General features: G+C 71.3%; 51 protein-coding genes (1 of these 51 only partly in view). 24 read left to right on the top strand and 27 right to left on the bottom strand.

The genetic code is table 11. The annotated features are described in order from the left end of the window. Positions 1–125: 125 nt before the first annotated feature. On the bottom strand, positions 126–539 hold the full coding sequence (locus ABT137_RS34645; protein ID WP_351715091.1) for a MarR family winged helix-turn-helix transcriptional regulator: 414 nt from the start codon (positions 537–539) through the stop codon (positions 126–128). Positions 540–601: 62 nt separating this feature from the next. On the opposite strand from ABT137_RS34645, the gene ABT137_RS34650 reads away from it, so the two are divergent. Further along, positions 602–1,402, top strand: coding sequence for an alpha/beta fold hydrolase (locus ABT137_RS34650; protein WP_351715092.1), 801 nt, complete (start codon positions 602–604; stop codon positions 1,400–1,402). Between the two features lie 19 nt (positions 1,403–1,421). After that, entirely contained in the window at positions 1,422–1,871 is a 450-nt protein-coding gene (locus tag ABT137_RS34655) for a type II toxin-antitoxin system PemK/MazF family toxin (protein ID WP_351715093.1), read from the top strand. Here the strand turns inward: ABT137_RS34655 and ABT137_RS34660 are convergent. Further along, on the bottom strand, positions 1,825–2,703 hold the full coding sequence (locus ABT137_RS34660) for a TIGR02452 family protein (RefSeq protein WP_351715094.1): 879 nt from the start codon (positions 2,701–2,703) through the stop codon (positions 1,825–1,827). The genes ABT137_RS34655 and ABT137_RS34660 overlap by 47 nt on opposite strands. A gap of 301 nt (positions 2,704–3,004) precedes the next feature. Here ABT137_RS34660 and egtA point away from each other — a divergent pair, with 301 nt between their 5' ends. The 4 genes from egtA to egtD are packed head-to-tail and all read left to right on the top strand — an operon-like array spanning position 3,005 to position 7,393. Next, entirely contained in the window at positions 3,005–4,333 is a 1,329-nt protein-coding gene (gene egtA / locus ABT137_RS34665; protein ID WP_351715095.1) for an ergothioneine biosynthesis glutamate--cysteine ligase EgtA, read from the top strand. Next, positions 4,330–5,655 carry an ergothioneine biosynthesis protein EgtB gene (egtB, locus tag ABT137_RS34670; protein WP_351715096.1) on the top strand — a complete coding sequence of 442 codons (1,326 nt, stop codon included), beginning with the start codon at positions 4,330–4,332 and terminating at the stop codon, positions 5,653–5,655. Before egtA ends, egtB begins: the two co-directional genes overlap by 4 nt. Then, entirely contained in the window at positions 5,655–6,434 is a 780-nt protein-coding gene (egtC, locus tag ABT137_RS34675; protein ID WP_351715097.1) for an ergothioneine biosynthesis protein EgtC, read from the top strand. Before egtB ends, egtC begins: the two co-directional genes overlap by 1 nt. Next, the gene (egtD, locus tag ABT137_RS34680; RefSeq protein WP_351715098.1) at positions 6,431–7,393 is read left to right on the top strand and encodes an L-histidine N(alpha)-methyltransferase; all 963 of its coding nucleotides are present in this window, start codon (positions 6,431–6,433) and stop codon (positions 7,391–7,393) included. Before egtC ends, egtD begins: the two co-directional genes overlap by 4 nt. A gap of 40 nt (positions 7,394–7,433) precedes the next feature. Here the strand turns inward: egtD and ABT137_RS34685 are convergent, their stop codons facing one another. Further along, positions 7,434–8,696, bottom strand: a complete 1,263-nt coding sequence (locus ABT137_RS34685) for an extracellular solute-binding protein (protein WP_351715099.1) — start codon at positions 8,694–8,696, stop codon at positions 7,434–7,436. A 194-nt stretch (positions 8,697–8,890) separates the two neighbouring features. Here ABT137_RS34685 and ABT137_RS34690 point away from each other — a divergent pair, with 194 nt between their 5' ends. Continuing rightward, positions 8,891–9,106, top strand: coding sequence for a dodecin (locus ABT137_RS34690; protein ID WP_351715100.1), 216 nt, complete (start codon positions 8,891–8,893; stop codon positions 9,104–9,106). 10 nt (positions 9,107–9,116) lie between these two features. Here ABT137_RS34690 and ABT137_RS34695 read toward each other — a convergent pair whose 3' ends face one another. Next, positions 9,117–9,608 carry a phosphatase domain-containing protein gene (locus ABT137_RS34695; RefSeq protein WP_351715101.1) on the bottom strand — a complete coding sequence of 164 codons (492 nt, stop codon included), beginning with the start codon at positions 9,606–9,608 and terminating at the stop codon, positions 9,117–9,119. Between the two features lie 114 nt (positions 9,609–9,722). Here ABT137_RS34695 and ABT137_RS34700 point away from each other — a divergent pair, with 114 nt between their 5' ends. After that, a complete protein-coding gene (locus ABT137_RS34700; protein ID WP_351715102.1) occupies positions 9,723–10,721 on the top strand; it encodes an LLM class flavin-dependent oxidoreductase in 999 nt (332 codons plus the stop codon). A 24-nt stretch (positions 10,722–10,745) separates the two neighbouring features. Here ABT137_RS34700 and ABT137_RS34705 read toward each other — a convergent pair whose 3' ends face one another. Next, entirely contained in the window at positions 10,746–13,217 is a 2,472-nt protein-coding gene (locus ABT137_RS34705; protein WP_351715103.1) for an ATP-dependent Clp protease ATP-binding subunit, read from the bottom strand. A 213-nt stretch (positions 13,218–13,430) separates the two neighbouring features. Here ABT137_RS34705 and ABT137_RS34710 point away from each other — a divergent pair, with 213 nt between their 5' ends. From ABT137_RS34710 to ABT137_RS34720, 3 genes are all read left to right on the top strand, one after another. Continuing rightward, the gene (locus ABT137_RS34710; RefSeq protein WP_351715104.1) at positions 13,431–13,622 is read left to right on the top strand and encodes an antitoxin; all 192 of its coding nucleotides are present in this window, start codon (positions 13,431–13,433) and stop codon (positions 13,620–13,622) included. A 149-nt stretch (positions 13,623–13,771) separates the two neighbouring features. After that, complete coding sequence (locus ABT137_RS34715; RefSeq protein ID WP_351715105.1) at positions 13,772–16,117, top strand: ATP-binding cassette domain-containing protein; 2,346 nt, start codon at positions 13,772–13,774, stop codon at positions 16,115–16,117. Between the two features lie 43 nt (positions 16,118–16,160). Next, entirely contained in the window at positions 16,161–17,540 is a 1,380-nt protein-coding gene (locus ABT137_RS34720; protein WP_351715106.1) for a DUF3500 domain-containing protein, read from the top strand. Here ABT137_RS34720 and ABT137_RS34725 read toward each other — a convergent pair. The 5 genes from ABT137_RS34725 to ABT137_RS34745 form a co-directional block, all read right to left on the bottom strand. Beyond that, complete coding sequence (locus tag ABT137_RS34725) at positions 17,495–18,358, bottom strand: lysophospholipid acyltransferase family protein (protein WP_351715107.1); 864 nt, start codon at positions 18,356–18,358, stop codon at positions 17,495–17,497. The two genes, ABT137_RS34720 and ABT137_RS34725, sit on opposite strands and share 46 nt — an antisense overlap. Then, a complete protein-coding gene (locus ABT137_RS34730; protein WP_502984619.1) occupies positions 18,358–19,131 on the bottom strand; it encodes a GNAT family N-acetyltransferase in 774 nt (257 codons plus the stop codon). The genes ABT137_RS34725 and ABT137_RS34730 overlap by 1 nt, the downstream gene beginning before the upstream one ends. Before the next feature lie 323 nt (positions 19,132–19,454). Continuing rightward, positions 19,455–20,204, bottom strand: a complete 750-nt coding sequence (locus tag ABT137_RS34735) for a succinate dehydrogenase/fumarate reductase iron-sulfur subunit (RefSeq protein ID WP_351715108.1) — start codon at positions 20,202–20,204, stop codon at positions 19,455–19,457. Continuing rightward, positions 20,201–22,150 carry a fumarate reductase/succinate dehydrogenase flavoprotein subunit gene (locus ABT137_RS34740; RefSeq protein ID WP_351715109.1) on the bottom strand — a complete coding sequence of 650 codons (1,950 nt, stop codon included), beginning with the start codon at positions 22,148–22,150 and terminating at the stop codon, positions 20,201–20,203. The genes ABT137_RS34735 and ABT137_RS34740 overlap by 4 nt, the downstream gene beginning before the upstream one ends. 1 nt (position 22,151) lies before the next feature. Then, the gene (locus tag ABT137_RS34745) at positions 22,152–22,823 is read right to left on the bottom strand and encodes a succinate dehydrogenase (RefSeq protein ID WP_351715202.1); all 672 of its coding nucleotides are present in this window, start codon (positions 22,821–22,823) and stop codon (positions 22,152–22,154) included. 119 nt (positions 22,824–22,942) lie between these two features. Between ABT137_RS34745 and ABT137_RS34750 the strand changes: the two genes are divergently transcribed. Beyond that, positions 22,943–23,827, top strand: coding sequence for a LysR family transcriptional regulator (locus ABT137_RS34750; RefSeq protein ID WP_351715110.1), 885 nt, complete (start codon positions 22,943–22,945; stop codon positions 23,825–23,827). A gap of 100 nt (positions 23,828–23,927) precedes the next feature. Here ABT137_RS34750 and ABT137_RS34755 read toward each other — a convergent pair whose 3' ends face one another. The 6 genes from ABT137_RS34755 to ABT137_RS34780 form a co-directional block, all read right to left on the bottom strand. Beyond that, the gene (locus tag ABT137_RS34755) at positions 23,928–24,842 is read right to left on the bottom strand and encodes a carbohydrate ABC transporter permease (RefSeq protein ID WP_351715112.1); all 915 of its coding nucleotides are present in this window, start codon (positions 24,840–24,842) and stop codon (positions 23,928–23,930) included. Beyond that, entirely contained in the window at positions 24,839–25,771 is a 933-nt protein-coding gene (locus tag ABT137_RS34760; RefSeq protein WP_351715113.1) for a carbohydrate ABC transporter permease, read from the bottom strand. Before ABT137_RS34760 ends, ABT137_RS34755 begins: the two co-directional genes overlap by 4 nt. Further along, positions 25,768–27,153, bottom strand: a complete 1,386-nt coding sequence (locus ABT137_RS34765) for an ABC transporter substrate-binding protein (protein WP_351715114.1) — start codon at positions 27,151–27,153, stop codon at positions 25,768–25,770. The genes ABT137_RS34760 and ABT137_RS34765 overlap by 4 nt, the downstream gene beginning before the upstream one ends. Positions 27,154–27,178: 25 nt before the next feature. Then, a complete protein-coding gene (locus tag ABT137_RS34770; protein ID WP_351715116.1) occupies positions 27,179–28,276 on the bottom strand; it encodes an enolase C-terminal domain-like protein in 1,098 nt (365 codons plus the stop codon). Positions 28,277–28,329: 53 nt separating this feature from the next. Beyond that, positions 28,330–31,587 (bottom strand): discoidin domain-containing protein, encoded by a 3,258-nt coding sequence (locus ABT137_RS34775; protein WP_502984620.1) that lies wholly within the window; start codon positions 31,585–31,587, stop codon positions 28,330–28,332. 267 nt (positions 31,588–31,854) lie between these two features. After that, the gene (locus ABT137_RS34780; RefSeq protein WP_351715117.1) at positions 31,855–32,682 is read right to left on the bottom strand and encodes a FadR/GntR family transcriptional regulator; all 828 of its coding nucleotides are present in this window, start codon (positions 32,680–32,682) and stop codon (positions 31,855–31,857) included. 246 nt (positions 32,683–32,928) lie between these two features. Here ABT137_RS34780 and ABT137_RS34785 point away from each other — a divergent pair, with 246 nt between their 5' ends. Continuing rightward, entirely contained in the window at positions 32,929–33,252 is a 324-nt protein-coding gene (locus tag ABT137_RS34785) for an L-rhamnose mutarotase (protein WP_351715204.1), read from the top strand. 26 nt (positions 33,253–33,278) lie between these two features. On the opposite strand, the gene ABT137_RS34790 is transcribed toward ABT137_RS34785, so the two are convergent. From ABT137_RS34790 to ABT137_RS34805, 4 genes are all read right to left on the bottom strand, one after another. Beyond that, entirely contained in the window at positions 33,279–35,423 is a 2,145-nt protein-coding gene (locus ABT137_RS34790) for a putative bifunctional diguanylate cyclase/phosphodiesterase (RefSeq protein WP_351715119.1), read from the bottom strand. Further along, positions 35,420–36,232, bottom strand: coding sequence for an SAM-dependent methyltransferase (locus ABT137_RS34795; RefSeq protein WP_351715120.1), 813 nt, complete (start codon positions 36,230–36,232; stop codon positions 35,420–35,422). Before ABT137_RS34795 ends, ABT137_RS34790 begins: the two co-directional genes overlap by 4 nt. A 401-nt stretch (positions 36,233–36,633) precedes the next feature. Beyond that, positions 36,634–37,599, bottom strand: coding sequence for an SCO0930 family lipoprotein (locus tag ABT137_RS34800; RefSeq protein WP_351715121.1), 966 nt, complete (start codon positions 37,597–37,599; stop codon positions 36,634–36,636). A gap of 411 nt (positions 37,600–38,010) precedes the next feature. Further along, positions 38,011–38,328 (bottom strand): hypothetical protein, encoded by a 318-nt coding sequence (locus ABT137_RS34805; RefSeq protein ID WP_351715122.1) that lies wholly within the window; start codon positions 38,326–38,328, stop codon positions 38,011–38,013. Between the two features lie 22 nt (positions 38,329–38,350). Between ABT137_RS34805 and ABT137_RS34810 the strand changes: the two genes are divergently transcribed. From ABT137_RS34810 to ABT137_RS34820, 3 genes are all read left to right on the top strand, one after another. Next, a complete protein-coding gene (locus ABT137_RS34810) occupies positions 38,351–38,479 on the top strand; it encodes a hypothetical protein (protein ID WP_351715123.1) in 129 nt (42 codons plus the stop codon). A gap of 31 nt (positions 38,480–38,510) precedes the next feature. Next, positions 38,511–39,275: a bestrophin-like domain gene (locus ABT137_RS34815; RefSeq protein WP_351715124.1), complete on the top strand. Its 765-nt coding sequence runs from the start codon at positions 38,511–38,513 to the stop codon at positions 39,273–39,275. Positions 39,276–39,471: 196 nt separating this feature from the next. Further along, complete coding sequence (locus ABT137_RS34820) at positions 39,472–40,281, top strand: hypothetical protein (protein ID WP_351715213.1); 810 nt, start codon at positions 39,472–39,474, stop codon at positions 40,279–40,281. Between the two features lie 65 nt (positions 40,282–40,346). On the opposite strand, the gene ABT137_RS34825 is transcribed toward ABT137_RS34820, so the two are convergent. After that, positions 40,347–41,147: a hypothetical protein gene (locus ABT137_RS34825; RefSeq protein WP_351715125.1), complete on the bottom strand. Its 801-nt coding sequence runs from the start codon at positions 41,145–41,147 to the stop codon at positions 40,347–40,349. Positions 41,148–41,482: 335 nt separating this feature from the next. Here ABT137_RS34825 and ABT137_RS34830 point away from each other — a divergent pair, with 335 nt between their 5' ends. Beyond that, on the top strand, positions 41,483–42,157 hold the full coding sequence (locus ABT137_RS34830; protein ID WP_351715126.1) for a class F sortase: 675 nt from the start codon (positions 41,483–41,485) through the stop codon (positions 42,155–42,157). 28 nt (positions 42,158–42,185) lie between these two features. On the opposite strand, the gene ABT137_RS34835 is transcribed toward ABT137_RS34830, so the two are convergent. Both ABT137_RS34835 and lysX read right to left on the bottom strand, forming a co-directional pair. Further along, entirely contained in the window at positions 42,186–43,019 is an 834-nt protein-coding gene (locus ABT137_RS34835) for a polysaccharide deacetylase family protein (protein ID WP_351715127.1), read from the bottom strand. 116 nt (positions 43,020–43,135) lie between these two features. Next, entirely contained in the window at positions 43,136–46,408 is a 3,273-nt protein-coding gene (gene lysX / locus ABT137_RS34840; protein ID WP_351715128.1) for a bifunctional lysylphosphatidylglycerol synthetase/lysine--tRNA ligase LysX, read from the bottom strand. 174 nt (positions 46,409–46,582) lie between these two features. Here lysX and ABT137_RS34845 point away from each other — a divergent pair, with 174 nt between their 5' ends. Next, a complete protein-coding gene (locus ABT137_RS34845; protein WP_351715129.1) occupies positions 46,583–47,038 on the top strand; it encodes a universal stress protein in 456 nt (151 codons plus the stop codon). Here ABT137_RS34845 and ABT137_RS34850 read toward each other — a convergent pair. Then, entirely contained in the window at positions 46,974–48,221 is a 1,248-nt protein-coding gene (locus tag ABT137_RS34850) for an MFS transporter (RefSeq protein ID WP_351715130.1), read from the bottom strand. The two genes, ABT137_RS34845 and ABT137_RS34850, sit on opposite strands and share 65 nt — an antisense overlap. A 102-nt stretch (positions 48,222–48,323) precedes the next feature. On the opposite strand from ABT137_RS34850, the gene ABT137_RS34855 reads away from it, so the two are divergent. Next, complete coding sequence (locus ABT137_RS34855; protein ID WP_351715131.1) at positions 48,324–49,274, top strand: LysR family transcriptional regulator; 951 nt, start codon at positions 48,324–48,326, stop codon at positions 49,272–49,274. 60 nt (positions 49,275–49,334) lie between these two features. Further along, entirely contained in the window at positions 49,335–50,747 is a 1,413-nt protein-coding gene (locus tag ABT137_RS34860; protein ID WP_351715132.1) for an amino acid permease, read from the top strand. On the opposite strand, the gene ABT137_RS34865 is transcribed toward ABT137_RS34860, so the two are convergent. Beyond that, entirely contained in the window at positions 50,744–51,559 is an 816-nt protein-coding gene (locus ABT137_RS34865) for an alpha/beta fold hydrolase (RefSeq protein ID WP_351715133.1), read from the bottom strand. The two genes, ABT137_RS34860 and ABT137_RS34865, sit on opposite strands and share 4 nt — an antisense overlap. 98 nt (positions 51,560–51,657) lie before the next feature. On the opposite strand from ABT137_RS34865, the gene ABT137_RS34870 reads away from it, so the two are divergent. Beyond that, positions 51,658–52,131 (top strand): MarR family winged helix-turn-helix transcriptional regulator, encoded by a 474-nt coding sequence (locus tag ABT137_RS34870; protein WP_351715134.1) that lies wholly within the window; start codon positions 51,658–51,660, stop codon positions 52,129–52,131. Between the two features lie 38 nt (positions 52,132–52,169). Here the strand turns inward: ABT137_RS34870 and ABT137_RS34875 are convergent, their stop codons facing one another. Further along, positions 52,170–53,318, bottom strand: coding sequence for a CapA family protein (locus ABT137_RS34875; RefSeq protein ID WP_351715135.1), 1,149 nt, complete (start codon positions 53,316–53,318; stop codon positions 52,170–52,172). Between the two features lie 221 nt (positions 53,319–53,539). On the opposite strand from ABT137_RS34875, the gene ABT137_RS34880 reads away from it, so the two are divergent. From ABT137_RS34880 to ABT137_RS34890, 3 genes are all read left to right on the top strand, one after another. Then, the gene (locus tag ABT137_RS34880) at positions 53,540–54,088 is read left to right on the top strand and encodes a sigma-70 family RNA polymerase sigma factor (protein ID WP_351715136.1); all 549 of its coding nucleotides are present in this window, start codon (positions 53,540–53,542) and stop codon (positions 54,086–54,088) included. A 144-nt stretch (positions 54,089–54,232) separates the two neighbouring features. Continuing rightward, positions 54,233–54,748, top strand: a complete 516-nt coding sequence (locus ABT137_RS34885) for a hypothetical protein (protein ID WP_351715137.1) — start codon at positions 54,233–54,235, stop codon at positions 54,746–54,748. Between the two features lie 149 nt (positions 54,749–54,897). Then, on the top strand, positions 54,898–55,554 hold the full coding sequence (locus tag ABT137_RS34890) for a zf-HC2 domain-containing protein (protein WP_351715138.1): 657 nt from the start codon (positions 54,898–54,900) through the stop codon (positions 55,552–55,554). A gap of 7 nt (positions 55,555–55,561) precedes the next feature. Here ABT137_RS34890 and ABT137_RS34895 read toward each other — a convergent pair whose 3' ends face one another. Further along, a protein-coding gene (locus ABT137_RS34895; protein WP_351715139.1) for an Fpg/Nei family DNA glycosylase crosses the window boundary here: on the bottom strand, positions 55,562–55,929 show its 3' end. The gene runs 496 nt beyond the window's last position; only the last 368 of its 864 coding nucleotides appear in the window; the start codon falls outside the window, past its right edge — the gene reads right to left on this strand; it ends in the stop codon at positions 55,562–55,564.

Raw genomic sequence — 55,929 nt, forward strand, 5'->3', positions numbered from 1 at the left:
CGGTCCTCAACGGGGTCACGGCCCCGACGTCGCAGATGGTGCTGGTGGAGGTGGGGCGGCGATTAACAGCCGAAGTACAACCGAAGCACCGGGTGCCCCCGGCCGCGGCCGGGGGCACCCTGTGCTCATTCCTGCGCGTTGAGCCGCTGCAGCAGCTCCAGCAGCGTCGCCCGCTCCGCCGCCGACAGCCCGGCGAAGCAGTCCGCGAGCACCTCGCCGGCCACCCCGTGCCCGGCCGCCAGCGTCCGCTCCCCGTCGGGGGTGAGGTGGTGCCGGATCCGCCGCCCGTGGCCCGGTCGCCGCTCCACCAGCCCCTGCGCGACCAGCCGCCCCACCAGCGTGCCGAAGGCCTGCTCGCTCTGGAAGGTGGCCGCGGCCAGCTCGCGCGCCGAGGCACCCGGCGACCGGTCGATGGCGCGCAGCGCGTCCCACTGCGCGAGGGTGGTGCCGACGGCCGAGAGCGCGCTGTCCATCGCCCGGTGCTGCCGGTACTGGGCCTGTTTCACCGCTCTTCCGAGAACTTGCAGGTCATCGTGCATGGCTCCACTGTAGCCGATGACTAAGCTTGTTTATATAAACATCCTTAGTTAGAGTGAGCGGCATGACGACGAACCGCAACGCCCAGGTGTACCCCGACCTCCCCATCTCCCTGACCGAGGCCGGTTCCGGCCGTCCGGTGCTCGTGCTCCACGGAGGCGGCGGCCCCGCCACGGTCGCCGGCCTCGCCGCCCGCCTCGCCGGGTCGGCCCGCACCCTCGCCCCGGTCCACCCCGGCTGGGACGGCACCCCCCGCCCCGACTGGCTGACCGACGTCGACGACCTCGCCGTCGCGTACCTCCACCTGCTCCAGGACGCGGAGTTGAACGACGTCCTGGTCATCGGCTCCTCGCTGGGCGGCCAACTCGCCGTCGAGATGGCCATACGTGACACGGCCGGGCTGATCACCGGCCTGGTCCTCATCAACGCGGTCGGCGCGGACATCGAGGGCGAACAGGTCACCGACTTCTTCGCGCTGGACCCGCGCGCCCAGGCCGAGCACTCCTGGCACGACCCGGACCGCTTCTACGTCGACCCGGCCACCCTCCCCGCCGCCGAACTCGCCCGCCGCCAGGCCAACATGGCGACCATGCGGCTGCTCACGGACGGCGGCCGGATGACCGACCCCAAGCTGCTCCCCCGGCTGGGGCGGGTTCGGCAGCCCGCGCTGGTGATCTGGGGCGAGAGCGACCGTATCGTCACGCCCGCGTACGGCGCCGCCTACGCGAAGGCCTTCCCGCAGGGCCGGTTCGAGCCGATCCCCGAGGCCGGCCACCTTCCGCACCTCGAACGCCCGGAGATGACCGTCGAGTTGATCGAGGCGGAGCTGCACCGCACCGGCACCCCGCCTGTTCTCGCTGGCTGAGGCCCCTTAGGGTGCCCTCGTGACTGCGTTTATCGACGACGAGAACATCCCCGGCCGGTACGGCCCGACCGCGACCACCGAGGCCGACCCGCACGAGGTCGGCAAGGTGCGCACCGAGTACTCCCCCGCCCACGACGGCGACCCCGACCCCGGTGAGATCGTGTGGACCTGGGTGCCCTTCGAGGAGAACGACGGGCGGGGCAAGGACCGGCCGGTCCTGGTCGTCGCCCGGGAGGCGGCCGGCACCCTGCTCGCCGTCCAGCTGTCCAGCAAGCGGCACGACAACGACCGCGAGTGGGTGGCCATCGGCAGCGGGCCGTGGGACCGCACCGGGCGCGACTCCTGGGTGGACGTGGACCGCGTCCTGCGGCTGCACGAGGACGGCATGCGCCGCGAGGCCTGCGCCCTGGACCGGGGCCGCTTCAACCTCGTACGCCACCGGCTGCACGAGCGCTACGGCTGGAACTGAGCCACTGGGCGTCGGCGCCGGCAGTCCGGAAAGCCTCGGCGAAGGCGCCCCGGACCACGGATCCCGGCGTGCGGTCCAGGACCCCGAACACCACGTGTTCGAAGGTCCCCGCGAACCGTCCGCCGGGGCCCAGCAGCCCCCGGAAGGCGCCCGCGACCTGTGCGGGGTCGTTCTGGAACACCCCGCAGCCCCAGGCGCCGAGAACCAGCCGCCGGTAGCCGTGCGCGGCGGCCACCTCCAGCACCCGTTCGGCCCGTACGGCGAGGGCCTGAGGCAGTTCACCGGTCCGCTCCGGAGCCGTACGGCGGATCACGCCGGCGTTGGGCGCGGCGGCCGTGAGGAAGCCCGCGCGGTAGGGCTCGGCGAGCAGCGCGCCGCGGTCGTCGCGGAAGACCGGGACGGCCGGGGAGTGGATCACGCGGTCCGTGTAGAAGGGGTCACGGTGCGCGCGGTGGCGGTCGTAGTAGGCGGCGGCCTCGCGCACGCACGTGTACAGCGCGGAGGCCCGGCACAGGGCCTCCTCCTGCGCCTGGGCGCCGTTCAGGTAGCCGCCGCCCGGATTGCGGGCCGAGGCGAAGTTGAGTACGGCCACCGGGGCGTCGGCGAGGCGGCGGGCGGCCTCCAGGCTGCTCTCGCCGGTGACCTCGAACACGGCGTCCAGGTCCGGGGCCGGCGGCACCGGCACCGCTTCCGGGCCGTACAGCCGCGTCCCCGCCCGTGCGGCCGCGATGTCCGCGGCCAGGAGGACCTCCCGGCCGTCGGGCGCGCGGTAGCTCCCCGCCGCCACGATCTCTTCGGTCTGCCGTGCGATGCCGCGCAGGCGCGCGCTCATGGCGCCACCCCCGTGGACGCCATGGCCGCGGCCCGCGCGGCCTCCCCCGTCGTGCTCATGCACGCATCCTGGGCGATGCTGGTGGTGCCGTGCAACGGAGTTTCCCTGGCCCGAAACGGCCGGAAACGCGCAACAAAGCAGCAGCGAAGCAACAAGGAAGCAGAGGTTACCGATCTAGAACGTCCCGATAGGTGCCCTTGTGCGAATGGACGCGACGGTCTTGGGTGGAACGGACGATGCCGTCCCGGACACAACCACGACCGGGGCGGCGGCATGGTGGAATCTTCAGGAGGATCCCGACATGTCCGACTCTATATCCGACAGCGGCGACTGTACCGACGGGTCGGTGAGAACCGACTTCTCGGACGACCGCACGGCTGTCACCGAAGCCGAGGTGGAGGCCCTGGTCAAGGGCATCTGCTTCAAGACCGGCCCGCCCCGCACGCTCGGGGTGGAAGTGGAATGGCTGGTCCACGAGCTGCGCAGGCCGCAGCTCCCGGTGACACCCGAACGACTCGAAGCGGCCTACGCCGCACTGCGCACGGTGCCCCTGGGGTCGGCGCTCACCGTCGAACCCGGCGGCCAGCTGGAGCTCAGCTCGCCGCCCGCCGCCTCCCTCACGGAGTGCATACGCACCGTCTCCGCCGACCTGGACGCCGTCCGCAAGGTCCTCGCCGAACAGGACCTCGGACTCGTGGGCGTCGGTCACGATCCCTGGCACACCCCCCGCCGCTTCCTGCGCGAGCCGCGCTACGACGCGATGGAGAGCTGCCTGGACCGTACCGGCACGGCGGGCCGGCACATGATGTGCTCCTCGGCGTCCGTCCAGGTCTGCCTGGACGCCGGCCACGAGGAGCCCGGCCCGCTCGGGTACGTCCGGCGCTGGTGGCTCGCCCATCAGCTGGGCCCGGTGCTGGTGGCCGCGTTCGCGAACTCCCCGCTGGTCGGGCACCGGCCCACCGGCTGGGTCTCCACCCGGCAGCTGCTGTGGATGGAGATCGGCGCGGGCCGCGCGGGCGCTCCCCCGCTGGACGGCGACCCGCGCACCGCCTGGGCCCGGCATGTGCTCGACGCACCGGTGATGTGCGTACGGCGGGACGGCGGCCCCTGGGATGTACCCGAGGGCCTGACGTTCCGGGCCTGGACCCGGTCGGGGGCGCCCACCGGCGCGGATCTCGCCTACCACCTCACCACGCTGTTCCCGCCGGTCAGGCCGCGCGGTCATCTGGAGCTGCGGATGATCGACGCACAGCCCGGCGACGACGGCTGGATCGTGCCGCTGGCGGTGACGGCGGCGCTGTTCGACGACCCGGAGGCCGCCGAGACCGCGTACCGGACGGTGAAACCGCTGGCCGAGCGGGCGGGGCAGCAGCCCGCCCCGAACAACCCGCTGTGGATCGACGCGGCCCGCACCGGGCTCCGCGACCCGGAGCTGCACGAGGCCGCCGTCGCCTGTTTCACGGCGGCGCTGGAGGCCCTGCCGAGGATCGGCGCGACCCCCGAGGTCGTCGACGCCGTGGCCACGTACCGGGACCGGTACGTGCTGCGGGGCCGCTGCCCGGCCGACGACCTGCTGGACCGACTCCGCGGCACGGCCGCTCGCGCCCATGGGAAGGACATCAGCGCATGACCGAGACCGACGTCGACATCGATATCGAGACCCTGCGGGACCGGGCGCTGCAGTCCCTGACCACGGCCCGCGACCGCACCACGCTGCTGACCAGCTGCGTGGAGGGCCCCGACCTCACCGCCCAGCACTCCCCGCTGATGTCCCCGCTGGTCTGGGACCTCGCGCACATCGGCAACCAGGAGGAACTCTGGCTGCTGCGCAACGTCGGCGGCCGGGAGGCGATGCGCCCCGAGATCGACAGCCTCTACGACGCCTTCGAGCATCCGCGCTCCGAGCGGCCCTCGCTGCCGCTGCTGCCGCCCGCCGAGGCCCGGCAGTACGCGGCGGAGGTGCGCGGCCGGGCCCTGGACCTGCTGGAGGGCGCGGCGTTCAGCGGCACCCGGCTGACCGAGGCGGGCTTCGCCTTCGGAATGATCGCGCAGCACGAACAGCAGCACGACGAGACGATGCTGATCACCCATCAGCTCCGCAAGGGCCCCCAGGCCCTGACCGCCCCGGACCCGGCTCCGGCGCCGCCGTTCACCGGCCCGGCCGAAGTCCTGGTCCCCGGCGGCCCGTTCACCATGGGCACCTCCACCGAGCCCTGGGCGCTGGACAACGAACGCCCCGCGCACCGGCGGGAGGTGGCGCCCTACTGGATCGACACCACTCCGGTGACCAACGGCCAGTACCTTGAGTTCATCGAGGACGGCGGTTACGAGAACGAACGCTGGTGGACCCCGGAGGGCTGGGCGCACATCCGGCAGCACTCCATCACCGCGCCGCACTTCTGGCACCGGGAGGGCGGCCAGTGGCTGCGCCGCCGGTTCGGGGTCACGGAGGTCGTGCCGCCCGAGGAGCCGGTGCTGCACGTCTGCTGGTACGAGGCGGACGCCTACGCCCGCTGGGCCGGGCGCCGGCTGCCCACCGAGGCCGAGTGGGAGAAGGCCGCCCGGCACCACCCCGGCGAGAACCGGTCCCGGCGCTACCCGTGGGGCGACGCCGACCCGGCGCCGAACCACGCCAACCTGGGCCAGCGGCACCTGCGCCCGGCCCCGGCCGGCAGCTACCCGGAGGGTGAATCACCGCTCGGCGTACGTCAGTTGATCGGTGACGTGTGGGAGTGGACGTCCAGCGACTTCCTGCCCTACCCCGGCTTCACCGCCTTCCCGTACAAGGAGTACTCGGAGGTGTTCTTCGGCCCCGAGCACAAGGTGCTGCGCGGCGGTTCGTTCGCCGTGGACCAGGTGGCGTGCCGGGGGACGTTCCGCAACTGGGACTACCCGATCCGGCGGCAGATCTTCTCCGGTTTCCGCACCGCACGCTCGGCGGAGACCGCCTGATGTGCCGTCACCTGGCCTGTCTGGGACCCGAGGAGCCGCTCGGCCGGCTCCTCGTGGAGCCCGAGCACTCCCTCTACCGGCAGTCGTGGGCACCCCGGCTCCAGCGGTACGGGACGGTCAACGCGGACGGCTTCGGGGTGGGCTGGTACGCCCCGGCGGATCCGCAGCCGGCCCGCTACCGGCGGGCCGGGCCGATCTGGGCCGACCAGTCCTTCGCCGACCTGGCCCGGGTCGTGCGCACCGGCGCGCTGCTGGCCGCCGTCCGGGACGCGACCCTGGCGGGCGCGGACGGGGAGGCCGCGGCGGCGCCGTTCGCCGCGGGCCGCTGGCTGTTCAGCCACAACGGGGCGATCCCGGGCTGGCCGGGGTCCATGGCGCCCCTGGTCCCGCTGCTGCCCCCGGCCGACCTGCTGTCGATGGAGGCCCGCACCGACTCGGCGTTCGTCTGGGCGCTGGCCCTGCACCGGCTGCGGTCCGGTACGGAGCCGGGCCCGGCCCTCGCCGAAACGGTTCAGCAGGTGGCCGAGGCGGCGCCCGCGGCCCGGCTCAACCTCCTCCTCACCGACGGCGAGACCATCACCGCCACCGCGTGGGGCGACAGCCTCCACTACCTCGCGGAACCCGGCCTGCGCACCGTCGTCGCCTCCGAGCCGTACGACGACGACCCGCGCTGGCAGGAGGTCCCCGACCGCACGCTGCTCACCGCGAGCCGCGCGGGCGTCGTACTCGCCCCGGTCGAGGACCTGGCATCGGTACCACCAAAGGAGCCCTGTACGTGAGTCCCTTCCGTGTCACCCGCACCCTTCCCGAGGACGCGACGGACGCCGCGCTGCGCGCCGATGTCCTGACCGGTCTCACCGCCACGCCCAAGACGCTGCCGCCGAAGTGGTTCTACGACGCCCGGGGCAGCGAGCTGTTCGAGCAGATCACCGAGCTGCCCGAGTACTACCCGACCCGGGCCGAGCGGGAGATCCTGCTCGCCCGGTCCGGCGAGATCGCCGCCGCCAGCGGTGCCCGCACCCTGGTGGAGCTGGGCTCCGGCTCCTCCGAGAAGACCCGCCTGCTCATCGACGCGCTCACCGCCCTTGAGGTGTACGTCCCGGTCGACGTCAGCGAGAGCGCGCTGACCCAGGCCGGCGAGGCGCTCGTCGCGGAGCGGCCGGGGCTGTCCGTGCACGCCCTGATCGCCGACTTCACCGGCCGGCTGGAGCTGCCCGAGACGCCGGGGCCCCGGCTGCTGGTGTTCCTCGGCGGCACGATCGGCAACCTGCTGCCCGCCGAGCGGGCGGAGTTCCTGGCCTCGGTACGCCGGCGGCTCGCGTCCGGCGACGCGCTGCTGCTCGGCACCGACCTGGTCAAGGACGAGGGGGTGCTGGTCCGGGCGTACGACGACGCGGCCGGGGTGACGGCCGAGTTCAACAAGAACGTCCTCGCCGTCGTGGACCGGGAGCTGGACGCCGACTTCGACCCGGACGCCTTCGACCACGTCGCCCTGTGGGACGCGGACAACGAGTGGATCGAGATGCGGCTGCGCTCCCGGGTGGCGCAGACCGTGAAGGTGCCCGCGCTCGATCTGGCCGTGGACTTCGCGGCGGGTGAGGAGCTGCGCACCGAGGTGTCGGCGAAGTTCCGGCGGGACGGGGTGACCGCCGAACTGGCCGCCGCGGGGCTGGAGCTGACCAACTGGTGGACCGACGCGCAGGGCCGCTTCGCGCTCTCCCTGAGCGTCGCCCGCTGAGTGATCCACGGAGTAATCCGCTGAGTGGTGATCCGTCGGGTCACCCGAAGTCCGGCGCGAGCAGTTCGGTGATCCGCCGGGAGGCGCGGCGGGCCTCGGTCGCGGGGTCCGCTCCGCCGAGCACCTTGGTCATGTAGCCCTTGATCGGGTTGTCGGCCTCCACCGCCGGCCAGTCCGGGCTGTGGGGGGTCGCCCGCCCTCGCGCGGCACCCGCCGCCATGGCGGCGACCCCCTCCTCCCCGGCCACCGCGCCCGCCAGCGTGGTCTTGTTGGGCACGTAGTTCATGGTGCGGGCCAGGTCGGTGTCCCACTTGGCGCCGGTCAGCGCGCCGACGACGGCGGTCGCGTCGTAGGGCCGGTCGGTGTTCTGCGGTACGACCAGGTCGGAGCCGCCGGTGAAGACGGCACCGGGGTGGTCCGCGGTGAGCCCCGGCACCGGGAAGTACCCGATCTCGTCCTTCAGTTCTGGGTTCTCCTGCACGATCGACTGGGCGAGGCCGGGCACCGCGACGATCTGCGCCACCTGCCCGCCCGCGAACACCTGGGCCTGGGGCGGGTGTTCCTCGTCGGCGTCGACGGGTCCCTTGCCGAGGGCCTGGAGTCGCCGGTAGAAGTCCATCCCGCGCAGCGCGGCCGGGCTGTCGAGGGTGCCCTTCCACTCGGCGTCCGTCTCCCGGGCGAGGTCTCCGCCCTCGTCCCAGATGAACCCGGAGAGGGTGTACCAGTCCTGTCCGGCGAGGTAGATCCCTTGGTTCCCACCGGAGTTGAGCTTCTCGGTGTCGGCCAGCCACTCCTCGCGGGTCTTCGGCGGGGAGGTGATCCCGGCCTTCTCGAACAGGTCCCTGCGGTAGATGACCACCCGGTTGGCGGCGTACCAGGGGATGCCGTACTGGCGGGAGTCGTCCCGGCCCGGCTCGGCGAGGCCGGGCAGCCAGTGCTCCTTGCCCCAGTCGCGCATCGACTCCAGGGTGAGGTCGGTGAGCCGGCCGTCCTCGACGTACTGCGGGACCTGGGTGTTGCCGACCTCGATGACGTCGGGCGCGTCGGCGGAGTCGCTCTTCAGGGCCGTCTGCACCTTGTCCACGATGCCGGTCCAGTCCTGGATGCGGATGTCCAGGCGGATGTCCTTGTGGGTGCGCTCGAAGTCCGCGGTGAAGCGGTGCAGGAAGCCCGCCGAGGCGCTGTTCCGCATCAGCCACACCGTGACCGTGTGCCGACCGCCCCCTCCGCCCGGCAGGACTCCACAGGCGCTCAGCAGGGCGGCGGACACGCAGACGAGGGCGAGTGGGCGGCGATGTCTCACGAGGGTTCCTGTTCTGTCTGGCGGACAGGCGAAGGGGCCCGACGTGGGGGAACGAGCACCGGGCTCGTACGGGTGTACGGGATTTTGGTATGGACCAATACGGAGGGTCAAGGGCTGCAGGCGTTTCGGAACCGACGCCTCGCGCTCCGCTTCCGGATGCGGCACCGTGGAGTGACGACGAGAGGAGCTTCCCGATGACGAACCACACCTACCGGGTCACCGAGATCGTCGGCACCTCGCACGAGGGCATCGACCAGGCCATCCGCAACGGTGTCGCACGCGCCAACCAGACTCTGCGCAACCTGGACTGGTTCGAGGTCACGCAGGTCAGGGGCCAGATCGAGAACGGGCAGATCGAGCACTACCAGGTGGGCCTGAAGGTGGGCTTCCGCATCGACGAAGAGGACTGACGCCGTACCGTCAGGTCCGTCCCTCCCCCTCCTGGGCCTGCTCCAGCGCGGCCGAGCGGTCGGCCCAGCGGGCCCGTACGACGGTGAACCCGGCCCGTTCGGCGGCGTCGCACACCAGCTCGTCGTCATCGACCAGGAAGCGGACCGAACGCCCTTCCGCGAGCCGACGCAGGATCTCCAGCTTGGTCTGCCGGGCGGGCCTGCGGTCGGCGTTGCGCCGCATGTGCACGCGCCCCTCGGGCAGCCCGTGGGCGGCGAGCCAGTCGAGCGTGTCGCGCCGGTAGCGCTCGGGGCGCCCCGTGAGGTAGACGATGTCGCACTCCTCGGCGCTCGCCACGGCCAGCGCGATCCCCTCGGCGATCGGCGGATCGTGCGGCGCGGCCGCGAAGAACGCGTCCCAGTCCCGGGGCTTGCGCTCCAGGAACCGCTGCCGGTGCGCGGTGTCGGCGAGGGTGTTGTCGATGTCGAACACCGCGATCGGACGCTTGCTGCTCTCTGTCACGCGGCAACCCTAGAACGCGACGGCCCCCGGCGGTTCGGCCGACGGCGGCCGCACGGTACCCACGGCGGACCGGCCCGCCGGGAATCCCGTGGCCGCGCGGCTGTTGAACCCTGTGTGAACGCAACCATCGCCCGGACCCGGTTCTCCGTCCTCGACCGCTCCCGCACCCGGGAGGGGCACGCGCCCGGTGAGGCGCTGCGGGACACCGTGGCACTGGCGCGGGAGGTGGAGGCGCTCGGCTATCACCGCTTCTGGGTGTCGGAGCACCACGGGGTGCCCGGGGTCGCCGGTTCGGCGCCGACCGTCCTGGGCGCGGCCGTGGCCGCCGCGACCCGGACCATCCGGGTCGGGACCGGCGGGGTCATGCTGCCCAACCACCGTCCGCTGGTCGTGGCCGAGCAGTTCGGCGTGCTGGAGTCGCTGTATCCGGGGCGGATCGACATGGGGCTCGGCCGGTCGGTCGGCTTCACCGACGGCGTGCGCCGGGCGCTGGGACGCGACAAGGGCGACGCCGAGGACTTCTCGGCCCAGCTCGGCGAGCTGCTCGGCTGGTTCGAGGGGAGCTCGCCGACCGGGGTGCGGGCCCGCCCGGCGGAGGGGCTGCGCGTGCCGCCGTTCGTGCTGGCGATGGGCGAGGGCGCGGACATCGCGGCCCGGGCCGGGCTGCCCATGGTCATCGGCGATCTCCGCGGCCGCGAGAAGATGCGGCGCGGCATCGACCACTACCGCGACCGCTTCCGCCCCTCGTCCTGGGCCGCCGAGCCGTACGTGGTGATCTCCGGGACGGTCGCGGTCGCCGGCACCCCCGAGGCGGCGCGCCGGCTGCTCGCCCCGGAGGCCTGGTCGATGGCGTACTCCCGCACCCACGGCACGTTTCCACCGCTGCCCCCGGCCGAGGCCGTCGAAGCCCGGACGATGACCGCGCGGGAACGCGGCTTCTACGAGTCCGGGCTCGCCGGGCACATCGCCGGCACCGAGGACCAGGTCGCGCACGAGCTGGAGACGGTCCTGAAGGAGACCGGCGCCGACGAGGTGCTGGTCACCACGAGCACGTACGACCGCGCGGCGCTGCTGGACTCGTACCGGCGGCTGGCCGGCATCGTGGCCTCCTGATCAGGCCGATCAGGATCACACCGGTCAGACCGTGGCCGGCTTGTCGGAGCGGATCACGATCTCGCCGTTCGCCGCGTCCACCACCGCCCGCTCGCCCGCCACCAGCTGGCCGGACAGCAGCAGGTCGGCGAGGCGGTCGTCGACCTCGCGCTGGATGGTGCGGCGCAGCGGACGGGCGCCGAAGTCCGGCTGGTGGCCGAGGTTGGCGAGCAACTCGGCGGCCGCGTCGGTGACTTCGAGGCTGACGTCCTGGGCGTTCAGCCGGCGCCGGGTGTGCTCCAGCAACAGGTCGACGATCTCGCGCAGTTGGGTGCGGTCCAGACCGCGGAAGACGATGATCTCGTCGATGCGGTTGAGGAACTCCGGCCGGAAGTGCTGCTGGAGGGCCGGCATCACGGCCTCACGGACCTTGGTGTAGTCCTCCGTGCCCGCGGCCAGGATGCGGTCGGCGCCGATGTTCGACGTCATGATGACGACGGTGTTCTTGAAGTCGACGGTACGGCCCTGGGCGTCGGTGAGGCGGCCGTCGTCCAGGAGCTGGAGCAGGGTGTTGAAGACGTCCGGGTGCGCCTTCTCCACCTCGTCGAGGAGGAGCACGGCGTACGGCTGCCTGCGCACCGCCTCGGTGAGCTGGCCGGCCTCCTCGTGGCCGACGTATCCGGGCGGGGCGCCGACCAGCCGGGAGACCGTGTGGCGCTCCTGGAACTCGCTCATGTCGAGGCGGATCATGCGGGTCTCGTCGCCGAAGAGGGCGGCGGCCAGGGCGCGGGCCAGTTCGGTCTTGCCGACGCCGGTCGGGCCGAGGAAGAGGAAGCTGCCGACGGGCCGGTTCGGGTCGCTCATGCCGGCTCGGGCCCGGCGGACCGCGCGGGCGACGGCGGTGATCGCCTCGTCCTGGCCGACGACCCGCTCGTGCAGGTGCTCCTCCAGCTTCATCAGCCGCTCCCGCTCCTCCTCGGTGAGCTCGGCGACCGGGATGCCGGTGGTGCGGGAGACGACCTGGGCGATGTCCTCGGCGGTGACCTTGGGCGCGTGTTCCTCGGCGGTGCCGGCCTGTTCCAGCTCGGCCTCGGTCGCCCTGATGCGGTCGCGGAGTTCCTTGGCGCGCTCGTACTCCTCGTCGGCGACGGCCTGGTCCTTCTCCCGGTTCAGGGCGGCGACCCGGTCCTCGATGTCCCGGGTGTCGGTGGGCGGGGTCTTCGAGCGCAGCCGGACCCGGGCCGCGGCCTGGTCCATCAGGTCGATCGCCTTGTCGGGCAGGAACCGGGAGGTGATGTACCGGTCGGACAGCTCGGCCGCCGCGACCACCGCCTCGTCGGTGATGCGGACCTGGTGGTGGGCCTCGTAGCGGTCGCGCAGGCCGCGCAGGATCTCGATGGTGTCGTCGACGGTGGGCTCGCCGACCAGGATGGGCGCGAACCGGCGCTCCAGGGCCGCGTCCTTCTCGATGTGCTTGCGGTACTCGTCGACGGTGGTCGCGCCGATGAGGTGCAACTCGCCGCGCGCGAGGGCGGGTTTGAGGATGTTGCCCGCGTCGAGGGACCCGTCGCCGCCGCCCCCTGCGCCCACCACGGTGTGCAACTCGTCCAGGAACAGGACGAGTTCGTCGCCGTGCTCGCGGACCTCGTCGAGCAGCTTCTTCAGCCGTTCTTCGAACTCGCCCCGGTACTTGGTGCCGGCCACCATCCCGGCCAGGTCCAGGGAGACCAGCCGCTTGCCTTCGAGGGTCTTGGGCACGTCCCCGGCGACGATCCGCTGCGCGATGCCCTCCACGATGGCGGTCTTGCCGACCCCGGGGTCACCGATCAGCACCGGGTTGTTCTTGCTGCGGCGGGAGAGCACCTCGATGGTCTGCTCGACCTCCTCGTCCCGCCCGATCACCGGGTCCAGTCGCCCGGCCCGGGCGTCCTCGGTGAGGTCACGGCCGTACTCGTCGACGGTCGGCGTGGTGCTGGGCTTCCTGCGCTCCGCCGCGCCCTCGGCCGGCATCCTGGTCGGCTCCCAGCCGCTGTCGCCGAGTGCCCGCCCGGCCGCCGACTCCGGGTTCGCGGCGAGCGCGCGCAGCAGGTGCTCGGGGCCGATGTAGGAGGCCCCCTCGGCCCGGGAGATCTGGTAAGCATCGAGGAGGGCGCGTTTCGCGGCCGGGGTGAGAGCGGTGGGCTCGGACTTCTCGCCGCCGCCGTGGCCGGCGGTGAGCCGCTCGCGGAGGTGGTCGGGTTCGGCGCCCGCCTCGGTGAGCAGCCGCCGGGTGGAGTCGAGTGTGGTGGCGGCGGCCAGCAGATGCCGGGCGTCCAGTTCCTCGCTGCCCTCGACGGCGGCGAGGTCGCGGGCCTCGGCGACCAGCTCCCGGGCCCGCTCGGACAGCAGGCTGCCGATGTCGACGCGCTGCGGGCGGCGGGGCTGGGCACCCGCCCCCGGGCCGCCGAAGAAGCGGGACATCAGCTCGTCGAACTCCTCGAAGGGACTGCGTCCGAATCCGAAACCGGAAGTGCTCATGGGGCCGGGCCTTTCTGCGGACAGCTGTGCGGGGCGGCTCCGCGGGGCGGCTGTGCGAGAGCCTCTCCGGAGGGCTTCGCGATCGGCGGAAGTCCGCGTCTTCCAAGCTCGCACAGGCGCGCCGGGCCCGCACGGGGACGGCCGCCGAGATGCGGACGGCGCCCCGGCCGGTGACGCTGGGGGTGGAAGCCGCAACCAGCGAGGAGGGCTGCCATGTCCATGCTGGACAAGCTCAAGGGGATGCTCAAGGGCCACGAGGACCAGGCCAAACAGGGCGTCCAAAAGGGCGGCGACATGATCGACCAGCGGACCGGAAACAAGTACCAGTCCCAGGTCGACACGGCCCAGAAGCAGGCCGACGACTACATCGAACGGGAGCGGAGGCAGGGCGACCCTCCGCAGTAGAGGGCTGCCCCGGGCCAGGCCCTGTCGTTTGGATCAGCCTGGCTATGAGGTGCGGCACTTTTCGACGCCGGGATGATCCAAACGACAGGGTCTAGGATCGCGGGGTTTGTCCCTGCCCCGCGAGCCGCCCGTCACGGAGTGTCCGTCCGATGCACAGCCCCCACGACCCGTACGTCCGCGTGCGTGGCGCCCGTGAGCACAACCTCAAGGGCGTCGACGTGGACATCCCCCGGGACGTGCTGGCCGTCTTCACCGGTGTGTCCGGCTCGGGGAAGTCGTCCCTGGCGTTCGGCACGATCTACGCCGAGGCCCAGCGGCGCTACTTCGAGTCGGTCGCACCGTACGCGCGCCGGCTGATCCACCAGGTCGGGGCGCCGAAGGTCGCGGAGATCAGCGGGCTGCCGCCGGCGGTCTCGCTGCAGCAGCGTCGCTCGGCCCCCACCTCCCGTTCCTCCGTCGGCACGGTCACCAACCTCTCCAACTCCCTGCGCATGCTGTTCTCGCGCGCCGGGGACTACCCGCCCGGCGCCGAGCGGCTCGATTCCGACGCGTTCTCCCCCAACACGGCGGCGGGCGCCTGCCCCGGGTGCCACGGCCTGGGCCGGGTGCACGGCACGACCGAGGAGTCGCTGGTCCCCGACCCGTCGCTGTCCATCCGCGAGGGCGCCATCGCCGCCTGGCCGGGCGCCTGGCAGGGCAAGAACCTGCGGGACGTCCTGGACGCACTCGGCTACGACGTGGACCGGCCGTGGCGCGACCTGCCCGCCGAGCAGCGCGAGTGGATCCTCTTCACGGACGAGCAGCCGGTGGTCACCGTGCATCCGGTCCGGGACGCCGACCGCATCCAACGGCCTTATCAGGGCACGTACATGAGCGCCCGCCGGTACGTGCTGAAGACCTTCTCGGATTCCAAGAGCCCGACGCTGCGGGCGAGGGCGGAGCGGTTCCTGACCAGTGCGCCCTGTCCGGTGTGCGGCGGCAGCAGGCTGCGGCCGGAGGCCCTCGCCGTGATGTTCGCCGGCCGTACGATCGCCGAGCTCGTCGCGCTGCCGTTGACCGAGCTGGCCGGACTCCTGGGCGACGCCGCCGACCGGAACGAGTCGGAGACCGTGCGGGTCCTCACCGCGGACCTCACCTCCCGGATCGCCCCCGTCGTCGAGCTGGGCCTCGGCTATCTCAGCCTCGACCGGGCCGCACCCACCCTCTCCGCGGGCGAGCTCCAACGCCTGCGCCTGGCCACCCAGTTGCGCTCCGGGCTCTTCGGTGTCGTCTACGTCCTGGACGAGCCGTCGGCCGGGCTGCACCCGGCGGACACCGAGGCGCTGCTGACGGTTCTGGCGCGGCTGAAGGCGGCCGGGAACTCGGTGTTCGTGGTGGAGCACCACCTGGACGTGGTGCGCGGCGCCGACTGGCTGGTGGACGTGGGTCCACGGGCCGGCGAGCACGGCGGCGAGGTGCTGTACAGCGGGCCGGTGGCGGAGCTGGCCGGCGTCGCGGAGTCGGCCACCGCCCGCTGTCTGTTCGCGCCGGATTCCGCCCCCGCGCGTGAACTGCGCCCCGCCAGAGGCTGGTTGACGGTCGGCCCGGTGACCCGGCACAACCTCCGCGCGGTCACGGCCGAGTTCCCGCTCGGCGTCCTGACCGCCGTCACCGGGGTCTCCGGTTCCGGCAAGTCGACGCTGATCGGCGAGATCACCGGGGAACGGGCCGAGGTCGGGCGCCTGGTCTCCGTCGACCAGAAGCCGATCGGCCGCACCCCGCGGTCCAACCTGGCCACCTACACCGGCCTGTTCGACGTCGTACGGAAGGTCTTCGCAGGTACCGAGCGGGCGCGGGAGCGCGGTTACGGCGTCGGACGGTTCTCCTTCAACGTGGCCGGGGGTCGCTGCGAGACCTGCCAGGGCGAGGGGTTCGTCAGCGTGGAGCTGCTGTTCCTGCCGAGCACCTACGCGCCGTGCCCGGACTGCGGCGGGGCGCGCTACAACCCGGAGACGCTCGACGTGACGTACCGGGGACGCAGCATCGCCGAGGTGCTGGACCTGACCGTGGAGAGCGCGGCGGAGTTCTTCGCGGACACCCCGGCCGTCGCGCGCAGCCTGGCCACGCTCCTCGACGTGGGCCTCGGCTATCTGCGACTCGGGCAGCCCGCCACGGAGTTGTCCGGCGGCGAGGCCCAGCGCATCAAGCTGGCGGGCGAGTTGCAGCGCGGCCGGCGCGGCCACAGCCTCTACCTCCTCGACGAGCCGACGACGGGGCTGCATCCGGCCGATGTCGAGGTGCTGATGAGGCAGTTGCACGGGCTGGTCGACGCCGGGCACACGGTCGTGGTGGTCGAACACGACATGACGGTCGTGGCGGACGCCGACTGGGTGATCGACCTGGGGCCGGGCGGCGGGGACCGGGGCGGACAGATCGTCGCGGCGGGCCCGCCGGCCGCGGTCGCCGGGGCCGGGGGCAGCGTCACCGCACCCTATCTGTCCCGTTCCCTCCGCTGACGGTCTTCAGGAACGCTTCAGGTTGCCCCGGAACCTTGGGCGCATGCACGGACACCACCCCCGCACCCCCGAAGCCGAGCGCAGCCGTCGCTGGTTCATGAACAAGGCGCTGCTCGCCGGCGGTGTCGCCGCGCTGGCGACCATGACCGGCTGCTCCGACGGCTCGTCGAACGCGTCGAGTTCGCCCTCCGGGGCCCCGAACGGCGGCATGCCCTCGGGCGGCCCCGGCGGCATGGGCCCCGGCCAGACCGAGGTCAAGTACAAGGACTTCACGGGCCTCACCACGGACGGCAAGGTCGTCGACGACCTGTACTCGATCCACTCCACCGGCGTCTCCACGGACAAGGTCGTCAAGGCCGCGCAGGCGTTCCTCGACGGCCTCGGCGCGAAGGAGCGCAAGTCCTGCACCTTCGACGTGGCCGACGACGAGTGGCTGGCCTGGAGCAACGTCGACGGCTACGAGCGCAAGGGCGTCCGGATGGGCGACATCACGGACAGGAAGCGGGAGTCGGGCTACGCGCTGCTCGGTGCCGCGCTGTCCGCGAAGGGTCTCACCCAGACCCGCAACATCATGAAGCTCAACCAGTTCCTGGGCGACTACAACGGCGGCAACCGGGAGACCCTCACCGAGGGCGCCTACTTCTTCACCTTCATGGGCACCCCGTCGACCAGCAAGCCGTGGGGCTTCCAGTACGAGGGCCACCATGTCGCCATCAACTACTTCGTCCTCGGCGACCAGGTCGTGATGACGCCGACCTTCATGGGCTCCGAGCCGACCTCGGCCACCTACAAGGGCGAGAAGATCACCCTCTTCAAGCCGGAGACCGAGGCCGGTCTGGCGCTGCTGCGCTCCCTGACCTCGGCCCAGCGCGCCAAGGTGATCGACGCCAAGGTGAGCAAGTCCGGCACCGACATGAAGGCGGGCGCCGGCTCCGACAACCTCAAGCTCGCCTACCAGGGCCTGCCCGGCTCCGAGCTCACCGCGGCCCAGCGGGACAAACTCCTCGACCTGGTCCGGGTGTACGTCGGCTACATGGACGACGGGCACGCCGGGGTGAAGATGAAGGAGGTCGAGAAGTACCTGGACAAGACCTACTTCTACTGGCTGGGCGAGACCAAGGACACCTCGGCCTTCTACTACCGGGTGCACAGCCCGGTCGTGCTCATCGAGTACGACGCCCAGTCCCCGCTCGCCTACGGGACGAAGACCGGCACCGGCGGCCGGCCCTCAGGACAGCCCACCGGCCAGATGACCGGGCAGCCCACCGGCGGTATGCCCTCCGGCGGGCCGGGCGGCGGCAGTGGCATGGGCGGCCCGAACGGCACGCCCACCCAGCAGCACATCCACACCATCATCCGCACGCCCAACGGCGGCGACTACGGTGTCGACTTGCTCAAGCTCCACTTGGAGACCGACCACTGAGAAGCCCGCTCGGGGCTCACCAGAGCCGCGTGCGTCCAGGCCGGCTCGTGGGTCACCGGCTGGGCGGCGCGGGCGAGGGTACGACGGTCCGGGTGGCTGCCGGCCGCTATCAGCGGCCGTATGTCCACCTCGGCCACCAGGCCGCGGGTCGACACCACTCGCCAGAGGGAGGCCAGCAGCGTGTCCGCGCCGACATAGGCGGGCACGGTGCTGGCCGCTCCCGCTTCCAGCCGGTAGTACAGCCGCACCGGCTGCACGGGCGCGCCGGCGTCCAGCGCGGCCTGGAACACGGCCCGCCGGAACCGCCCCTGGGCCCGGCCGCACCAGGTGCTGCCCTCCGGGAAGGCGACCACCGCGGCGCCCTCCCGCAGCGCCCCCGCTATCCGGCCGACCGTGTCGGGCAGCGCGCGCAGCCGGTCCCGGTCGATGAACAGGGCCCCGGCCCCGGCCACCAGCGCGCCGGCCACCGGCCACTCGCGGATCTCCTTCTTGGCGAGCATCCGCGCCGGCCGGACGGCGGCCAGCAGCGGGATGTCCATCCAGGAGATGTGGTTGGCGACAAGGAGCACCCCGCCGCTGTCCGGCGCCCTGCCGGTGATCCGGACCTGGACCCCGGCGGCCCGGACGAGCGTGCGGGAGAACCGCCGCACCCATTCGGTCGGGATCCGCCCGCCGAGCGGCAGCAGCGCGATGGCGACGAGCATCAGGGCCACGACCGCGGCGAACCGCAGCACGGCCCGGGGCAGGGTCGTGAGGGACCCCGCGCGCTCCACGCAGGCGCCCGGGGTGCAGGGCGCGCTGGGCAGCCAGACGCTCATCAGGCCGGGACGAGCGAGAGGAAGTGCCGCAGATAGCGCGCGTTGACGCGGCGCATCGACAGCAGCACGTACATGTCGGCGACCCCGAATTCCGGGTCGTGCGCGGGCTCGCCGCACACCCAGGCGCCGAGGCGGATGTAACCGCGCAGCAGGGCGGGCAGCTCGGTACGGCCCTCGGGGGCCGGCACGCTGGGGACCCAGGGGTTCAGGGGCCGTACCCGGAACTCCTCCGGTGCGAGGTGCTTGGCCTGGACCCTGTCCCAGGTGGCGGCGGCGAGCGCGCCGCCGTCGGCGAGCGGAACGGAGCAGCAGCCGGCCAGCCACTCGTGGCCGCGGTCGACCATGTACCGGGCTATGCCGGCCCAGATCAGGCCGATGACGGCACCGTCGCGGTGGGCGGGGTGCACGCAGGACCGGCCGACCTCGACCAGGCCGGAGCGGATGGGGGCGAGCGTGCTCAGGTCGAACTCGCCCTCGGAGTAGAGGCGGCCGGCGACCGCGGCACGCTCCGGCGGCAGCAGCCGGTAGGTGCCGACGACCTCGCCGGTGAGGGCCTCGCGGATGAGGAGGTGGTCGCAGTACGCGTCGAAGGCGTCCACGTCCAGTCCCGGCTCCGGCCCGTCGAGCCGGGCGCCCATCTCTCCGGCGAACACCTGGTAGCGCAGCCGCTGTGCGGCCCGGACGTCGTCCTCGTCACGGGCGAGCTGCACCAGGTAGCCGGAGTCCCCGGGCGGGGCGGCGAGAGCGGGGGGTGAGGCGGGCATGGCGGTCATGGAGGTCTCCTGCGCCGAGCGGAAGCTGAGGAAATCTGCACCTGCTTTCTTCCGTGGCAGGCTGGACTCGGCGTGACGTGCGCGGGACCCGTGGATGTGCGACTGCTGAATGCCGGGGGTCGGAGCCTCTCCGGTCACTCACGGACGCCTGAGGGTAACCCTACCGTGATCAAACGGCCGTAAAGAACGCGAGACGGGGCCGGTGAGCACCACTCCCCGACCCCGCCCGTCCGCACCTTTCGGCGAACGTTCACTGAAGCGCCCCGATAGGGGCGCGGGGAACTGCGCGACCAGCCACGACGGCGCCGCACCCCGCAACGGCGCTACCGCTTCCCGGCCTTCCGGGTGGCCCGCAGCCACTCCTTGTTCATGCTCGTAATGGACACCAGCGGAATCCCCTTCGGGCAAGCCGTCGCGCACTCCCCCGTCAGCGTGCACCCCCCGAACCCCTCCGCGTCCATCTGCGCCACCATGTCCAGCACCCGCGTCTCCCGCTCGGGCGCCCCCTGCGGCAGGACGTTCAGGTGATTCACCTTGGCGGACGTGAACAGCATCGCCGCCCCGTTCGGGCACGCGGCGACACACGCCCCGCACCCGATGCACTCCGCGTGCTCGAACGCGAAGTCGGCGTCGGCCTTCGGCACCGCCGTGGCGTGGGCCTCCGGCGCGGACCCGGTCGGCGCGGTGACGTACCCGCCGGCCTGGATGATCCGGTCGAACGCCGACCGGTCCACCACCAGGTCCTTGATCACCGGGAACGCGGACGCCCGCCACGGCTCGATGTCGATCGTGTCGCCGTCCTGGAAGGACCGCATGTGCAGCTGGCAGGTGGTGGTGCGCTCCGGCCCGTGCGCGTCCCCGTTGATCACGAGGGAGCACGCGCCGCAGATGCCCTCGCGGCAGTCGTGGTCGAAGGCGACCGGGTCCTCGCCCTTGAGGATGAGCTCCTCGTTGAGGGTGTCGAGCATCTCCAGGAAGGACATGTCGGAGGAGATGCCGTCCACCTCGTACGTGGACATCGCGCCGTCGGCGTCGGCGTTCTGCTGCCGCCAGACGCGCAGGGTGAGCTTCATGCGTAGCTCCGCTGGGTGGGGTGGACGTACTCGAAGACCAGGTCTTCCTTGTGCAGCACCGGGGCGTCCCCGGTGCCGGTGAACTCCCAGGCGGCCGCGTACGCGAACTCGTCGTCCTTGCGGGCGGCCTCGCCGTCCGGCGTCTGGGACTCCTCCCGGAAGTGACCGCCGCAGGACTCGGCGCGGTGCAGCGCGTCGAGGCACATCAGCTCGGCCAGCTCCAGGTAGTCGACGATGCGGTTGGCCTTCTCCAGGGACTGGTTGAACTCCTCGCCGGTCCCCGGCACCTTGATCCGCCGCCAGAACTCCTCACGGATCTGCGGGATCCGCTCAAGTGCCTTGCGCAGCCCGGCGTCCGTGCGGGCCATGCCGCAGAACTCCCACATCAGCTCGCCGAGTTCGCGGTGGAAGGAGTCCGGGGTGCGGTCGCCGTCGACGGACAGCAGCAGGTTCAGCCGGTCCTCGGTCTCGGCCAGCACCTCCTGGACGACGGGGTGTTCGTCGGTCACCGCCTCCTGGTGCGGGTGGCGGGCGAGGTAGTCGTTGATGGTGGCCGGGAGGACGAAGTAGCCGTCGGCCAGGCCCTGCATCAGCGCACTCGCGCCCAGCCGGTTCGCGCCGTGGTCGGAGAAGTTGGCCTCGCCGACCGCGAACAGGCCGGGGACGGTGGTCTGGAGGTCGTAGTCGACCCACAGCCCGCCCATCGTGTAGTGCACGGCGGGATAGATCCGCATCGGCACCTCGTACGGATCCTCGTCCGTGATCCGCTGGTACATGTCGAAGAGGTTGCCGTACTTCGCCTCGACGGCCTTCCGACCCATCCGCTTGATGGCGTCGGCGAAGTCCAGATAGACCCCCTGCCCGCCGGGGCCGACACCTCGCCCCTCGTCGCAGACGTTCTTTGCGGCGCGGGAGGCGATGTCGCGCGGGACCAGGTTGCCGAAGGACGGGTAGATGCGCTCCAGGTAGTAGTCGCGCTCGTCCTCGGGGATCCGGTTCGCGGGCCGGGTGTCGCCCTTGGCCTTGGGCACCCAGATCCGCCCGTCGTTGCGGAGCGACTCGCTCATCAGGGTGAGCTTGGACTGGTGGTCGCCGGTGCGCGGGATGCAGGTGGGGTGGATCTGCGTGAAACAGGGGTTGGCGAAGTAGGCGCCGCGCCGGTGCGCCCGCCAGATCGCGGTGGCGTTGGAGTTCATGGCGTTCGTCGACAGGTAGAAGACGTTGCCGTAGCCGCCGCTGGCGAGGACGACGGCATCCGCGAAGTACGTGTCGATCTTGCCCGTGATCAGGTCCCGGGCCACGATCCCGCGCGCCCGTCCGTCGACCACGATCACGTCGAGCATCTCGGTACGCGGGTGCATCTCCACGTTCCCGGCGGCGATCTGCCTGCTCAGCGCCTGGTAGGCGCCGAGGAGCAGCTGCTGGCCCGTCTGGCCGCGGGCGTAGAAGGTCCGGGACACCTGGACGCCGCCGAAGGACCGGGTGTCGAGCAGTCCGCCGTACTCGCGGGCGAACGGGACGCCCTGTGCCACGCACTGGTCGATGATCTCGACGGAGATCTGGGCGAGGCGGTGGACGTTCGACTCACGGGCCCGGAAGTCGCCGCCCTTGACGGTGTCGTAGAACAGCCGGTGGATGGAGTCGCCGTCGTTGCGGTAGTTCTTCGCCGCGTTGATCCCGCCCTGCGCGGCGATCGAGTGGGCGCGGCGCGGGGAGTCCTGGTAGCAGAACTGGACGACGTGGTAGCCCTGTTCGGCGAGGGTGGCCCCGGCGGAACCGCCGGCCAGACCGGTACCGACGACGATCACCGTGTGCTTGCGCCGGTTGGCGGGGTTGACCAGCTTGGCCTCGAAACGGCGCTTGTCCCAGCGCTCGCTGATCGGACCGTCGGGAGCCTTGCCGTCGGAGACGGGTGCGCCGGTCGGGTAGTTCACGTAGTCGGTCATGTCAGCTCACCACTCCGGTCATGACGCCCACGGGTACGGCGATGAAGCCGGCCGTGAGCAGCAGCGCGAGGACGTCGGCCGTGATCTTGAGGGCGCGGTCGCGGGTGCGGCTGCCGACGCCGAGGGTCTGGGCGGCGCTCCAGAAGCCGTGCCGCACGTGCAGGCCGAGCGCGAGCATCGCGACGATGTAGATGACGTCGCCGTACCAGGTGGAGAAGGTGTCCACGACGTTCTGGTACGGGTGGCCCTCCTGGAAGCCGCCGGAGTGCACGGTGCCGGTGGTCAGGTCCAGGATGTGCCAGACGATGAACAGGCCGAGGATGATCCCGCCCCAGCGCATGGTGCGCGTGGCGTAGGAAGCCCGCGGCTTCTTGTGCACGTACTTGCTCGGGCGTGCCTTGATGTCGCGGCGGCTGAGCTGGTAGGCGGACGTGGCGTGGGCGACCACGGCGACGACCAGGACGATCCGGATGAGCCAGAGCGTCCACTCGTAGTGCATGAACGGTTCGCCGATGGTGCGCAGCCAGTGGGCGTAGTGGTTGAACTCGCCCGCCCCGAAGTAGATCTTCAGGTTCCCGATCATGTGGACGACCAGGTAGAGCAGCATGATCAGGCCGCTGACGGCCATCACGGTCTTCTTGCCGACGGAGCTGTCCCACATCGTGCGCGCCATGGACGGCCGTCGGTCCGTCCGCGTTGCCAGAGCCATGGGGACGACGCTAGGGCCGGACCACCCGATCGGTCCAAGACATGGTCCGGCTGGATTCCATAGCCGGAAGCTATCGTGTCACCATGCAGTTCCAGCAGCTTCAGTACTTCGTCGCCGTGGCCGAGACCCGGCACTTCACCCGGGCCGCCGAGCTGGTCCATGTCGCCCAGCCCTCGCTGTCCCAGCAGATCAGGGCGCTGGAGCGGGAGCTGGGGGCGGATCTGTTCCTGCGGGCGCGCGGGAACATCACGCTGACCGACGCGGGCGAGGCGCTGCTGCCGCTGGCCCGGCGGATCCTCGCGGACGCGGACACCGCCCGGCACGAGGTGCAGGAGCTGGTGCAGCTGCGGAGCGGCCGGGTGCGGCTGGGGGCGACGCCCAGCCTGTGCACCGGGTTGCTGCCGGACGTGCTGCGGGCGTTCCACGACCGGTATCCGGGGATCCAGCTGCTGATCGAGGAGAGCGGCTCCCATGACCTGGTACGGGAGCTGGCGCGCGGGGCGCTGGACCTGGCGCTGATCGTGCTGCCGCTGCCGCCGGCGTCGCCCGCGCTGACGACCGTGGAGCTGCTGCGGGAGGACCTGGTGGTGGTGTCCTCGCCCGAGGCGACGGTGCCCGGGCGGGGGCGGGGCGGGGTGAAGATCTCGGATCTGGAGGGGGAGCGGCTGGTGATGTTCCGGCACGGGTACGACCTGCGGGAGCTGACCGTGGCCGCGTGTCGCTCCGCTGGGTTCGAGCCGAGTTTTGCTGTGGAGGGGGGTGAGATGGACGCGGTGCTGGGGTTTGTGCGGGCCGGGTTGGGGGTGGCCGTGGTGCCGCGGATGGTTGCCGCTCGGTCGGGGCGGGGGCTGCGGGTCACTCCGTTGGCTCGGCCGGGGTTGCATCGGACGATCGCTTTGGCGCACCGGAGTGACGTGGCGCCGCCTCGGGCCGCCAGGGAGTTGCAGAGGATGTTGTTGGAGAGGTGACGGAGCGTGGTTGAGTGCGGGCCGGCGGGGGCTGGTCGCGCAGTTCCCCGCGCCCCTAAAAGAAGGGGCGCTGCAGGCGGCGTGCCTTTCCGGGCACCGTTCATTCCTTGGTGGCTCCCGCGAGCATTCCGGACACCAGCGTGCGCTGCGAGAAGAGGAACAGGACCAGGACCGGCAGGATCGCGATGATGATCGCCAGGGCCAGTTCGGGGATGGTGATGTTCAGGCCTGCGCCGGCCACCGGGTTGAACGACGGGGTGGAGGTGAGGAGTTGGTTGAGGCCTACCTGGACCGGGAACTCGTTGCTGTTCGGGAGGACCAGGTAGGGGAGGAAGAAGTTGTTCCAGTTGCCTACGAAGCTGAAGAAGGCGACCAGGCCGATCACCGGCTTCGCCAGGGGCAGGGCGATGCGGGAGAAGAGCTGCCACTCGGTGCAGCCGTCGATGCGTGCGGCCGACAGCAGGTCTCTGGGGAGGCTGCTGCCGAAGTAGATGTACACCAGGTACACGCCGAACGGGTAGAACGAGAAGGGCAGGATCACGGACCAGACCGTGCCGATCAGGTGGAAGCGGTTCAGTTCCAGGAAGACCGGGAGCACCAGGGTGGCCTGCGGCATGATCATGGTGACCAGGGTGATCACGAGGAGCGTCTTGCGGCCCTTGAACTTCGTCAGGGCCAGGGCGTAGCCGGCCGGGACGCTGACGGCGAGGGTGAGGACCAGCGAACCGCCCGAGTAGATCGCCGAGTTCTTCAGCCAGGTGAGCATCGCGCCGTCCTGGAACGCGAAGAGGTGGCGCCAGGCCGCGCCGATCTGGTGGAACGAGCCGAAGGACAGCGGGTTGTCGCGGACCACCTCGCCGGCCGTCTTGGACGGGGCGAGCAGCAGCCAGACCACCGGCAGGACGAAGAAGACCAGGAGGAAGGCCAGCAGAACGGCCACGATCAGGAAGGAGAGGGCCCGGGACGGCCGGACGCGCCGGACCGCCGCTGCCGGGGAGAGAGTTGATGGCGTCATGACTCACCCAACTTGAACAGGTTCGAGCGGGCGACCAGCAGGCCCGCGGCCAGGAGTCCCACGGCGAGCAGGACGACGGAGATGGCGGCGGCACCGTTGAAGTCGCCCTGCTGGAAGGCGTACACGTAGGCGAGCTGGTTGGGCGACCAGGTGGGGCTGACCCGGCCGAGGCTGGCCGTCTGGAGCAGCTGGGGCTCGACGAACAACTGGGTGCCGGTCGCGAACGCCATGATGGTCATGTAGACGATCCACTGCCGGATCATCGGGATCTGGATGTGCCAGGCGGTCCGCCAAGGGCCCGCGCCGTCCATCCGGGCTGCTTCGAGGACCTCGTCGGGGATGTTGTTCAGCGCCCCGTACATCACCACCATCCAGCCGCCCGCGCCGGTCCAGAAGGCGATGAGCATGAGGATCAGCGGGAGGTTGGAGGGGGCGAGGACGGCCGCGAAGGTCTGCATGCCCATGCTCTTCAGCAGCCAGGACACCGGGCTGACGTCGGGATCCAGCATGAACAGCCAGACCAGGACGCTAGCCACGCCGGCGAGGGCGCCGGGGATGTAGTAGAGGAAGCGGAAGAGGGCGGAGGTGCCGGGGCGGACCCGGCTGCGCAGGATCACCGCGACCAGGACCACCAGGACGACCAGGGCGGCCAGCCACATCAGCAGGTAGATCAGCATGTGGGTGAAGGCGGGCCCGAAGCGGTAGTCCTGGACCACCTTGACGAACTGGTTCAGGCCGGTGAACTGCCCCTGGTCGTTGGTGAACGCCAGGTAGAAGGAGTAGGCGGTCGGCACGATGCCGAACGCGAGCAGGAGCAGCGTGTAGGCGGCGACGAAGTAGTAGCCCGCACGGCCGCGGGTCCCGCGCCGCGGCGGGGTGCCGCGGCGCGGGGAGGAGACGGCGACGTGCTCGGTCTCCAGCAGGGTCACTGGTTCTCCACCTTGTATCCGTGTGCCTTCGCCTCGTTGCCGATCTCCTGCTGCCAGGCCGGCAGCGTGTCGGTCAGGCTCTTCCCGGCGGTCAGGGCGGGCAGGACGACGCTGGACCAGGCGGTGGCGTCGGAGAACTTGGTGTTGGACCAGCCGGTCCACACCTCGTCGGCGGCCTGCTCGAACGCGCCGCTGACGTCGCCGGCGAAGTAGTCGTTGTTGGCCGGGTTCTTCAGCCAGGCCTGCGCTGCCTTCGTGTAGGCGGGGTAGGTGGGCGCGGACGCCTGGTTCTCGTCGGACGTGGTCAGCCAGGTGACCAGGTCCGTGGAGGCCTTGAGGTTGGCGCTGTGCGAGGACACCATCCAGACCCCGCCGCCGACGTTGCCGGTGGCCGCCTTCGTCTCGCCCTGCCAGGTGAGCGGGGGTGCCGCGGCGATCTGCTTGGCCGGGGTCTTGAAGGCGGCCTTGAAGAGGTACTGGCCGTACCAGGACGGGCCGTACGCCATCAGGACCTTGCTGCCGCTGTCCTTGGCGAAGCCCTGGCTGAAGAAGCCCTTGGTGGTGACGGCCTTGGCGTCGATCAGGCCGTCCAGGAGCTTCGCCGTGCGGGTGCAGTTCGGGTCCTGGAGGTCGGTGCGCAGGGTGTCCGGCTTCACCAGGTCGAACGCCGGGCACTGGCCGGACCAGAAGTACGACTCGTGGGAGTTGGTGTCGCCGACCGAGCCGACCAGGTAACCGGGGTGCTCCTTGGCGACCTGCTTGCCGAGGGCCTCGTACTCCTCCCAGGTGGTGGGAACTTTGTAACCCCACTTGTCCATGAGGGACTTGTTGTACCAGAGGACGACCTGGGCGATGTCGTTGCGCAGGCAGTAGGTGTGGCCGTTGAACTGACAGGGTGTCAGGGAGCCCTTGGCGAAGCCGTCCAGGGTGTCCTGCGGGACGAGCTTGTCGTCCAGCGGGGCGGCGAACGGCTGCACGCCGGGCTTGGTGGGCTCGGAGGCCCAGGTGACGTCGGTGGGCGAGCCGAAGACCACGTCCGGCCAGCCACTGCCGGTCCGGTCGAAGAGCTGCACCTTGGACTGGAGGTAGGTCGAGCCGTCGGCCCCGCCGTCGTACGTGACGATGTCCATCTTCACGTCCGGGTGGGCCTTCTGGTACTTCTGCACCGACGGCAGGCGGGTGGAGTCCGTCCACACCGTGATCTGCGAGCCGTCCTTCTGCGTGGCCGGCTTGAACGTCGACTGGTCGGAGGAGGACTGGGCGGTGGTGTCGGCGCTGGCGCAGCCGGCCAGCAGCGCCGCGGTGGACAGGGCGAGCGCGGCGGCCGCGGTACGCAGAGCGGTACGGTGTCGGCCCTGTCTCGGGGACTCGGAAGACCTCATCGTCTTGCCTTTCTGTTCTTGCCGGTCAGCGCGGCTGTTCGACGAACGGCAGGAGTTCGCTGCCGTAGCCGAAGTCGAGGGGAAGGGCGATGCCGGGTCCCGTGGGGGCGTGGACCAGGCCCTGGGCGTCCACGTGGCGTTCGCGCACGACCGTCGTGGCGGTGACCAGGGACTCGTAGTAGGTGGTGTTGGAGATGGCCATGCACAGGTGGTGGTTGGGGATGTCCGAACCGTGCACCTCGGCGCGGAGCCGGTAGGCGTCGGCGAGGTGGGCGGTGCGCATGGCGCCGGTGATGCCGCCACGGAGGGTGGTGCCGGCCCGGACGCCGAAGGTGGCGGCGCCGGCCCGGATGAAGTCGGCGGAGTTCATGTGGACGCCGTCGGAGGTCTCGGCGACCAGCAGCGGGACGTCCACGGCCGCGGCGAGCTGCTGGTACGCGGAGACGCTGAACTCGCGCATCGGCTCCTCGTACCAGAGGTAGTCCGCCTCGGAGAGGGCCCGCCCGAGGCGGATCGCGTCCGGCAGGTCGAAGCCGGCCGAGCCGTCGTACATCAGGGGCACGTCGGGGCCGACGTGCTCGCGCAGGGCGAGGCAGAGGTCGGCGTCGCGGCGGGCGTCGCCCCAGGCGTGCAGCTTGATGCCCCGGTAGCCGAGGTCCAGGCACTGGTCGGCGACGTCGAGGAACTCCTCGGTGGTGGCGAACGTCGACGTGGAGGCGTACGCCGGGATGGCGTCCCGGAAGCCGCCGAGCAGCCGCCAGACCGGCTGGCCGTGGTAACGGCCGGCCAGGTCCCACAGGGCGATGTCGATCAGGCCCAGGGTGGGGAGCGGGAGTTCGTGGATACGGTCCAGCTCCCACACCCGGTGCCACAGCCACTCCCGCTGGAACGGGTCGGCCCCGACCAGTTCCTCGCGGAAGACCCGGTCCACCAGCTCGGTGAGCGTGGTGAAGGCTCCCGGGCGGGCGAACAGGGCCACCCCTTCGGCCCCCTCATCCGTGCCGATGCGCAGGACCGCGCCGTCGCCGACCGGAGCGCTGCCGCTCAGACCCTCCCGCCAGCGGAAGGGCGGGCTGGCCGCCGGAACGTCGATCCGGTGTACTTCGACATGGGTGATCTTCATCCTGGCTTTCGTTTCTGTGGGTGAGGTGACGGCGACGACCGGGAGCGGTCGGCTCAGAAGCCGCCGTACGCCTGGAGTTCGTAGACGCTGCCGCCGTTCCAGCTGGAGCCGGTGACGGTCAGGCGCAGATAGCGGGCGGTGACGGGCTCGTCGGCGAAGGAGTAGTTGGTCTGCGCGACGGTGTTGGCCGCGGTGTGGTCCTCGAAGGTCGACCAGTTCGCGCCGTCGGTGGAGTACTCCAGGCGGTACTGGTAGCCGCTCGACTTCTCGAAGGTGGTGACGACGGCGGAGACGCTGGTGTCCTTGCCGAGGTCCACCTGGAGCCAGGACGGGTCGGGCAGCCCGAGGCCCTGCGCCCAGCGGGTCGACAGGTCACCGTCGAAGGCCTTGGCAGGAACGTTTCCTTCCGAGTCGGAGGAGGCCGTCGCCGTCTTGTTCAGGGCCAGGTCGTCGTCGGGCGGGGTGATGACCTCCGCCGCCGTACTGGGGTCGGAGGCGTTGAGCTCGGCGTCGCGGGCGACGACGGTGAAGGAGTACTTCGTACCGGGCTTCAGACCGGAGACCCGGTAGGTCGTGTCACCGGTGACACCGATCCGCGTGCCGTCCTGGTAGACGACGTAACTGGTCACGCCGGTGTCGTCGGTGGCGGCCGGCCAGCTGACGTCCACCAGGCTGGGCAGCAGCGCCTTGGCGGCGGGCTGTCCGGGTGCCGTGGGGGCGGTGTGGTCGGAACCGGGGGCGCGGGCGGTGCCGTAGACCTGGAAGTCGTAGATGCTGCCGCCGTTGCCGCTGGAGCCGGTGACGGTGAGCCGTACGAAGCGGCCGGTGACCGGGGTGCCGGCGTCGGCGTAGTCGGTCTGCGCGGTGGTGCTGTCGGCGGTGTGGTCCGCGAGGGTCTGCCAGTGGACCTCGTCGGGCGAGACCTCGATGCGGTACTTGTAGCCGCTGCTCTTCTCGAAGGTGGTGATCGCGCCGGTCACGTCGTACGACGCGCCGAGGTCGACCTGGATCCAGGACGGGTCGGGCAGGCCGAGGCCCTGTGCCCAGCGCGTCGACAGGTCGCCGTCGACCACCTTGGCCGGGACGTTGCCCTCGGAGTCGGAGGACGCGGTGACCGGCTTCTTCAGCGCCAGGTCCGAGCCGTCGGGCATCGTGACCTTCAGCGACCCGCTCGGCGCGGACTCGTTGCCGGCCGCGTCACGGGCGCTGACGGTGAAGGTGTACGTCTGTCCCGCCGTCAGGCCGGAGAGGCGGACCGAGGGCTTGCCGGAGGCGCTGACCAGCTTGCCGTCCCGGAAGACCGAGTAGCCGGTGACCCCGGTGTCGTCCGTGGCGGCGCTCCAGCCGAGGTCGGCCACGGTCGGGAAGTCGGTGACCGAGGTCAGGTCGCCGGGTGCGGTGGGTGCCTGGTGGTCGGTGACCGCGGTGCCCGGGTCGAGGTGCCGGTAGGGCGCTTCGAGGCCGGCGTTGTTCACGATCGTGGCGGGCAGCTGGTCGCAGGCGCCGACCGTGACGTTGCCGCTCACGTTGTTGCCCGTGCTGTTGGCCTGGGTGGAGAACGCGGGCTGGGTGGTGAAGTTGCCGGTGGCGGTGATGTCCATGCCGTGATTCATCAGCAGCCACTGGTACGCCACGTCGCAGAAGGCGTTGCCGGTGTTCTGCCAGTAGCGGCTGCCCTCGTCGTGGTAGACGGCACCGTAGGCCGGCGCCGGAACGCCGTGGATGTAGTTGCCGGAGACGACACCGCCGGGGTTGGTGCTGAGGGTGTAGATGGCCCCGCCGTCGGCCTGCGACTTCATGATGTCGGAGATGTCGTTGTCGGTGACCTTGTTGTCCCGGCTGATGGTGTCGGTGTCCGAGATCGGTACGCCGGAGTTGCCGGGGTAGTTGGTGTCGCCGCCCTTGTCGGTCAGACCCCAGCCCCAGCCGACGGAGATGCCGCTGTAGGGCAGGTCGTACACCTTGTTGTGGGTGATCACCGTGGAGTCGGTGTAACCGGCCAGGATGCCCAGCGAGCCGTTGTACTGGTCGGCGACCTTGGTGACGACGTTGTCGTTCACCAGGGTGTCCTTGGTGATGTCCCGGGGGTCGTCGGGGTGGGCGTCGCCCCAGGTGACTCCGCCGATCTGGATGCCGGTCGCGGCGATCTGCCGGAAGACGTTGCCGGTGATCGTGGTGTGCTGGGAGCCGGTGTTCAGGTTCAGGCCGACCGCACCGAGGTGGGTGAAGGTGTTGCCGGTGAACTCGACGCCCTGGCCGTGGCTGACGTTGACGGCCCCGGGTGTCTTCTTCCAGTTCAGGCGTGTGGAGTCGAAGGTCGGGTTGTTGTCGCCGACCATCCGGAAGCCGGCCTGGCCCTCGATGAGTCCGTCGGACGAACTCGGCTCGAGCCAGGTCGAGTAGGAGAAGGTGATGCCCTTGAAAGCCACGTCCTTGACGGGGTGGTCACGGGTGCCGTTCAGATCGACCAGGTCCTGGACCACGGGCACCGTCACGTCCGCGGTCCGCATGTCCTCGCCCTGCTCGGGCATGTAGTAGACCTCGCCGGCACTCTTGTCGAGGTACCACTCCCCCGGACTGTCCAGCAGCTCGCGGGCGTTCTCCAGCCAGGTCGGGTTCTGGATCTCCTGGCCCCCCTGGAGGTTGGCGTTGTGCCAGCACGGCTGCTGCATCGTCATCGCGTTGCCGGAGATCGACTCGACGGGGCAGCGCATGAGCTTCCAGCCCCAGGAGCTGGCCACTTCGAGGTCCGACGGGTGCGCGTAGTGGCTGATGCTGCTGTCGGTGAAGGTGTAGCCGGTGGCCGTCTTGCTGAAGCCGGAGGGGTTCTTCCCGCTGCGGGCGCGGGTCCTCAGCTCACCGTTCACATAGAGCTGCCGGGTGTCGAGACCTGTCAGCTTCGCCTTGTAGACCTTGCCGTCGGCGTCGGCCTTGGTCCAGCCGGTGACCTGCTTGCCGCCGCTGATCACCGGGTGCGCGCCGGGTGCGGCCTCGTAGACGATCTGCTGCCCGTCCTTGCCGGAGTCCCGTGCGGTGAGGGCGAAGGTGCGGCTGAGCCGGTAGGTGCCGGACAGCAGCCGGACATGGACGTCGCCCTCGACCTTGCTCTTGGCGTCGCGCACGTAGTCCCGTGCGTGTTCCAGGGTCTTGAAGGGGTGGTCCGCGGTGCCCCGGCCGGTGTCCTTGCCGGTCGGGGAGACGTAGACGGTGAGACCGGACGCCTTCGGGGCCGCCTGGGCCGGGGCGACGGCCAGCGGGGCCACCGCCAGGGCGAGGGGCAGGGCCGCTATGAGGGTTCTCGGCAGAGGCACGGCTCTGCCCCTGCGCACAGACAGAAGAGACACGGAGATCCAATCGCCTGGTGAGATGGAACATCGGAACCGGGTCGTCCGCCCGGTTCCCGGGGTGCGGGCCTTCGTCGTACGGGTGCGGGCTTGTGGGGGCTGGTCGCGCCTACGCGGCGGAGCCGCATATTGATACAGCCCCGCGCCCCTTTCAGGGGCCTGTACCTGGCGCCCTTTCAGGGGCGCGGGGAACTGCGCGAGCAACCACCCACGGGCCGCGCCGCGTCGACCGGCCTACGACACCGATGTCTGCGGCGGAAGGCCGGAGTCTCCGGGACCGCTGTCCGCCGCCGGCCGCGCGGGTGCCCCGGGGGCTGCGCGGTCGCCGAGGTTGAACAGCCGGTCGCGGATCTTCCGCTCGAACTGGCTCTGCGTGGTGGCGATGTGCTCCACCATCAGCTCGCTCGCGAGATCGGCCTCCCCCGCGGCGACCGCCTCTGCGATGGCGAGATGCTGCCGTGCCGCGACCTCCAGCGAGCCGGGGGCGTCGCCGTGGAAGAGCAGCACGTCGGACTGGGACGCGAGGCGCCGCACACCGGCGACGCTCGACCGCAGGAACACGTTGTGCGAGGCCGCGCCGACCGCGTCGTGGAAGGCCTCGTCGGCCCGGGCGAAGGCGTGCCCGTCGTTCTGCTGGGCCGCGGTCAGGGAGCTCTGCGCGCCCTCCCGGATGGTGCGGACCTCGACGGGGTTGGCGAGGCCGGCGGCCCGGCGGGCCGTCTCGGACTCGATCACCGTGCGGTAGTCGAGGAGCATGAGGACGTCTTCCATGCTCGTCGGCCGGAAGTGCGAGAGATGGTCGTCCACCAGCCCGCCGGACGCCTCCGCCACGAAGATGCCGGCGCCCCGCCGCACGCTCAGCCGGCCGATGGCGGCCAGGACCTTGACCGCCTCACGGGTGACGTTGCGGGTCGCGCCCAGGATCTCGGCCAGGCCCGCCTCCGTGGGGAGCCGGTCGCCCGGCCGCAGGTTCTGCTCGGCGATGTACTCCAGCAGTTGTTCGGCGACCAGTTCGTACCCCGGCCGGTAGGGACCGTCGGAGACCGGTGACGGATCCGCCACGGTGCACCCCCTCCTCGATGTCAGATGAATCAGGTTCATCAGCGGTGGTCACTATGACACCCGCGTTACGCGGAGGGAAGATGTTGGACGGAACTGGTTTCAAGTACCTGATGAGGCAGGGGAATACCGCTCGTATGCGACATCTCTCCGGGCCATTGCGCAGGAAGGATCTGATCCTTAGGGTCCTGCCCGTCGGATGAAACTGATTCTTCGCCGTTCGTCCCCCAGGAGGGAGAGGTGAGCAAGGTGCAGCGCTTCGCCGCCGTCATCCGGTTGCGCCCGGAGAAGGAGTCCGAGTACCGCGCACTGCACGCGGCCGCTTGGCCGGGCGTGCTGGCCGCCCTCAGAAGTGCCCGCATCGGCAACTACTCGATCTTCCTGCGGGACGGTCTGCTGTTCAGCTACCTCGAGTACACCGGGAGCGACTACGCCGCCGACACCGCGCGGATCGCCGCCGACCCGGTGACGCGCGAGTGGTGGGCTCTCACCGACCCCTGTCAGCAGCCGCTGGACACCGCCGCCCCCGACGAACGGTGGGCCCCCGCCGAGGAGGTCTTCCACCTCGACTGAGGGCCCTCGCCGACGCGGCGTCCGGGTCAGCCCGTCGCGTCCACCAGTGCCAGCTCGTGCAGGCGCTCCGGCGGGCCCGGGCGGGCGTAGTACCAGCCCTGGGCCGTGTCGCAGCCCAGTATCCGGAGCTGTTCCGCCTGGGCCCCCGTCTCCACGCCCTCCACCGTGACCGCCAGGTCCAGGCTGTGGGCCAGGGTGACGATGCCCTCCACGATCTTGAGGTCGACCGGGTCCGCGGGGAACTGCTGCATGCTCTGGGTGAAGGAGCGGTCCAGTTTGAGGATGCTCACCGGCAGGCGGCGCAGGTTCGCGAGGTTCGAGTAGCCGGTGCCGAAGTCGTCCAGGGCGATGTCCACGCCCATCTCGGCGAGGCGCCGCAGGGGCTTGAGGAGGTCGTCGTCGGCGCCGATGAGCGCGGACTCGGTGACCTCCAGGCAGAGGGCGTCGGGGGCCACCCCGGTCCGCTCCAGGATGTCCACCGTGTCCTGGACCAGGCCGGGGTGGGAGAGCTGGCACGGGGAGAGGTTGACGTTGATCCGCAGCGGGCCGGCGCTGTCGTGCTCGCCGTAGCGTTCTCGCCACTCGCGGGCCTGGCGGATCGACTCCTCCAGGACCCAGCGGCCCAACGGGACGATGAGACCCGTGTGTTCGGCGAGCGGGATGAACCGGTCGGGGCCGAGGACGCCGTGCTGCGGGTGCAGCCAGCGGACCAGGGCCTCGGCGCCGCGGACACTGCCGTCGCCGAGGTGGACCAGCGGCTGGTACTCGATGAAGAACTCGTTCCGGTCCAGCGCGGCCGGCAGCGCCGTGGTCAGGCCGTGCCGGGTGATCGCGCGGGCGTCCGCCTCGGGGTCGGCCAGTTCGAAGCGGTTGCCACCCGCCGACTTGGCCCGGTACATCGTGATGTCGGCGCTGCGCAGCACCTCGGCCGGGGTGCGCTCGCCCGCCGGGCCCTCCACGATGCCGATGGAGCCGCGGACCATGAGCTCACGGCCGTCGATGCTGATCGGGGTGACCAGGGCGTTCATGATGCGGTCGGCCAGGTCGTCGACCTCGCGCTGGGTGGCCGGTCCGGTGGTCAGGGCCACGAACTCGTCGCCGCCGAGCCGGGCGACCATCTCGCCGGGCGCGGTCGCGCAGGACTGCAGCCGGTCGGCGACCTCCACGAGCAGCCGGTCGCCGGCCGAGTGGCCGAGGCTGTCGTTGATGGTCTTGAAGCCGTCCAGGTCGAGGTAGCACAGGCCGAAACGCTGGCCCTCGCCGGCCGACAGGGCCTTCTCCAGGCGCTCGAAGAACAGCGTGCGGTTGGGCAGGCCGGTGAGCGCGTCGTGGGTGGCCTCGTAGCGCAGCCGGAGGTTGAGCAGGCGGCGCTCGGTGGTGTCCTCCATGAGGGCCAGCTGGTACTGCGGGTCGCCGTCCGCGTCCCGGAGCAGGGAGACGGTCAGGTTGGTCCACAGGACCGTTCCGTCGGAGCGGTTGAAGGCCTTCTCGACGTGGTAGTGCTCGCGTTCGCCGCGCACCAACTCCTCGTAGAGCCGCCAGGTCTGCGGCGCGTCCTCGGGATGCGCCCACTCCAGGACGTTGCGGCCGCGCAGGGTCTGCTCGGAGCCGCCGAACATGCGCAGCAGAGCGCCGTTCACCTGGAGGACGTTGCCTTCGAGGTCGGCGATGCCGATCCCTATCGCCGCGCCCTCGAAGACGGCGCGGAAGCGGGCCTCGCTGGCGTGCAGGGCCTGCGCGACCACGCCCTGGGCGCGCAACGCGGCCTGCGCGATGGCCTCCTGCTCGGCCAGCGTGCGCTCGCGCAGCGCCTGGGCGAACCCGGCGGCCATCGCGTGCTGGATCCGCGAGGAACGCATCCGCAGCTCGTCCTGGGGGCCGTCCTCGCCGCAGTACAGGACCAGGTACGCGTCGACGCAGTCGAGGGAGCGGGTCAGCGCCTCCGGGTCGGTGCAGTGCACGTCGATCAGCGCGGCGCCCACCTGCCGGGCCTCGTCGGCGTCGAAGCCGTGCGCCAGCAGGATCTCGCTCAGCCGACGGGCCAGCGGCAGCAGCTGCTCCTCGAACTCCGGGCGGGTCAGGGACGTCGAGGTGACCGGGAACACCGCCCGGCTCCAGATCGTCGCGAACCTGCGCAGTCTGTCCTCCGGGCCGCCCGGCTCCGCGGTCACGCCGCGATCCCCACGCCGGCGAATCCGGCGAAGGCGTACGGATCCTCGTCCTCCGGCGCCGACTCCGGCCGCCAGTGCGGCATCGGCACCAGTCCGGGTTCCACCATGTCGTACCCCTCGAAGAACCGCGCGATCTCGTCGCGCGAGCGCATGATCAGTGGGTTGCGAATGTCCTTGTATACGTCCACCGCGCCCTCGGCCCGCTCGGCCGGCAACGGGATTCCCTCGTACGAGGCATGCGTGAGAACAAGCAGGCTGCCGGGCGCGAGTGCGTCGCGCAGCTGTGCCACTGCCCCGTACGGGTCGTCCGCGTCTTCCACGAAGTGCAGTATGGCAACGAGAAGCAACGCCACTGGCCGATTCAGGTCGATCAGGCGCTCCACCTGGGGGCTGGACAGGATCTCCTGGGGCTTGCGCAGGTCGGCGGCGACCACGTCCGCGTCCTCGTTGCCCGTCAGGACGGCGTTGCTGTGCGCCACGGCCACCGGGTCGTGGTCGACGTACACCACGCGCGCGCCGGGGTGCGCCGCCTGCGCGACCTCGTGGACGTTGCCGAAGGTGGGGATGCCGGAACCGATGTCCAGGAACTGGTCGATGCCGGTGCCGACGGCATGGCGGACGGCGCGGCGCATGAAGGCGCGGTTGGCCTGCATGATCTTCGGCAGGCCGGGCAGGTGGGTCATCGCCTTGCGGGCCGCTTCCCGGTCGACCTCGAAATTGTGCGAACCGCCCAGGTAGTAGTCGTAGATACGCGAAACGCTCGGCACCGAGATGTCGATGCTCCGTGGGGCCCAGGCGGGACGCTCCATGTATCTCTCCAAGGCTGAGGCGATCCGGTGTTCGAGCTGAGGCTACTGATCGCCTGCGAACAGGGCGAGCCGAAACGGAAATTGACCGTCCGTTCCCGGTCACTGCCTGGGAATTCGGTGTTCGGTTTGGGGCGCGTTCGGTTTGTTCGTCGGGTGCGGGTGATTCGTGGTTGCTCGCGCCCACGCGGCGGAGCCGCACATCGGTACAGCCCCGCGCCCCTGAAGGGGCGCTCCAGATCGCGGACGCCAAGAAGCCCGCCCCCTCCGTGCGGTGTGGAGGGGGCGGGCGGTCGTGCGCCGTTGTGTCGTCTTCCGGGACTCTCGCTGGCCGCTTCCCTCCCTTCCGCGATGCGCGAATGTGGATATGGGCGGGGCGATCAACCCTGGGGAGGTGATCCCTACTAGCTCGGCGCGCCGACCAGCTTTCCTTCGGGCGAGACGGCGTACCAAGTGCCGCCGACGCCCTGGCCGTTGGTGTCTCCGGCCTTGGTGTCGCCGGAGAAGGTGTAGATGGGCCAGCAGTTGACCGTCTGCTGCTTCGCGCCGTTGTCGGGCCGGGTGAAGCCCATCAGGCCCTTCTTCACGATGCCCTTGGTGTCACTGGAGGCGACCTCCGCGACGGCCGGCCACTTGGTGAGGCAGTCACCGGTGCAGTTCGAGACGACCTTGGGCCACGCCTTGTCCTTGATGAAGCGGTAGACCGTCATGCCGTTCTTGTCGACGACGATGTCGCCGAGCTTGGCGTCCTTGCGGACCGACAGACCCGGCAGGTCGGCCAGCGTGGCCTTCTTGCCGTCGGGGGCCGCCGCGAACCACTTGCCGCCCACGCCCTGGCCGTTGACGTCACCGGCGTTGACGTCCTTGGCATAGCGGTAGACCGGCCAGCCGGCGACGGTCAGCTGCTTGGTGCCGTCGGAGCGGGTGACCTCGCCGAGCAGCGACTTGTCTATGCCCTCACCGGCCGTGGCGTCGTCGGCGGGCACCGGCGGCCAGGTGGTGGCGCAGTCGCCGTCACAGTTCGACTTGGGGGGATTGGCGGTGTCCGCGTCGAAACGGTAGAGGGTGAGGCCGCTGCCGTCGGTCAGCACCTTGCCCAGGTCGGGGTTGCTGGCAACGGTCAGCTTGCCGGCGGGCGCGACCGCGGCCGGGGAGCTGGAGGCCTGGCTGCCGTCGGCGCCGTAGCCGTTGCCCGCGCCGGTGGAGGCGGAGGGGTTGGTGATGCTGCCGATGCCGGCCGGCGCCGTGGCGCCGACGTTCTGGGCCGCCGAGGACGGAGTGGTCGTGTTGTCCTGACCGCACGCCGTCGCGAACACCATCACCCCCGCGGCCGTGGCCACCAGCGAGGCGCTCCTCCACGAGGTCTTCATCGTCAACTCCCCATAATCGCCTGGTTATTGCAGCGCCTCTGCGCCGCCGCACGACACCAGGTACGGATGCCGGGGGCCGAAGTGTTCAACGGGCGCACAAATTTCTTTAGGGACGCCGTGGCCGCGGACCGCGTCCCGCACGGGCGTACGCTTCGAGCCATTCGCGGGGCGGTGTGATTCAAACCGGTTTACGTCACATGTCCCCCGTTCGGGCCAATCACCCGGTACTCCGGCGTGCGACGGCGCCCGACGCCCCATGATCTCCGTCGTGCATGCACCCGAAGCGACCAGACTCGCGCCCGTCCCAAGGGTGTTGGCCCTGCTGACGCTGACGTGGGCCCTGGTGGGCTGCCCGGTCGGCACGGCGTCGGCCGACGCCTGCGCCTCCGCCTCGACGGGCCCCGACGGTATTCACGCGGTGGCCGTCGCCGGGGACTCCTGGCCCACTCCCCCGCCGTGTCCGACGCCCACCCCGCCGCCCTGCCCCACGCCGACCCCGACGCCCACACCCACGCCCACCCCGCCCCCGAAACCCACCCCGAAACCCAAACCCACGCCGACACCGAAGCCGCCGCGCACCACCCCGCCGGCGCCGCGTCCGGCTCCACCGCCACCACCCCGGCGGGCGCCGGCCCCGAAACCCACGCCCACCCCCACCCCGCCACCGGCGCCGCGGCCGAAGCCGACGCCGAAGCCGACGCCGACCCCCACCCCGTCGCCGAAGCCCACCCCGCGGCCCTCGCCGACCCCGGTGACCTACCCGCCGTACCACGTCCAGTCGACCGGTGCGACGGCCCCGAACCGTACCTCCCCGGTCACCTACGTCCTGCTCATCGCCGTACCCGCGATCATCGCCGTCGCCGCGTTCCGCGCGCGCTGACGGCCGGCCCACTGATTCCTGGAGGCTTCCGTTGCCGGATTGGCTTGTTCTCGTCCTCGCGATGCTCGCGGCCGTTGCCGTGGTCGTCATCATCACCCTCGTCCGCGACAAGAGGGCGGCGGAGGACGAGGATCCCTCCGACACGCCGGACGTCATCGAGTACATGACCATGTGGATCGGCGTCATCTACGCCATCGTCCTCGGTCTGGCGGTGGCCGGGGTGTGGGAGGCCCGCAGCGCCGCCCAGGACCATGTGCAGGCGGAGGCGCAGGCGCTGCACGAGATCTACGAACGGGTGCGGGTGTATCCGCCGGACACGCGTGACCGGATCCGGGCGGACGTCGACGCCTACGCGGCCCAGGTCGTCGACAAGGAGTGGAAGGAGATGGCCGACCACGGCCGGCTCTCCCGGCACGGTGCCGAGCTGCTCGCGCAGATCCGTCAGGACGTCACCGACTACGAGCCGAAGACCGACTTCCAGGCGCAGGCCTACCAACCGCTGGTGGACCAGGTGGCCGCGCTCGACCAGGCGCGCAGCGCCCGGGCCGACTCGACCGGGGCGACCATGCCGAACGTGGTGTGGATCGGGCTGCTGGCCGGGGCCGCGATCACCATCGGCATGGTCTTCGCGCTGCAGATCAGGCGCACCCGGCGCGAGCTGATCCTCGCCGGTCTGTTCTCCGCGACCATCACCTTCATGCTGTTCCTGATCTGGGACTTCGACGAACCGTACAGCCGGGGCATCACGGCGACGGCGCAGCCGTTCCTGAACCTCTTCCCGCACATCAAGGGTTAGGTGGCGTCCCGGGGGACATCGCGCCGCACCGCGCCACGCCGCCGGTGTCCCCCGGACGGCCCACATCTCTCCCCCGTTCGCCCTACAGCGTTCGCGCGCATGTGCGGAGGTTTCTAGCGTTCCCATCATCGAGGTGCATTCCCGGCACCGGCGGAACAGGTCCGCATGCCGCTCCTCGGGGACCGGAGGAACCACCATGCGCGCGATACGCGTTGCTTCGGCCGCACTGCTGGGTCTCGGCGCCCTCGCCCTCTCCGCTCCGATCATCCTCGCGAGCGACACCAGGGACACCAGGGACACCAGCGACGCGGCCCGGGACGACGGCGCGCACTTCGGCTTCCGGGTCACGCCCACCACCGTCGCGGCGGGCGGCCGGGTGAGTCTGCACCTGGACCGCGGCAGCGGCTGCCGGGGCGCCGCGACGGTCACCTCCGGCGCGTTCGACACGGTCCGCATCCCGTCGGAGCAGGACTCGGTGACGGCCACGGTCGACCGGACGGCGAAGTCGCAGGCGTCGTACCGGGTGACGTTCAGCTGCGACGGGTCCAGCGTGTCGACCCAGTTGGCCATCGCGAGCAGCACGTCGGCCGGACACGGTGACGGGCACACGGACGAGCCCGGCACGGGAAACGGGCGCGCCGACGAGCAGACCGGCGGCCGGACGGCCGGACATGCGGACGGGGGCACCGGCAGCGGTACGGACGGGCACGGCGACGGTCGCACCGACGAAGCGACGGACGCGCGCAGCGACAGCGAGAGCGACAGTCGTGCCGACGCCGCTACCGACGGCCGCACGGACAGCCGTGCGGACAGCGGTGGTTCCGGCAGCCACGAGGAGCTCAACCCGCAGCCCCTGCCGCCCGCGCAGGGTGTCCAGGCCGGTGAGGGCGGCAGCATCGACGGTTTCGACCTCAAGGAGATCGGTCTCGGCGCGGCGCTCGTCATGGGGTCGGTCGGTGCGGCGTACCGGCGCTCGCGGAGGCACGACGGCGAGGACGGCGCCTGATCACGGTGCGACCGGCCCGGCCTGTGTCCCGGTCCGCCGCAGGACCGGGGCACAGGTTCGCCGGATCAGAGCCGCTTCTCGCTTCGGCGGCGCAGCCAGAACCCGCAGCCGGCGAGCAGGGCCGCGCCCACCAGGCCGCCGCCGATCGCCATGTCCGCCGGGGTGGCCCCGCTGGAGACGCTGCCGCCGAGCCCGCCGCGCACCCCGCCGAGCACGAAGAACGCGTCCCGCCGGACCAGGGTGCGTCCGTCGCAGCGCACGGTCAGGTCGTACGGGCCGGGGCTGGCGTTCCGGTCGATGGTGGCGACACCGCGCGCCATGTCGCCGCCGAACGGGAACAGCGATGTCGTACGGAAGGCGCGAGAGGTCATGGTGCCGCTGCGGCAGTTGTTGACGGTGACGGTGATCCGCTGGCCGGTGGCGATCGACCGGGGCTGGACGTCGATGTCACGCCCGCCGTCGCCCCGGTCGTCGAAGCGTCCGTCGTCCCCCCGGCCGCCGAAGTCGTCGAATCGCTCGCCGCCCCGTCCGCGGAAGCCGTTGTTGAAACGCCCGTCACCGAACCCGCCCACCCCGTACCCGGGGACCACGACGCCGGGCACCGCGATCCCGGGAGCCACTCCGACACCCGCGACGCCGCCGACGCCGCCGACACCGCCGATACCGCCGACTCCGCCGACTCCGCCGACTCCGCCGATACCGCCGACTCCGGTCCCGGGGGCGACACCCCCTCCGCCGACGACCGGGGCCTGGGTGTTGGGCGGGCCGCCGGGGTTGCCCAGGCCGTCGGCGACGGCCACGGGGGCGGCGGCTCCGAGCACGGCGACCACTGTGCACGCGGCCGCCAAGGCACGTGAGTTTCGCATGTCTTCCTCCGCGGAAGGCGCCCCGGGAACGGTCCCCGGTGGATCGGCGAGAAAGCACCTCCCGAATAGACCCTCAGATGCCCAGAACACGCCCGCATTTCGAGAATGGTCCGTCCTGGTGAGGGGACACGCCGCACGAAAAGCGCACAATCGGATATTGCCGCAGGTCACGGACCGTCAGAAAAATCCTGAGAACGGCAACTCGGATGGCGCACCGGAATACGCGTGGGCCACCCGTTCGCCCGTCGCCCCGTCGCCGCACGCGCGCGGGGGACTTAGCTTTTTCCCATGCGCGATACGGACCCGAAGGCGGCCGCGTCGAGAGGGGATGGCGAATGTCTGCGTCCGATCTTTCCGAGCTCGCCGAAGAGGAGGAGCGGCGGAGGAAGCGTGCCCCCTGGGGCGTGATAGCGCTCGTTCTGCTGACCGGTCTGGCACTCATTCGGAACGGTTCGGGAGAGTTCGACGTCGGTCCGCCGCAGCCGGCCTCGGCCGCCGCCCCGGACAGCCGTACCACGGTTCCGGGCACCTTCGCCACGGCGCCCGCCGCGCTGCCGTTCGCCACGGCGGACCGGATCCGGATCCCGGCGATCCGGGTCGACGCGCCGGTGATGCCGGTGGGTCTGGACACGGACGGCTGGATCGCGGCGCCGCCGCCGGACGACCCGAATCTGGCCGGATGGTTCACCGGGGGCGTCTCGCCCGGGGAAAAGGGCACGTCCGTCGTCGTGGGCCATGTCGACAACACGAAGGGTCCGGCGGTTTTCTACGGGCTCGGTTCCCTGAAGAAGGGAAACCGGATCGAGGTCGACCGCCAGGACGGCCGGACGGCCGTGTTCGAGATCTACGGAATCGAGGTCTTCGCGAAGGCCGGCTTCCCGGGCGACCGGGTCTACGGTTCCAAGGGCACACCGGAGTTGCGGGTCATCACCTGCGGCGGCGGTTTCTCGAAGCAGAACGGCTACGACGGGAACGTCGTGGTCTTCGCCCGCCTGGTCGAGGCCCGTTGAGGCCACCACCGGGCGGGCGCGGGCCCGTTCACGTCCGGCGGCGCGGCACGGTCAGGCGGTAGCCGTTGTCCAGCAGATAGGGCAGGTACTCGCGCAGGGCCTGGACACTCTGCGAGCGGTCGCCCCCGGCGTCGTGGGAGAGGACGACGACGCCGGGGGCGGCGCCGTTCTCGATCGTGTCGACGATGGTGCGGGTGCCGGGCTCGGTCCAGTCGGTGCTGTCGACGGTCCAGGCCATCGGCTCCATGTCCATCTCGGCGCCGAGTTGGAAGGCCGCGCGGTTCCAGGCGCCGTAGGGGGCGCGGAACCACTGCGGGCGTTCGCCGTAGGTGTCCTCGATGGCGTCGCTGGTGCTCGTCATCTCGTCGCGGATCTCACGGCGGTTCAGGGTGGTCAGCAGCGGATGTGTCCAGGTGTGGTTGCCCACGACGTGGCCCGCCTCGGCCATCCGCGCGACCAGTTCCCGGTTCACGACGATGCACTCCCCGCACAGGAAGAACATCGCCCGCACGTCGTACTTGGCGAGGGTGTCCAGGATGTGCGGGGTGTAGTTCGGGTTGGGGCCGTCGTCGAAGGTGAGCATCATGCGTCTGCCGCTGCGGGAGATCTCCGTGATGGGTTCCTTGCGGACCTTGAGCCTGCGCGGGGCGGTGGGCGGCGGGCCGTACCCGGTGAGCGGCTGGAGCCGGAAGGCGGAGGACTTGAGCGCCGGGCGGGCCTGCGGTCCCGCGGCCGGGGCGGCCCCGCCGGCCGCCTCCTCGGCGCTGCTCGCCAGCACGATGCCCGCGGTGCCCGCGGCTCCCAGAGCGGCGCCGCCGGCGAGCAGCAGCCGGCGTCGGGTGAACAACTGATCCTTCTGCATGACTCATCAGTCGCCCGGCAGGACTCCGGCGCAGCACATCAACACCGGTGCGGCGGTGGGAAAGCACTCGCTCGGACCAGCAAAGGGCAGCTCAGGTAAGAAAAGGCCAAAAAACTTCAGCGGCGCCGGACCAGCGGGAAGGGGAGCGTCTCGCGGATGGTCAGACCGGTGAGGAGCATGACCAGCCGGTCGACGCCGATGCCCAGCCCGCCGGTGGGCGGCATCCCGTATTCGAGGGCGTCCAGGAAGTCCTCGTCGAGTTCCATCGCCTCGGGGTCGCCGCCGGCCGCGAGCAGCGACTGGGCGGTGAGCCGGCGGCGCTGTTCGAGGGGGTCGGTCAGTTCGGAGTAGGCGGTGCCGAGTTCGGTGCCGAACGCGACCAGATCCCAGCGCTCGGCGAGCCGGGGGTCGGTGCGGTGCTGCCGGGTGAGCGGGGAGACGTCGGTCGGGAAGTCCTTGTAGAAGGTGGGCAGCTGGGTCCGCTCCTCCACCAGGCGTTCGTACATCTCCAGGACCACGTCGCCGGGCCCGTCGTCGGCGGTGTACGGCACCCCGACGCGGTCGCAGTGCCGGTGCAGCCGCAGCAGCTCGGTGCCGGGGCCGATCTCCTCCCCCAGCACCTCGGAGATCGACCCGTACACGGTCCTGACCGGCCAGGTGCCCGAGATGTCGTACTCCCGTCCGTCCCTGCGGACCACCGGCGCGCCGAAGGCGGCGGTCGCGGCGCCCTGGATCAGTGCGCGGGCGAGGTCGAGCATCACGTCGTAGTCGGCGTACGCCTGGTAGGCCTCCAGCATCGTGAACTCGGGGTTGTGCTTGTGGGAGACGCCTTCGTTGCGGAAGGTCCGGCCGAGTTCGAAGACCTTCTCCAGACCGCCGACACAGAGCCGCTTGAGGTACAGCTCGGGGGCGATGCGCAGATGCAGGTCGAGGTCGTAGGCGTTGATGTGGGTGGTGAAGGGGCGGGCGTTGGCGCCGCCGTGGATCTGCTGGAGCATCGGGGTCTCGACCTCCAGGTAGCCACGGTCCAGGAGGCCCTGGCGCAGCGCCTGTACGGCGGCGGAGCGGGTGCGGACCACGGCACGGGCGGCGGGGCTGGTGGCGAGGTCGAGGTAGCGGCGGCGGACCCTGGCCTCGGGGTCGGCGAGGCCGCGGTGTTTGTCGGGCAGCGGGCGCAGGCACTTGGCGGTGAGCTGCCAGTCGGTGCCGAAGAGGGTCGGTTCGCCCTGGTCGCTGACGCCCATCCGGCCGGTGGCGGTGATCTGGTCGCCGATGTCGGTGTCGGCGGTGAACCGGTCGAGGGCGGGGCCCGACCCGTCGCGGGTGAGGGCGAGTTGGCGGTCGCCGGACCAGTCGCGCAGGGTCACGAAGACGATGCCGCCGAAGTCGCGGACCAGGATGATCCGCCCGGCGACGGTGACCGTCTCCCCCTCGCGCACGTCGGCGAGGGCGCGGGGCGGTGCGCCGGCGGCCACCGGGTAGGGGTCGACGCCCGCCGCCCGCAGCCGGTCCAGCGTGCGGCGCCGGACCCGGAACTGGTCCGGCAGGCCGGTGTCCGGTGCGCCGGGCCCGGTTCCGTCCCCTCCGTCGACACCGGGCACCGGCGCGGACTGCGGCGCCGCGACGGGCCGCGGTCCGGTCTGCGGGTGCCCCTTTCCCCAGAGTTTGCGCAGGGACGGTACGGAGACGAATCCTTCGGCGATTCCGGAGGCGAGGCCGATCCGGGCGAGGGAGCCGGCGTCGCCGTAGCAGAGGAAGCGCGGGTACCACTCGGGGCGGTACTTGGCGTTGGAGCGGTACAGGGCCTCCAGCTGCCACCAGCGGGAGAAGAACAGCAGCAGCCGGCGCCACAGCCGCAGCACCGGTCCGGCGCCGATGCGGGCGCCCTCCTCGAAGACCGAGCGGAAGACGGCGAAGTTCAGTGAGATGCGGCGCACGCCCAGTTTGGGGGCGGCCGCGCACAGGTCCGCGACCATGAACTCCATGACTCCGTTGGGGGCGGCGCGGTCACGGCGCATCAGGTCCAGGGAGATGCCGTCGCCGCCCCAGGGCACGAAGGAGAGCAGGGCGAGCAGCCGGCCGTCCTCGGCCATGGCCTCGACGAGCAGGCAGTCGCCGTCGGCGGGGTCGCCGAGCCGGTCCAGGGCCATGGAGAAGCCGCGCTCGGTCTCGGTGTCGCGCCAGGCGTCGGCCCTGTCGACGGCCTCCTCCATCTCCGCCTCGGCGAGGTCGGCGTGGCGGTGGATGCGGCAGCTCGCGCCGGTGCGCCGGACCCGGTTGACGGCCTGCCGGGTGACCCGCATCTCGCGGCCGCCCAGGTCGAAGCCGGCGACGTGCAGGATCGCCTCGTCGCCGAGTTGCAGGGCGCCGAGGCCGGCGCGGACGTATGCCCTGGCGCCGTCCTCGGAGGCGCCCATCACCGCGGGCACCCAGGCGTGCCGACGGGCCACGTCCAGCCAGGCGGCGATGGCGTGCGGCCAGGCCTCGGGGTCGCCGACGGGGTCGCCGCTGGCCAGGCAGACGCCGGCCTCGACCCGGTAGGTGACGGCGGCCTTGCCGCTGGGCGAGAAGACCACGGCCTTGTCGCGGCGGGTGGCGAAGTAGCCGAGGGAGTCCCGGTCGCCATAAGCCTTGAGGAGGGCGCGGATGCGGGTCTCCTCGTCGCCGTGCAGGGCCGCTTCCAGGCGCTGTGAACGGAACAGGGCGGCGGCGGCGTTGAGCAGGGCGAGGGCGCCGAAGAGGCCGAGCAGGAAGGCGACGAAGCGGGGCGGGCGGCCGCCGTAGCTGCCGCCGGAGACCAGGCCGCCGCAGACCCGGTCGGCCGCCCAGGCCAGGTGCTGGCCGTGCGGGAGCGAGCCGGGGAAGAGCGAGACCAGGCCCCAGCCGGCCAGGATCGCCACGAGCAGGCCGACCAGGAGGACCGCGAGGGCCCGGCGTACGGCGGCTCTGCGGGAGGCGGCGTAGAACTCCCGGCGGGCCGTGATCAGCAGGGCCAGGGCGAGTCCGCAGACCACCAGTGAGCTGAACGGGTACCAGTCGAAGCCGAAGGCGACGGTCAGGACGTCGGCCAGCACCAGCAGGCCGAGGTAGATCACCACCAGCCACCAGGCGACCTTCTTGCGGGCGGCGGTGGCGCCGCCGAGCAGGAACAGGAAGACCGCGTACGCCAGGTTGGGGCTGACGGGCACCAGGACGGCGTCGATGAAGTGCACGACCGGGCGGAGCAGCACGCGCAGCGGGGCGATGAAGGAGAGCAGGGCGCACAGCAGGGCGAGGGCGCCGAAGAACGTCCCGAACGCCTCCGGCACCCAGGTCAGCCGCCCGCCGCGGGGCGGGCGTATCGGGCCCGCCGGCTCCCTGCCCGTGGCGGGCTCCACGGCGGCACTCATGTTTCCGACTGTAGGAAGCGCCCGCCCTGCCCGCCCGTCGAGCAGCCCGCAGCCGAGGGGACCCGCCGCCCGCCCGTCGAGCGGCCGGAAGCGGGCAGGAGCCGACGGGAACCGGCGCGCGCGTCGGCCGTCCCGGGCGCCCACCGGAGCTGTGGATTCCGATAGCCTCGGATCGTGGCGGAACAACACCAGTTCGAGCGGGGCACGGACGGCCCCAAGGTCATCGTGGTCGGCATGGACGGCTCGGACTCCTCGTGGCGCGCGACCTCCTACGCCGCCGGTCTGGCCCGGCGGCAGCACGCGCTGCTGGCCATCGTGTACGTCCAGCCGGTGCTGGCGGCCGGCGCGGCGCTCGGGGCACCGGTGGCGGAGACCACGGACGAGATCGCGGAGGAGCTGGTCGGGCAGATCCGGGAGGCGGCCGAGCGGCTCAAGGGGATATTCGAGGTGCGCTGGGAGTTCCACACCTTCCGCGGCGACGCGTACAGCGGAATGGTGAAGGCGGCCGACGAGCTGAAGGCCGACGCGGTCGTGGTGGGCGCCTCCGAGCAGGCCGGCCACCGGTTCATCGGCTCGGTCGCGATCCGTCTGGTGAAGGCGGGACGGTGGCCGGTGACGGTCGTACCGTAGCGGTCTCCCGCAGGAGCAGCAGCGGGGTCGCCAGGAGCAGGATCCCGGCGAGGGCGATCGCGGTGCGCGGTCCTGTGAGGCTCGCCAGCAGGCCCCACAGGGCGGTCATGGCGGCCGTGGTGGCCTTGCCGGTGACCGACCAGGCGGACAGGGTGCGGGCGACCCGGTCGTCCGGGGTGTGCTCCAGGCGGCGGGTGGCGTACACCGGGCTGTAGACGGCAGAGCAGGTGATCACCCCGAGCTCCAGGACCATCACCAGCAGCAGTCCGGGCAGCCCGGGCCCGACGAAGGCCAGCCCGAGGGGCCAGACGGCGCGCAGGGCGCTCGCGGTGCGCAGCACCCGCCACTGCCCGTACCGGGCGACCAGCGGCCGGGCCAGCCGGGCGCCGAGGAGGCCGCCCAGGCAGGGCACGGCGAAGGCGAGGCCGTACTGCCAGGGGGCGAAGCCGAGCGGGCCGAGCATGAGGACGGCCAGCGGTGGTGCGGCGACCATGATCAGGGCGTTGCCCGCGAGGCTGTTGAAGAAGAGGGGCCGCAGGGCCGGGCTGGTGAGGATGTACCGCCAGCCGTCGAGCAGGTCGGCGGCGCGCAGCCGCTGCACGTCCCGCTGTGCGGGGCGCGGCTCGCCGCCGCCGACGGCCCGGATGCCGAGCGCCGACAGCAGGAAGCTGACCGCGTTCGCCGCGACGGTCGCCACCGGCCCGAACAGACCGATCGCGGCGCCGCCGAGGGGCGGGCCGAGGACCAGCGCGGTCCAGTTGGTCGACTCGAACCGGGCGTTCGCGGTGAGCAGCCGGTCGGCCGGGACGAGGGACTTCAGGAAGGCGCCGGAGGCCGCGCCGAAGGTGATGTCGGCAGCCGCGACGACCACCGAGACCAGCAGCAGCTGGCCGACGCCGAGGGCGCCGAGCGCGTAGGCGGCCGGGACGGTGAGCAGTGCGGCGAACCTGATGAGGTCCATCGCCATCATCACCGGCCGCTTGCGCCGGAACTCCACCCACGGCCCGAGCGGCACCGCCGCGATCGCGCCCACGGCCGGCCCGGTCGCCGCGAGCAGCGCCACCTCCGCGGACCCCGCGTGCAGCGCGATGACGGCGATCACCGAGAACACGTCGAAGGCGAGCCAGGTCCCGAGCGCACTCACCGAGTACGCGGCCCACAGCCACCCGAACCGCCGCCCCATGCACAACCTCCCGTTGACCCGGGACATGAAAACGTGCAGGTGGCCGTCGGATCAAACAACCTCCGGGCCCGCTGCCACAACCATCGGTTGTACGGTGTGGAGGTGGACCTCACCGCCGTGCGCACCTTTGTCACCGTCGCCGACTCCGGGCAGTTCCAGGAGGCCGCGGCCGTGCTGGGGGTCACCCAGCAGGCGGTGTCCAAGCGGATCGCGGCGCTGGAGAAGGAGCTGGGGGTGCGGCTGTTCACCCGGACCGCCCGGGGCGCCGAGCCGACCGCCGACGGCCGGGCCTTCCTGCCGCCCGCCCGCGAACTGCTACTGGCCGAGGAGCGGGCGGCCGCCTCGGTACGGCGGGGGCGGCGCCCGCTGCGGGTCGACGTGGTCGGCGCCCGGCTCGCCCCGGCGGCGCTGCTGCGCGGCTTCCACGAGGCGCACCCCGACCTCGCCCTGGACGTCGTCACCCTCTTCGACGTGGAGTCGGCACTGACCGCCCTGCGTTCCGGTGCGATCGACGCGTCGTTCCGGGCGGTCGCCATGCCGGGCCGGCCGCTGCCGAGGGGCGTCGAGGCCGCCCGGGTGTACGACGAGCCGGTCCAGCTCCTCACCGGCCCGGGGCACGCCCTGGCAGGCCGGACCTCGGTCGCGCCCGCGGAGCTCGCCGGGCACCGGATCTGGATCCCGGGGATCGTGGAGGGCACCGAGTGGGCCGCGTACTACGCCTCCCTCGCCGCCGAGTTCGGACTCGCCATCGACTCCTCCGGCCCCAACTTCTCCGGGGCGCTGCAGGACGCGCTCGCGGGCTCCGGCACCCTGGCGACCCTCGTCAGCGAGCAGACCCGGCTGGTCTGGCCGGACGGCCACGACCTGCGCCGGATCCCGCTCCTCGGCCCGACCCCCCTCTACCCCCACTCCCTGCTCTGGGCCACCGCCAACCCGCACCCGGCGCTCACCGCCCTGCGCACCCATCTCACCGAGTCCCGCCCGCCGCGCACCGCCGCCCGGACCTGGACGCCGGGCTGGGCCGAGACCGTGCGTGGCGTCTTCCGTCCTTGACGCCCCTGGGCCATCATGATCGGCCGTCAGCCGTTCGCGATCGGCGAAGAGGTGAGGCACATGGCCAAGCTCCGCATGGGTGAAGGAATTCTCCGTCGCAAACCCATCGAACACATCGAGGAGACCGAGGTCACCGAGGGCGCCCGGCTCGACAGATCGCTCGGGCTGGTGCAGCTGACCGCGATCGGTGTGGGCGGCATCATCGGCGCGGGCATCTTCACCCTCGCCGGCACGGTCGCCAACGAGACGGCCGGTCCCGCCGTCCTGGTCTCGTTCCTCATCGCCGGGGTGGCGAGCGCCTGCGCCGCGCTGTCGTACGCCGAGTTCGCCGGGCTGATCCCGAAGGCGGGGTCGGCGTACACGTACGGCTACGCGGTGCTCGGCGAGTTCGCGGGCTGGTTCATCGGCTGGGACCTGCTCCTGGAGTACACGGCGATCGTGGCGGTGGTCGCGATCGGCATCTCGGGGTACTTCAGCTTCCTGGTCGAGGAGATGGGCGCGAACCTGCCGCACTGGATGCTGGGCGCACCCGGCACCGGCGACGGCCACCGGGTCGACCTGTTCGCCGCCGTGCTCTGTCTTCTCATCGCCTACCTGCTCAACCTCGGCATCCGCAGCGCGGCCCGCTTCGAGACGATCGTGGTGGTGCTCAAGGTGCTGGTGGTACTGCTGGTGATCGGCGTGGGCGTCTTCCACATCAATTCGGCGAACTACCACCCCTTCTTCCCGTTCGGCATCAGCGGCGCGTTCACCGGTGCGGCGACCGTGTTCTTCGCGGTCTTCGGGTACGACGCGATGTCGACGGCGGCCGAGGAGTCGAAGGACGCCCAGCGGCACATGCCGAAGGCGATCATCTACTCGCTGGCGATCTCGATGGTGCTGTACGTGGCGGCCTGCCTGGTCCTGACGGGCATGCAGAACTACAAGGACATCGACCCGGAGAGCGGCTTCTCGACGGCGTTCAAGTCGGTGGGGCTGAGCGGTCTCGCGGACGTGATCGCGGTGGGCGCGATCATCGGCATCCTGACGGTCATGTTCACATTCATGCTGGGTGTGACCCGGGTGTGGTTCAGCATGTCGCGGGACGGGCTGCTGCCCGCGTGGTTCGCGAAGACGCACCCGACGCGGCACGTCCCGACCCGGGTGACCTGGATCGTGGGGGTCGCCTCGGCACTGCTCGCCGGGTTCGTGCCGATCGGCGAGGCGGCCGAACTCACCAACATCGGCATCCTGCTGGCCTTCGTGGTGGTGTGCGCGGCGGTGATCGTGCTGCGCTACCGGCAGCCGGAGCTGCCGCGCACCTTCCGTACGCCGTGGATGCCGTTCGTGCCGGCGCTGGGTGTCGTCTTCTCGATCTGGCTGATCACGTTCCTGAAGTGGGAGACCTGGGTGCGGTTCGCCGTCTGGTTCGTGATCGGCTGCGTGATCTACTTCGGCTACTCGTACAAGAGGTCGCGGCTGGCGGGGCGTTAGAGGGCCCGGAGGAAGTCGAGCAGGAGGGCGTTGAAGACCTCGGGCTTCTCCAGGTTCGGATAGTGGCCGACCCCTTCGACGACCTCGGCGCGGCCGTCCGGGACCTCGCGGGCCAGACGGTCGGCGGCGGCGAGCAGGGCGGTGGGTTCCAGGCCGCCGTTGATCGTGAGGACCGGCACGTCGATCTTGGGCACCCGGGGCCAGGAGCCGGTCACCGGGACATGCCGGTCCGGCTCGCCGGGGGTGTGCTTGGAGATCGTGCGCAGGGCCATCTCCCGCAGCCGGCGCGGGATGTCCGAGTCGAGGTCGGCGACAGCACGGTGCTCGCCGGCCACGCCCCGCAGGAAGACGTCGGCCCAGCCCTCGATGTCGCCGGCGCCCAGGGTACGGGCGTACTCGTCCTGGAGTCCCTTGTGCCAGCAGTCCGTGTACCGGAAGTCGCCGGTCGCCGCACCGCAGGTGACCACCGCGCGGACCAGCTCGGGGTGTTCCAGCACGGTGTCGGTGGCGATCACCCCGCCCATCGAGACGCCGACGAGGACGGCGGGTCCGGCGTCGAGGTGGCGCAGGAGTGCGGCGAGGTCGTCGGCCCAGCGGAACAGCCGGCTCGCGTTGGCGGAGGAGCCGTGGCCGCGTACGTCCGGGGCGATCACCCGGTACTCGGCGGCCAGCGCGGGGATCTGCCGGTACCAGAAGCGGTGGTCGACGTACCCGGAGTGGAGCAGGACCACCGGGTCGCCGGAGCCGGTGTCGAGGTAGGCGAGGTCGCCGTCGGAGGACGGGAAGAAGCGGACGTCCGCAGCACCATTCATGACAACCAAGGTGTCATCTTCGGGAGAGTTTGACAACCTGGTTGTCATGATGGCTTTGACACCTCGGTTGCCATGACGGTGCGGTGCATGATGGCCGGGTGAACGACATCGACAAGCCCCTCGCCCCCGACGAGCTGGGCGAGCGCATCACCGAGGTGTTCGACCTGATCGGCCCGCTCTACCGGCGCGCCTTCCGCAAGGTCGAGCAGGGCGAGCAGATCGAGGGGGCCTCGGTCGGGGTGCGCTCGGTACTGGACCTGCTGCGCCGGTACGAGCCCATGACGGTGCCCCAGATGGGCCGGATCATGGCGCTGAGCCGGCAGTTCGTGCAGCGCACGGTGAACGACGCGGTGGCGCGTGGCTGGGCCGAGGTCACCCCGAACCCCGCGCACCAGCGCTCCTCCCTGATCCGGCTCACGGCCGAGGGGCGGGCGACCATCACCGCGGTCCTCGCCCGCGAGCACGCCCTGAACCGGCAGGTCGGCGGCGACCTGACCGACGCCGAGATCACGGCGTGCGTACGGGTGCTGAAGCAGTTGCTGGTGACGTTCGACCACGTCGACGTGGAGTGACCGCGGCGCGGGGTGACCGCCGCGTGGAGTGACCGCCGCTACTCCCCCATGATCAGCCCGTCCTTGGCGGCCCCGCGGCTGAGCACGACGTCCCGGATGGCGTCCCGGGCGGCCGTGAAGTCGGCCCCCTGGTCGATGGCCGCGTTGAGGTCGACGACCCGGCCGGCGTCGACGTCGTAGACCTGGGGGATGAACTCGGCCTTGGCGACCTCCCAGCGGCCGCCCGGAGCGGTGGGCGGGGTGAAGGTGAAGCGGGCGAGGGTGGACTGGTTGCCGCGCGGGTCCTGCCGGCCCTGGCTGTTGTACATCTCGCCGGCCAGCTGGTCGCCGAGCCCGTAGACCACCCAGGTGCCGTTGACCTTCTCGTACGCCTGCGGGATGTGCGCGTGGGTGCCGAGGATCAGGTCGATGTCGGGGCGGCCGCCGGTGCGCGCCTCGGTGAGCCGTTTGGCGAGGGTGAGCTGCTGCTGGTCGGGGGCGTCCCTGCCCTCGGTGCCCCAGTGCACGGAGACCACGACCACGTCGGCGCCGGCCTGCCGGGCGGCGCGGGCGTCGGCGAGGATGCGGTTCTCGTCGAGGAGGCCGACCGCCCAGGGCTGGCCGGGCGGCAGGGAGTTGCCGTTGACGTCGTAGGTGTAGGAGAGCTGGGCCACCCGGGCACGGCCCGCGTTCATCAGCGTGAGGGTGCCGGCCTCGGCATCGGTGCGGGCGGTGCCGGAGTGCCGCAGGCCCACCCGGTCCAGCGCGTCGAGGGTGCGCTGGATGCCCGCGGTGCCGTCGTCGAGGGCGCGGTCGGAGGCGGTGGAGCAGCCGTCGTAGCCGGTGGCGGCGAGGGCCTCGGCGAGTTGCGGCGGGGAGGTGAGGGCGGTGTGGGCGCCGTCCGTGCCGGTGACGGTCGCCAGGTGACAGAGCGCCAGGTCGGCGTGGGAGACGACGGGTTCGACGCCGGCGAGCATCGGGCGGAAGTCGTAGCCGTTGCCGCCCGCGTCGAAGTTCGCGTGGTCGGTCGCGGACTTCTGCGGCATGACGTCACCGGAGGCGACGAGGGTGAAGCCGGTGGCGGGCACGGCCGGTGCCGGGTTGGGGGGCGGGGCGGCGTTCTCCGCCCGCACGTGGTTCTGACAGGCGGCTGCGGCGGCGAGCAGGGCGGTCAGGGCCAGGGCCGCCTGGCGTCTGCGATTGATCATCAGGAGTACCCCAGAGTCGCAAGCCTTGTCCGATTTACAGATCAATGGGTACGAAGGTGGAGGCAGCCGCAAACAACTCAGGCGTCCCGATTGACCCATCCGGGTCGGGTACGGGGGATGCGGGACCGTTCGTCGCACCGTTCGCCGACGCGATCGACCGTCCGCCGCACATCCCGGTATGCCCCCTGTCCCCCGGCCGGGCCCTGCGATGCCATACGGCCATGACGGCCGGAACCACCCTTCCCCACGGGACGACGACCGCCGAGCACGAGCTCGTCGCGCTCCAGCGCGAGCACGGCCGACCGCTCTTCGCGCTGCTGCTCCGGCTCAGCGACGGGGACCGGCAGCGGGCCGAGGACCTCGTCCAGGAGACCCTCGTGCGCGCCTGGCAGCATCCCGAGGCACTGCGCGCCGACGACTTCGACTCCGTGCTGCCCTGGCTGCTGACGGTCGGCCGGCGGCTCGCCATCGACGCGCGGCGGGCCCGGCAGGCGCGGCCCGCCGAGGTGCACGACGCCGTCCTGGAGAACGCCCGGGCCGCCGGCGACCACGCCGAACGCGCCGCCGCGACGCTCGACGTCCGGGAGGCTGTGAAGACTCTCACCCCCGAACACCGTGAAGTCCTGGTGCTGGTGTATTTCCAAGGGGCGAGTGTTGCGGAAGCCGCCGAGACCCTGGGGATTCCACCCGGTACCGTGAAGTCGCGGGCGTACTACGCGCTGCGCGCCCTGCGCCGGGTTCTGCCCGGTTATGCACCCGACCTGCGATGAAACCGTAAGCCAGGTCAAACCTCGGTAAAGCGCCTTGCTGAGGACCATGTTTGAGCAATCAGCTGTCTTCATCCGTGTTCCGCACCGGGAGAGGGACGGACCCGGGGTCGGGGCCACGCGCGCACCGGAGGAAGGCAGGACGGGATGCTGCACAGAGGTCAAGAGAGCACGGACGGGGCCGGAAGCGGGGAACTGGCGGTCCCGATGGCCTGGTTGTACGCCGAGTACATCGCCGACGAGCTGCTGCGCACCGGCGATCTCATGCCACCGACGTCCTTCGAGTTCCGGGCCGGCCGCGACGCGCTGGCGCTGACCATCTTCCTCTCCGACACGGACGGCGAACTGTCGGGCATCCGGGTCGTGTCCCAGTTGGAGACCTGGCTTTCGCTCACGGCGTACGACCAGCCGTGGCAGGACTGGGTCAGCGAACGTATGGCTGTGGTGACGGCCGAGACGGCCGAGTCGGGCGGGCCGTCACCGGACCTGGACCTGGCCGTGGCCGCCTGGCGCTGGCTGGAGGAGACCGAGCTGCTCGCGCCCGACCTGGACGCGGTGCCGGGGGGCGGTTCGGTGTTCGGCGAGGACGACGGGCCGAAGGTGTGGACCCCCGCCTGGCGGCTCGGTCTGCCCCTGGGGCATCTCGCCATCCATCTTTTTTGATTCAGGACCAATCCGCGGGCCCGGCCGCTCCGAATCCGTTGATTACGATTCTGTACGTGGCTTGAGTGAAACGGCTGCCGACTGCGTACGGGTGGGAGCAAGGAACAACGAGTAACCCCCACCCGCACCCATCGGCACGAGGATTCGGCATGAGGTCCCTGGAAAGGCATCGCGACGTCGGCGCGTACGCGCTCGGCGTGCTGGACGAGGCGGAGGCCTTCCGCTTCGAGGACCATCTCATGGAGTGCCCGAGCTGTACGGCACACGTGACCGAGTTCGGCCCCGCGGCACGGCAGTTGATGCTGTACCGCCGGGCCACGCCGCGCTTCGTGCACCCCATGGCCCAGCCCGGCCCCCGGCTCCTCGACCGGCTGCTCGCCGAGGTCGCGACCCGGCACCGGGCCAAGCGCCGCAAGCTGCTGTACGGCCTGGCCGCCTCGGTGGTGTTCGCGGTCGCCGGCCCCGGCATCGCGACCTACGTCGGCCACGACGCCGCACCGGCCGTGCAGGTCACCGCGGCCACCGACGCGCAGTCCGGCATCTGGGCGCAGGTGAAGTCGGAGGACACGGACTCCGGCAGCACGATCGAACTGCAGGTGAAGGACCCGGACGGGCCGCGCTCCTGCCGGCTGGTCGCCGTCGGCGACGACGGCTCCGAACAGATCGTCACCACCTGGGCGGAGCGCGACCACGACGACCGGGTGAGCACCATGACGGGCGGCTCCTCGATGCACCCCGACGAGATCGACCGCTACGAGGTGCGCAACGCGGACGGGCAGCGCCTGGTGACCCTGGACCCCAAGTGAGAACCGGCTACTTGAGCAGCCGGGACATCCGGCGGTCCGCGAGCGGCTTGCCGCCGGTCTGGCAGGTCGGGCAGTACTGCAGCGAGGAGTCGCTGAAGGAGACCTCGCGGACGGTGTCGCCGCACACCGGGCAGGGCTCGCCGGTCCGGCCGTGGACCCGCAGCCCGCTCTTCTTCTCGGCCTTGAGCCGCCCCGCCGCCAGGCCGTGGGAGCGCTCCACCGCCTCGGTGAGGGTGGTGCGCAGCGCCTCGTACAGCCGGTGCGTCTCCTCGGGCGTCAGGGACGCGGCCAGCTTGAACGGGGACATCTTCGCCGCGTGCAGGATCTCGTCGCTGTAGGCGTTGCCGACCCCGGCGATCAGGCTCTGGTCGCGCA

The organism is Streptomyces sp. NPDC001980, from assembly GCF_040296885.1.
Classification (GTDB): domain Bacteria; phylum Actinomycetota; class Actinomycetes; order Streptomycetales; family Streptomycetaceae; genus Streptomyces.

What these genes read in the sequence shown, in the direction of transcription:
- ABT137_RS34645 (WP_351715091.1), bottom strand. Translation starts at nt 539, where the DNA reads ATGCACGATGACCTGCAAGTTCTCGGAAGAGCGGTGAAACAGGCCCAG.
- ABT137_RS34650 (WP_351715092.1), top strand. Translation starts at nt 602, where the DNA reads ATGACGACGAACCGCAACGCCCAGGTGTACCCCGACCTCCCCATCTCC.
- ABT137_RS34660 (WP_351715094.1), bottom strand. Translation starts at nt 2,703, where the DNA reads ATGAGCGCGCGCCTGCGCGGCATCGCACGGCAGACCGAAGAGATCGTG.
- egtA (WP_351715095.1), top strand. Translation starts at nt 3,005, where the DNA reads ATGTCCGACTCTATATCCGACAGCGGCGACTGTACCGACGGGTCGGTG.
- egtB (WP_351715096.1), top strand. Translation starts at nt 4,330, where the DNA reads ATGACCGAGACCGACGTCGACATCGATATCGAGACCCTGCGGGACCGG.
- egtC (WP_351715097.1), top strand. Translation starts at nt 5,655, where the DNA reads ATGTGCCGTCACCTGGCCTGTCTGGGACCCGAGGAGCCGCTCGGCCGG.
- ABT137_RS34690 (WP_351715100.1), top strand. Translation starts at nt 8,891, where the DNA reads ATGACGAACCACACCTACCGGGTCACCGAGATCGTCGGCACCTCGCAC.
- ABT137_RS34705 (WP_351715103.1), bottom strand. Translation starts at nt 13,217, where the DNA reads ATGAGCACTTCCGGTTTCGGATTCGGACGCAGTCCCTTCGAGGAGTTC.
- ABT137_RS34710 (WP_351715104.1), top strand. Translation starts at nt 13,431, where the DNA reads ATGTCCATGCTGGACAAGCTCAAGGGGATGCTCAAGGGCCACGAGGAC.
- ABT137_RS34715 (WP_351715105.1), top strand. Translation starts at nt 13,772, where the DNA reads ATGCACAGCCCCCACGACCCGTACGTCCGCGTGCGTGGCGCCCGTGAG.
- ABT137_RS34720 (WP_351715106.1), top strand. Translation starts at nt 16,161, where the DNA reads ATGCACGGACACCACCCCCGCACCCCCGAAGCCGAGCGCAGCCGTCGC.
- ABT137_RS34725 (WP_351715107.1), bottom strand. Translation starts at nt 18,358, where the DNA reads ATGAGCGTCTGGCTGCCCAGCGCGCCCTGCACCCCGGGCGCCTGCGTG.
- ABT137_RS34730 (WP_502984619.1), bottom strand. Translation starts at nt 19,131, where the DNA reads ATGACCGCCATGCCCGCCTCACCCCCCGCTCTCGCCGCCCCGCCCGGG.
- ABT137_RS34735 (WP_351715108.1), bottom strand. Translation starts at nt 20,204, where the DNA reads ATGAAGCTCACCCTGCGCGTCTGGCGGCAGCAGAACGCCGACGCCGAC.
- ABT137_RS34740 (WP_351715109.1), bottom strand. Translation starts at nt 22,150, where the DNA reads ATGACCGACTACGTGAACTACCCGACCGGCGCACCCGTCTCCGACGGC.
- ABT137_RS34745 (WP_351715202.1), bottom strand. Translation starts at nt 22,823, where the DNA reads ATGGCGCGCACGATGTGGGACAGCTCCGTCGGCAAGAAGACCGTGATG.
- ABT137_RS34750 (WP_351715110.1), top strand. Translation starts at nt 22,943, where the DNA reads ATGCAGTTCCAGCAGCTTCAGTACTTCGTCGCCGTGGCCGAGACCCGG.
- ABT137_RS34755 (WP_351715112.1), bottom strand. Translation starts at nt 24,842, where the DNA reads ATGACGCCATCAACTCTCTCCCCGGCAGCGGCGGTCCGGCGCGTCCGG.
- ABT137_RS34765 (WP_351715114.1), bottom strand. Translation starts at nt 27,153, where the DNA reads ATGAGGTCTTCCGAGTCCCCGAGACAGGGCCGACACCGTACCGCTCTG.
- ABT137_RS34770 (WP_351715116.1), bottom strand. Translation starts at nt 28,276, where the DNA reads ATGAAGATCACCCATGTCGAAGTACACCGGATCGACGTTCCGGCGGCC.
- ABT137_RS34795 (WP_351715120.1), bottom strand. Translation starts at nt 36,232, where the DNA reads ATGGAGCGTCCCGCCTGGGCCCCACGGAGCATCGACATCTCGGTGCCG.
- ABT137_RS34800 (WP_351715121.1), bottom strand. Translation starts at nt 37,599, where the DNA reads ATGAAGACCTCGTGGAGGAGCGCCTCGCTGGTGGCCACGGCCGCGGGG.
- ABT137_RS34820 (WP_351715213.1), top strand. Translation starts at nt 39,472, where the DNA reads ATGCGCGCGATACGCGTTGCTTCGGCCGCACTGCTGGGTCTCGGCGCC.
- ABT137_RS34825 (WP_351715125.1), bottom strand. Translation starts at nt 41,147, where the DNA reads ATGCGAAACTCACGTGCCTTGGCGGCCGCGTGCACAGTGGTCGCCGTG.
- ABT137_RS34830 (WP_351715126.1), top strand. Translation starts at nt 41,483, where the DNA reads ATGTCTGCGTCCGATCTTTCCGAGCTCGCCGAAGAGGAGGAGCGGCGG.
- ABT137_RS34835 (WP_351715127.1), bottom strand. Translation starts at nt 43,019, where the DNA reads ATGCAGAAGGATCAGTTGTTCACCCGACGCCGGCTGCTGCTCGCCGGC.
- lysX (WP_351715128.1), bottom strand. Translation starts at nt 46,408, where the DNA reads ATGAGTGCCGCCGTGGAGCCCGCCACGGGCAGGGAGCCGGCGGGCCCG.
- ABT137_RS34850 (WP_351715130.1), bottom strand. Translation starts at nt 48,221, where the DNA reads ATGGGGCGGCGGTTCGGGTGGCTGTGGGCCGCGTACTCGGTGAGTGCG.
- ABT137_RS34860 (WP_351715132.1), top strand. Translation starts at nt 49,335, where the DNA reads ATGGCCAAGCTCCGCATGGGTGAAGGAATTCTCCGTCGCAAACCCATC.
- ABT137_RS34865 (WP_351715133.1), bottom strand. Translation starts at nt 51,559, where the DNA reads ATGAATGGTGCTGCGGACGTCCGCTTCTTCCCGTCCTCCGACGGCGAC.
- ABT137_RS34875 (WP_351715135.1), bottom strand. Translation starts at nt 53,318, where the DNA reads ATGATCAATCGCAGACGCCAGGCGGCCCTGGCCCTGACCGCCCTGCTC.
- ABT137_RS34880 (WP_351715136.1), top strand. Translation starts at nt 53,540, where the DNA reads ATGACGGCCGGAACCACCCTTCCCCACGGGACGACGACCGCCGAGCAC.
- ABT137_RS34885 (WP_351715137.1), top strand. Translation starts at nt 54,233, where the DNA reads ATGCTGCACAGAGGTCAAGAGAGCACGGACGGGGCCGGAAGCGGGGAA.
- ABT137_RS34890 (WP_351715138.1), top strand. Translation starts at nt 54,898, where the DNA reads ATGAGGTCCCTGGAAAGGCATCGCGACGTCGGCGCGTACGCGCTCGGC.